The organism is Sphingomonas pituitosa NBRC 102491, from assembly GCF_001598435.1.
Lineage (GTDB): Bacteria > Pseudomonadota > Alphaproteobacteria > Sphingomonadales > Sphingomonadaceae > Sphingomonas > Sphingomonas pituitosa.
Map to the genome: position 1 here is coordinate 112,662 of NZ_BCYY01000002.1, position 55,442 is coordinate 168,103.

General features: G+C 67.7%; 53 protein-coding genes and 1 tRNA gene (2 of these 54 cut by a window edge). 26 read left to right on the top strand and 28 right to left on the bottom strand.

Annotated features, from left to right (window positions below):
* From ntrX to dusB, 5 genes are all read right to left on the bottom strand, one after another.
* A protein-coding gene (gene ntrX, locus SPI01S_RS03105) for a nitrogen assimilation response regulator NtrX (RefSeq protein ID WP_066717988.1) crosses the window boundary here: on the bottom strand, window positions 1-312 show its 5' end (the start). The gene continues 1,068 nt to the left of window position 1, outside the view; only the first 312 of its 1,380 coding nucleotides appear in the window; the start codon lies at window positions 310-312; the stop codon falls past the left edge of the window.
* Window positions 309-2,576 (bottom strand): sensor histidine kinase NtrY-like, encoded by a 2,268-nt coding sequence (locus SPI01S_RS03110; RefSeq protein WP_084253234.1) that lies wholly within the window; start codon window positions 2,574-2,576, stop codon window positions 309-311. Before SPI01S_RS03110 ends, ntrX begins: the two co-directional genes overlap by 4 nt.
* A 93-nt stretch (window positions 2,577-2,669) precedes the next feature.
* Window positions 2,670-4,109, bottom strand: coding sequence for a nitrogen regulation protein NR(I) (gene ntrC / locus SPI01S_RS03115; RefSeq protein ID WP_066717991.1), 1,440 nt, complete (start codon window positions 4,107-4,109; stop codon window positions 2,670-2,672).
* The gene (locus SPI01S_RS03120; RefSeq protein WP_066717994.1) at window positions 4,106-5,215 is read right to left on the bottom strand and encodes a two-component system sensor histidine kinase NtrB; all 1,110 of its coding nucleotides are present in this window, start codon (window positions 5,213-5,215) and stop codon (window positions 4,106-4,108) included. The genes ntrC and SPI01S_RS03120 overlap by 4 nt, the downstream gene beginning before the upstream one ends.
* Complete coding sequence (dusB, locus tag SPI01S_RS03125) at window positions 5,191-6,189, bottom strand: tRNA dihydrouridine synthase DusB (RefSeq protein ID WP_066718004.1); 999 nt, start codon at window positions 6,187-6,189, stop codon at window positions 5,191-5,193. The genes SPI01S_RS03120 and dusB overlap by 25 nt, the downstream gene beginning before the upstream one ends.
* A gap of 143 nt (window positions 6,190-6,332) precedes the next feature.
* On the opposite strand from dusB, the gene SPI01S_RS03130 reads away from it, so the two are divergent.
* Window positions 6,333-7,490, top strand: a complete 1,158-nt coding sequence (locus SPI01S_RS03130; protein WP_066718006.1) for a bifunctional 2-C-methyl-D-erythritol 4-phosphate cytidylyltransferase/2-C-methyl-D-erythritol 2,4-cyclodiphosphate synthase — start codon at window positions 6,333-6,335, stop codon at window positions 7,488-7,490.
* A gap of 39 nt (window positions 7,491-7,529) precedes the next feature.
* The gene (locus SPI01S_RS03135; RefSeq protein WP_066718009.1) at window positions 7,530-8,066 is read left to right on the top strand and encodes a CinA family protein; all 537 of its coding nucleotides are present in this window, start codon (window positions 7,530-7,532) and stop codon (window positions 8,064-8,066) included.
* On the opposite strand, the gene SPI01S_RS03140 is transcribed toward SPI01S_RS03135, so the two are convergent.
* On the bottom strand, window positions 7,991-8,488 hold the full coding sequence (locus tag SPI01S_RS03140) for a type II toxin-antitoxin system RatA family toxin (protein ID WP_066718012.1): 498 nt from the start codon (window positions 8,486-8,488) through the stop codon (window positions 7,991-7,993). The genes SPI01S_RS03135 and SPI01S_RS03140 overlap by 76 nt on opposite strands.
* On the bottom strand, window positions 8,488-9,420 hold the full coding sequence (lipA, locus tag SPI01S_RS03145; RefSeq protein ID WP_066718015.1) for a lipoyl synthase: 933 nt from the start codon (window positions 9,418-9,420) through the stop codon (window positions 8,488-8,490). Before lipA ends, SPI01S_RS03140 begins: the two co-directional genes overlap by 1 nt.
* A gap of 130 nt (window positions 9,421-9,550) precedes the next feature.
* On the opposite strand from lipA, the gene SPI01S_RS03150 reads away from it, so the two are divergent.
* The gene (locus SPI01S_RS03150) at window positions 9,551-10,180 is read left to right on the top strand and encodes a carbonic anhydrase (protein ID WP_066718018.1); all 630 of its coding nucleotides are present in this window, start codon (window positions 9,551-9,553) and stop codon (window positions 10,178-10,180) included.
* Between the two features lie 39 nt (window positions 10,181-10,219).
* On the opposite strand, the gene SPI01S_RS03155 is transcribed toward SPI01S_RS03150, so the two are convergent.
* From SPI01S_RS03155 to aspS, 3 genes are read right to left on the bottom strand one after another with little or no spacing between them, the layout of a single operon-like run.
* The gene (locus tag SPI01S_RS03155; protein ID WP_066718021.1) at window positions 10,220-10,996 is read right to left on the bottom strand and encodes a polyphosphate kinase 2 family protein; all 777 of its coding nucleotides are present in this window, start codon (window positions 10,994-10,996) and stop codon (window positions 10,220-10,222) included.
* Between the two features lie 8 nt (window positions 10,997-11,004).
* On the bottom strand, window positions 11,005-12,021 hold the full coding sequence (locus SPI01S_RS03160) for a 2-hydroxyacid dehydrogenase (RefSeq protein WP_066718024.1): 1,017 nt from the start codon (window positions 12,019-12,021) through the stop codon (window positions 11,005-11,007).
* Window positions 12,022-12,037: 16 nt separating this feature from the next.
* Complete coding sequence (gene aspS, locus SPI01S_RS03165; protein ID WP_066718027.1) at window positions 12,038-13,840, bottom strand: aspartate--tRNA ligase; 1,803 nt, start codon at window positions 13,838-13,840, stop codon at window positions 12,038-12,040.
* A gap of 147 nt (window positions 13,841-13,987) precedes the next feature.
* On the opposite strand from aspS, the gene rnd reads away from it, so the two are divergent.
* Window positions 13,988-15,163: a ribonuclease D gene (gene rnd, locus SPI01S_RS03170; protein WP_066718030.1), complete on the top strand. Its 1,176-nt coding sequence runs from the start codon at window positions 13,988-13,990 to the stop codon at window positions 15,161-15,163.
* The gene (locus tag SPI01S_RS03175; RefSeq protein WP_157084542.1) at window positions 15,163-15,450 is read left to right on the top strand and encodes an I78 family peptidase inhibitor; all 288 of its coding nucleotides are present in this window, start codon (window positions 15,163-15,165) and stop codon (window positions 15,448-15,450) included. Before rnd ends, SPI01S_RS03175 begins: the two co-directional genes overlap by 1 nt.
* A 19-nt stretch (window positions 15,451-15,469) precedes the next feature.
* Here SPI01S_RS03175 and SPI01S_RS03180 read toward each other — a convergent pair whose 3' ends face one another.
* Together SPI01S_RS03180 and SPI01S_RS03185 are read right to left on the bottom strand one after the other, a co-directional pair.
* Entirely contained in the window at window positions 15,470-16,702 is a 1,233-nt protein-coding gene (locus SPI01S_RS03180) for an SAM-dependent methyltransferase (protein WP_066718896.1), read from the bottom strand.
* 40 nt (window positions 16,703-16,742) lie between these two features.
* On the bottom strand, window positions 16,743-18,116 hold the full coding sequence (locus tag SPI01S_RS03185; protein WP_066718038.1) for a cryptochrome/photolyase family protein: 1,374 nt from the start codon (window positions 18,114-18,116) through the stop codon (window positions 16,743-16,745).
* A gap of 112 nt (window positions 18,117-18,228) precedes the next feature.
* Here SPI01S_RS03185 and SPI01S_RS03190 point away from each other — a divergent pair, with 112 nt between their 5' ends.
* Entirely contained in the window at window positions 18,229-19,113 is an 885-nt protein-coding gene (locus tag SPI01S_RS03190; protein ID WP_066718898.1) for a diacylglycerol/lipid kinase family protein, read from the top strand.
* Window positions 19,114-19,148: 35 nt separating this feature from the next.
* Here SPI01S_RS03190 and SPI01S_RS03195 read toward each other — a convergent pair whose 3' ends face one another.
* The 6 genes from SPI01S_RS03195 to dapA all read right to left on the bottom strand — a co-directional run bounded on the left by SPI01S_RS03195 (window position 19,149) and on the right by dapA (window position 26,727).
* The gene (locus SPI01S_RS03195; RefSeq protein ID WP_066718041.1) at window positions 19,149-21,833 is read right to left on the bottom strand and encodes a valine--tRNA ligase; all 2,685 of its coding nucleotides are present in this window, start codon (window positions 21,831-21,833) and stop codon (window positions 19,149-19,151) included.
* Window positions 21,834-21,889: 56 nt separating this feature from the next.
* Window positions 21,890-22,243, bottom strand: a complete 354-nt coding sequence (locus SPI01S_RS03200) for a response regulator (RefSeq protein ID WP_066718044.1) — start codon at window positions 22,241-22,243, stop codon at window positions 21,890-21,892.
* A gap of 40 nt (window positions 22,244-22,283) precedes the next feature.
* On the bottom strand, window positions 22,284-24,677 hold the full coding sequence (locus SPI01S_RS03205; RefSeq protein ID WP_066718046.1) for a hybrid sensor histidine kinase/response regulator: 2,394 nt from the start codon (window positions 24,675-24,677) through the stop codon (window positions 22,284-22,286).
* A 74-nt stretch (window positions 24,678-24,751) separates the two neighbouring features.
* Window positions 24,752-25,294 (bottom strand): DUF2062 domain-containing protein, encoded by a 543-nt coding sequence (locus tag SPI01S_RS03210; protein ID WP_066718048.1) that lies wholly within the window; start codon window positions 25,292-25,294, stop codon window positions 24,752-24,754.
* A 1-nt stretch (window position 25,295) separates the two neighbouring features.
* The gene (smpB, locus tag SPI01S_RS03215; protein ID WP_066718052.1) at window positions 25,296-25,778 is read right to left on the bottom strand and encodes an SsrA-binding protein SmpB; all 483 of its coding nucleotides are present in this window, start codon (window positions 25,776-25,778) and stop codon (window positions 25,296-25,298) included.
* Between the two features lie 67 nt (window positions 25,779-25,845).
* Window positions 25,846-26,727: a 4-hydroxy-tetrahydrodipicolinate synthase gene (dapA, locus tag SPI01S_RS03220; protein ID WP_066718055.1), complete on the bottom strand. Its 882-nt coding sequence runs from the start codon at window positions 26,725-26,727 to the stop codon at window positions 25,846-25,848.
* A gap of 71 nt (window positions 26,728-26,798) precedes the next feature.
* Between dapA and SPI01S_RS03225 the strand changes: the two genes are divergently transcribed.
* From SPI01S_RS03225 to SPI01S_RS03235, 3 genes are all read left to right on the top strand, one after another.
* Entirely contained in the window at window positions 26,799-28,790 is a 1,992-nt protein-coding gene (locus tag SPI01S_RS03225; RefSeq protein ID WP_066718900.1) for a lytic transglycosylase domain-containing protein, read from the top strand.
* 14 nt (window positions 28,791-28,804) lie between these two features.
* Window positions 28,805-29,284, top strand: coding sequence for a transcription elongation factor GreB (gene greB / locus SPI01S_RS03230; RefSeq protein ID WP_066718058.1), 480 nt, complete (start codon window positions 28,805-28,807; stop codon window positions 29,282-29,284).
* Window positions 29,285-29,399: 115 nt separating this feature from the next.
* The gene (locus tag SPI01S_RS03235; RefSeq protein WP_066718061.1) at window positions 29,400-29,678 is read left to right on the top strand and encodes an acylphosphatase; all 279 of its coding nucleotides are present in this window, start codon (window positions 29,400-29,402) and stop codon (window positions 29,676-29,678) included.
* A gap of 75 nt (window positions 29,679-29,753) precedes the next feature.
* On the opposite strand, the gene ettA is transcribed toward SPI01S_RS03235, so the two are convergent.
* Window positions 29,754-31,433 (bottom strand): energy-dependent translational throttle protein EttA, encoded by a 1,680-nt coding sequence (gene ettA, locus SPI01S_RS03240; protein WP_066718064.1) that lies wholly within the window; start codon window positions 31,431-31,433, stop codon window positions 29,754-29,756.
* Between the two features lie 338 nt (window positions 31,434-31,771).
* Here ettA and SPI01S_RS03245 point away from each other — a divergent pair, with 338 nt between their 5' ends.
* Window positions 31,772-33,151, top strand: coding sequence for a M28 family peptidase (locus SPI01S_RS03245; protein WP_066718067.1), 1,380 nt, complete (start codon window positions 31,772-31,774; stop codon window positions 33,149-33,151).
* Between the two features lie 149 nt (window positions 33,152-33,300).
* The gene (locus tag SPI01S_RS03250; protein WP_066718071.1) at window positions 33,301-33,525 is read left to right on the top strand and encodes a hypothetical protein; all 225 of its coding nucleotides are present in this window, start codon (window positions 33,301-33,303) and stop codon (window positions 33,523-33,525) included.
* Window positions 33,526-33,580: 55 nt separating this feature from the next.
* Here the strand turns inward: SPI01S_RS03250 and SPI01S_RS03255 are convergent, their stop codons facing one another.
* The gene (locus SPI01S_RS03255; protein ID WP_066718074.1) at window positions 33,581-34,168 is read right to left on the bottom strand and encodes a PAS domain-containing protein; all 588 of its coding nucleotides are present in this window, start codon (window positions 34,166-34,168) and stop codon (window positions 33,581-33,583) included.
* 145 nt (window positions 34,169-34,313) lie between these two features.
* On the opposite strand from SPI01S_RS03255, the gene folE reads away from it, so the two are divergent.
* Together folE and SPI01S_RS03265 are read left to right on the top strand one after the other, a co-directional pair.
* Window positions 34,314-34,928, top strand: coding sequence for a GTP cyclohydrolase I FolE (gene folE, locus SPI01S_RS03260; RefSeq protein WP_066718082.1), 615 nt, complete (start codon window positions 34,314-34,316; stop codon window positions 34,926-34,928).
* Between the two features lie 14 nt (window positions 34,929-34,942).
* Window positions 34,943-35,890 carry an NAD(P)/FAD-dependent oxidoreductase gene (locus tag SPI01S_RS03265; protein ID WP_066718084.1) on the top strand — a complete coding sequence of 316 codons (948 nt, stop codon included), beginning with the start codon at window positions 34,943-34,945 and terminating at the stop codon, window positions 35,888-35,890.
* On the opposite strand, the gene SPI01S_RS03270 is transcribed toward SPI01S_RS03265, so the two are convergent.
* Entirely contained in the window at window positions 35,891-36,337 is a 447-nt protein-coding gene (locus SPI01S_RS03270) for a DUF3429 domain-containing protein (RefSeq protein WP_066718087.1), read from the bottom strand.
* 89 nt (window positions 36,338-36,426) lie between these two features.
* Between SPI01S_RS03270 and SPI01S_RS03275 the strand changes: the two genes are divergently transcribed.
* From SPI01S_RS03275 to SPI01S_RS03285, 3 genes are read left to right on the top strand one after another with little or no spacing between them, the layout of a single operon-like run.
* Window positions 36,427-37,959 (top strand): cryptochrome/photolyase family protein, encoded by a 1,533-nt coding sequence (locus tag SPI01S_RS03275; protein WP_066718090.1) that lies wholly within the window; start codon window positions 36,427-36,429, stop codon window positions 37,957-37,959.
* Window positions 37,952-38,323 carry a thiol-disulfide oxidoreductase DCC family protein gene (locus SPI01S_RS03280; protein ID WP_066718093.1) on the top strand — a complete coding sequence of 124 codons (372 nt, stop codon included), beginning with the start codon at window positions 37,952-37,954 and terminating at the stop codon, window positions 38,321-38,323. Before SPI01S_RS03275 ends, SPI01S_RS03280 begins: the two co-directional genes overlap by 8 nt.
* Window positions 38,313-39,641 carry an ABC1 kinase family protein gene (locus SPI01S_RS03285; protein WP_066718096.1) on the top strand — a complete coding sequence of 443 codons (1,329 nt, stop codon included), beginning with the start codon at window positions 38,313-38,315 and terminating at the stop codon, window positions 39,639-39,641. The genes SPI01S_RS03280 and SPI01S_RS03285 overlap by 11 nt, the downstream gene beginning before the upstream one ends.
* Here the strand turns inward: SPI01S_RS03285 and SPI01S_RS03290 are convergent.
* Entirely contained in the window at window positions 39,635-40,351 is a 717-nt protein-coding gene (locus tag SPI01S_RS03290) for an SDR family NAD(P)-dependent oxidoreductase (RefSeq protein ID WP_066718098.1), read from the bottom strand. The genes SPI01S_RS03285 and SPI01S_RS03290 overlap by 7 nt on opposite strands.
* A 144-nt stretch (window positions 40,352-40,495) precedes the next feature.
* Here SPI01S_RS03290 and SPI01S_RS03295 point away from each other — a divergent pair, with 144 nt between their 5' ends.
* Genes SPI01S_RS03295 through SPI01S_RS03315 form a run of 5 tightly spaced genes read left to right on the top strand, consistent with a single transcriptional unit; the run spans window position 40,496 to window position 45,190 of the window.
* Window positions 40,496-41,383 carry a DUF481 domain-containing protein gene (locus SPI01S_RS03295; RefSeq protein WP_066718100.1) on the top strand — a complete coding sequence of 296 codons (888 nt, stop codon included), beginning with the start codon at window positions 40,496-40,498 and terminating at the stop codon, window positions 41,381-41,383.
* A gap of 54 nt (window positions 41,384-41,437) precedes the next feature.
* Window positions 41,438-42,646 (top strand): hydrolase, encoded by a 1,209-nt coding sequence (locus SPI01S_RS03300; RefSeq protein ID WP_066718102.1) that lies wholly within the window; start codon window positions 41,438-41,440, stop codon window positions 42,644-42,646.
* Between the two features lie 53 nt (window positions 42,647-42,699).
* Window positions 42,700-43,659: an arginine N-succinyltransferase gene (astA, locus tag SPI01S_RS03305; protein WP_066718903.1), complete on the top strand. Its 960-nt coding sequence runs from the start codon at window positions 42,700-42,702 to the stop codon at window positions 43,657-43,659.
* Window positions 43,659-44,918: an N-succinylarginine dihydrolase gene (locus SPI01S_RS03310; RefSeq protein ID WP_066718906.1), complete on the top strand. Its 1,260-nt coding sequence runs from the start codon at window positions 43,659-43,661 to the stop codon at window positions 44,916-44,918. Before astA ends, SPI01S_RS03310 begins: the two co-directional genes overlap by 1 nt.
* A 59-nt stretch (window positions 44,919-44,977) precedes the next feature.
* Window positions 44,978-45,190 carry a hypothetical protein gene (locus tag SPI01S_RS03315; protein ID WP_066718104.1) on the top strand — a complete coding sequence of 71 codons (213 nt, stop codon included), beginning with the start codon at window positions 44,978-44,980 and terminating at the stop codon, window positions 45,188-45,190.
* Window positions 45,191-45,235: 45 nt separating this feature from the next.
* On the opposite strand, the gene SPI01S_RS03320 is transcribed toward SPI01S_RS03315, so the two are convergent.
* Window positions 45,236-45,312, bottom strand: a tRNA-Arg gene (locus SPI01S_RS03320).
* An 83-nt stretch (window positions 45,313-45,395) separates the two neighbouring features.
* Between SPI01S_RS03320 and SPI01S_RS03325 the strand changes: the two genes are divergently transcribed.
* Entirely contained in the window at window positions 45,396-45,893 is a 498-nt protein-coding gene (locus SPI01S_RS03325) for a hypothetical protein (RefSeq protein ID WP_066718106.1), read from the top strand.
* Window positions 45,894-45,899: 6 nt separating this feature from the next.
* On the opposite strand, the gene SPI01S_RS03330 is transcribed toward SPI01S_RS03325, so the two are convergent.
* Both SPI01S_RS03330 and SPI01S_RS03335 read right to left on the bottom strand, forming a co-directional pair.
* The gene (locus SPI01S_RS03330; RefSeq protein ID WP_066718909.1) at window positions 45,900-46,424 is read right to left on the bottom strand and encodes a tetratricopeptide repeat protein; all 525 of its coding nucleotides are present in this window, start codon (window positions 46,422-46,424) and stop codon (window positions 45,900-45,902) included.
* 29 nt (window positions 46,425-46,453) lie between these two features.
* Complete coding sequence (locus tag SPI01S_RS03335; RefSeq protein WP_066718108.1) at window positions 46,454-47,641, bottom strand: RsmB/NOP family class I SAM-dependent RNA methyltransferase; 1,188 nt, start codon at window positions 47,639-47,641, stop codon at window positions 46,454-46,456.
* 169 nt (window positions 47,642-47,810) lie between these two features.
* On the opposite strand from SPI01S_RS03335, the gene SPI01S_RS03340 reads away from it, so the two are divergent.
* Window positions 47,811-49,559 carry a GGDEF domain-containing protein gene (locus SPI01S_RS03340; RefSeq protein WP_245653451.1) on the top strand — a complete coding sequence of 583 codons (1,749 nt, stop codon included), beginning with the start codon at window positions 47,811-47,813 and terminating at the stop codon, window positions 49,557-49,559.
* Here the strand turns inward: SPI01S_RS03340 and guaB are convergent.
* From guaB to SPI01S_RS03355, 3 genes are all read right to left on the bottom strand, one after another.
* On the bottom strand, window positions 49,544-51,001 hold the full coding sequence (guaB, locus tag SPI01S_RS03345; protein WP_066718112.1) for an IMP dehydrogenase: 1,458 nt from the start codon (window positions 50,999-51,001) through the stop codon (window positions 49,544-49,546). The two genes, SPI01S_RS03340 and guaB, sit on opposite strands and share 16 nt — an antisense overlap.
* A gap of 76 nt (window positions 51,002-51,077) precedes the next feature.
* Complete coding sequence (locus SPI01S_RS03350; RefSeq protein ID WP_066718114.1) at window positions 51,078-51,476, bottom strand: hypothetical protein; 399 nt, start codon at window positions 51,474-51,476, stop codon at window positions 51,078-51,080.
* Between the two features lie 50 nt (window positions 51,477-51,526).
* Window positions 51,527-52,342 (bottom strand): HpcH/HpaI aldolase/citrate lyase family protein, encoded by an 816-nt coding sequence (locus SPI01S_RS03355; RefSeq protein ID WP_157084543.1) that lies wholly within the window; start codon window positions 52,340-52,342, stop codon window positions 51,527-51,529.
* 57 nt (window positions 52,343-52,399) lie between these two features.
* On the opposite strand from SPI01S_RS03355, the gene SPI01S_RS03360 reads away from it, so the two are divergent.
* The 3 genes in view from SPI01S_RS03360 to SPI01S_RS03370 are tightly spaced (at most 20 nt apart) and all read left to right on the top strand, a layout consistent with a single transcriptional unit that may run on beyond the window.
* Window positions 52,400-53,374 (top strand): SPFH domain-containing protein, encoded by a 975-nt coding sequence (locus SPI01S_RS03360; RefSeq protein ID WP_066718916.1) that lies wholly within the window; start codon window positions 52,400-52,402, stop codon window positions 53,372-53,374.
* Between the two features lie 8 nt (window positions 53,375-53,382).
* Complete coding sequence (locus tag SPI01S_RS03365; protein WP_066718116.1) at window positions 53,383-53,841, top strand: NfeD family protein; 459 nt, start codon at window positions 53,383-53,385, stop codon at window positions 53,839-53,841.
* Window positions 53,842-53,861: 20 nt separating this feature from the next.
* Window positions 53,862-55,442, top strand: partial view of a DUF885 domain-containing protein gene (locus SPI01S_RS03370; protein ID WP_066718119.1) — the 5' portion only. 240 nt of this gene lie beyond the right edge of the window; only the first 1,581 of its 1,821 coding nucleotides appear in the window; the start codon lies at window positions 53,862-53,864; the stop codon falls past the right edge of the window.

Here is a 55,442-nt window from a genome sequence, read left to right on the forward strand (position 1 = left end):
CTCGATGAAGTCCGAGGCCCCGCGCCGGATTGCCGCCACCGCAGTATCGAGATTGCCGTGCCCCGAGATCACCAGCACCGGGATCGAGGGGTCGCGCCGCTTGATCTCGTCGAGCAGTTCCAGCCCGTCCAGCCGCGAGCCCTGCAGCCACACGTCGAGCAGCACCAGGCTGGGCCGGCGTTCGGCGATGGCCTCTAGCGCGGAGTCGCTGTCGGCGGCATTGCGGGTGGCGTAGCCCTCGTCCTCCAGCACGCCGGCTACCAGTTCGCGGATGTCGCGTTCGTCGTCGACGACGAGAATGTCCAGGCTCATGTTCTGCTTCCGGTTCGGGTGAGCATCGCCGGTCGCGCGTCCCTCGCGTCGTCCGGCATGTCGGTGAGCGCGACGCCGGCGAGCATCGCGGTGTCGAAGCACAGGGTCACGCACGTGCCGCCGCCCGGGCGATCGGCAAAGCTGATCGTGCCGCAATGCTCCTCGACGATCTTCTTCACGATCGCGAGGCCCAGGCCGGTGCCGCGGCTGCGCGTCGTCATATAGGGCTCGACGATCCGGTCGCGCTCGACCGGCAGGCCGACGCCATTGTCGGCCAGGGTCAGCACCAGCTTGTCGTCGGCCTCGGGCTGGATGGTGAGGTGCACCTCGCCCTGGGGCAGCGCCGCCCCCTGCCCGGCAGCCTCGTTGCGCGCCTCGATCGCTTCCACGGCGTTCTTCACGACGTTGGTCAGCGCCTGGCCGACCTGACGACGATCGCACACGAGCGACGGCGCGGGATCAGGGGCGTCGAGCGTGAACCGCAGCGCCGGGTGCGCCACTTCGTGCAGGAACATTGCCTGGCGCGCGATGTCGAGCAGCGACTCACGGCGGAACATCGGCTTCGGCATGCGCGCGAACGAGGAGAACTCGTCGACCATCCGCCGCAGATCGCCGACCTGACGCACGATCGTTTCGGTAAGCCGCGCGAAAACCCCGTCGCTCTGGTCGACCTGCTTGCCATAGCGGCGCTGAAGCCGCTCGGCGGCGAGCTGGATCGGGGTGAGCGGGTTCTTGATCTCATGTGCGATGCGGCGGGCGACATCCGCCCAGGCGGCGCGGCGCTGGTCGTTCAGCTGCTGGGTGATGTCGTCGAAGGTCAGCACCTGGCCGCCTTCGTCCGAAGTCACCTTCACCGCCAGCGTCCGGGCCTCGCTACCGCTGGCGACCTGTACGATACCCTCCCGGTCGCCGCTGGCGAGCATCGCGTCCAGCTCGGGAGCAAGCGCGCCGAGCGGCTGGCCGACGGCGTCCTCGGCCGTATGGCGCAGCAGCGCGTTGGCCGAGGCGTTGATCAGACGCACGCGGTGATCGCTGCCGATCGCGATCACCCCTGCGGAAACGCCGGACATCACCGCCTCGATCAGCGCGCGGCGGCTGTCGAGCTGGGCGTTGGCGGTGACGAGCGCGTTGGTCTGGTCCTGCAGCCGCTCGGTCATGCTGTTGAACGCGATGCCGAGCGTGGCGATCTCGTCGATCGTATCCGGCGTCGGCACCCGCGCGCTGAGGTCGCCGTCCGCCACCTGGCCGGCGGCCTGGACGAGTTGGTCGACCGGCCGTACCAGCCGGTCCGCCACCGCTAGCGCGATCCACGTCGCGATGCTGACGATCAACAGTGCGACGCCGAACAGCACAGCGTTGAACTGCAGCTGGAGCGATCGGGAGCGTGCGATCAGCGCCGCATATTCCTGCCCGATCCGATCCGACGCGAGGTTCTGGCGGTTGAGAAAATCGACATTGTTCGGCGTCGCCACATAGAGGAACAGGTTCGCCGACCGATCGACCGGCGTCACCACCCACACCATCTCGGAGTCATAGTTGATGTAGGTGTCCTCGTTGCGCAGGACGTTCAGCACCTTGCCCGACACACGCCGCGTGAAGGTAGGCGCGGACGGCGCCTCATAGGCATAAAGCGCGTCTACCCGCTTGCCGTCGACCACGCGGAACAAGACCGACTGGAAGAACTGACGGAAATAGGTCTGGCGCAGGAACCAGTCCTCGAACAGCGGCGAGCGTTCGGGCACCTTGGGCGCGGTTTCGAGCATGTCGCTCACCATCTGAAGCGCCTCGCGCCGCCAGCGCTGGATCACCAGCGCCTTGCCCTCGTTGGCGAGCGCCTGGGTGGAGTTGAGCGCGTTGCGCGTGCGCTCCGATCCCCAGAGCTGAACGCCCGACTGGAACATGATCGACGCCGCGATCACCGCCAGCACGATCGGCACGCTGGCCATCAGCGAGAACACCGCGACGAGGCGCACGTGCAGCCGTCCGCCGCCCGCCAGCGCCGAACGCGCCGTCCGCGTCAGCGCGATCCTGCGCCCGATCAGCACGATCAGCGCAACATAGGGCAGCAGATTGACGAGCAGCAGCGCCGCGGCGACGCCGGGGCTGAACAGCTGCTGGTGCGAGTGCTGCCGAACGAACCAGTAGGTTACGATGGGGGTTGCGATGGCCAGCGCCAGCACAAAGAATTCAATCAGCCGAAACGCCCTGCTGGGGCGCGACCAATCCTGCGGGCTATCGAGACTCGTTGGAGCTACGGCGACCATTGCCCCCTTGATACACAGGGATTGTGGCCAAAAGAACACATAATATTGCCGGATTGTCACTCCAATGCATCGATCCGGCGCATATCGGGTGTCTCAGCTGGCGTTTTCGTCTCCGCGTGCCGCTATTCCCAGCGTATCCAAGCGCTTGCGCAGCGTGTTGCGATTGATGCCCAGGGCGCGGGCCGCACGGAGCTGGTTCTGCTGGTGGCGTGCCAGCATCATCTCGATCAGCGGGCGCTCGACTTCGCCGATGATGCGATCGTAGAGCGTGCCGTCGTCCAGTGCACGCGGCTCCTCCAGCGCGATCCGCTCGAGGCGCGCCCGGATGGCCGCCTCGATCCCCGCATCGCCCGCCACGGGCGTGGTCCCGCCGCCTTCGCCCAGCGCACGGCGAAGGGCAGCGGCGTCGATCCACTCGTCGCGGGACAGCGCGGCGATACGGCGCATCAGGTTTTCGAGCTCGCGGACATTGCCGGGCCAGTCGAGCGTCTCGAGCAGCGCCACCGCATCCTTGTCGAGCTGCTTGCGCGGCAACCCGTCCTCGACGGCACGATCGAGGAAGTGGCGGGCGAGCAGCGGGATGTCCTGGCGGCGTTCACGCAGCGCCGGCAGACTGATCGGCACGACGTTCAGCCGGTAGAACAGGTCCTCGCGGAACTGGCCGGCCTGGACCAGCTGCGCCAGATCCTTGTTGGTCGCAGCCACGATGCGGACGTCCGCGCGGATCGTCCGGGCGCCGCCGACGGTGGTGAACTCGCCGGACTGGAGCACGCGCAGCAATCGCGTCTGGGCGTCCATCGGCATGTCGCCGATCTCGTCGAGGAACAGCGTGCCGCCGGCCGCCTGCTCGAACTTGCCGGCCACCCGCGCCTGCGCACCGGTAAAGGCGCCGCGTTCGTGGCCGAACAGTTCGGCCTCGATCAGCTCGCGCGGAATGGCGGCCATGTTGAGCGCGACGAACGGCGCGCGGCGACGCGGCCCGAGGTCGTGTATCGCCTTGGCGACCAGTTCCTTGCCGGTGCCCGATTCGCCGCTGATCAGCACGGTGAGATCGTTGGAGACGACGCGGGCAATTACCCGGTACACCTCCTGCATCGCCGGCGAGCGGCCGATCAGCGAAGGCCCGCCGCCCTGCTCGGCATCGGGCTGGTCCGCCGGGCGACGCCGGCCGCGCGCCATCGCGCTCTGCACGGCATGGGTCAGCGCATCGAGGTCGAACGGCTTGGGCAGATAGTCGAACGCGCCGACTTCGGTCGCGCGGACGGCGGTGGCGAGCGTGTTCTGCGCCGAGAAGACGATCACCGGCAGCGTCGGATGCTCGGCCATGAGGCCCGAGACGACGTCGAGCCCGTTCCCGTCGGGCAGCACCACGTCGGTGACCAGCACGTCGGGCAGGCCGGTGGTGAGCGCCCGCCGCAGCTCGGCGACGCTGGCGGCGGTGGCGACGCGGTGCCCCTCGCGCTTGAGCGCGGCGGCGACCACGGTGCGGATCGCGGCGTCGTCGTCGACGACCAGAACAGAGCCGGGCGTCATGCCACGGCTCGCGGCAGCAGGATGCGGAACACCGTTACCTCCGGTTCGCGTTCGCGGGCATATTGGACGATGCCGCCCATGTCCCGCACCAGTTTCTCGACGAGGGGGAGCCCCAGCCCCTTGCCCTCCGGCTTGCCCGAGACGAACGGCTCGAACAGATGCTCGGCGATGTCGGCCGGGGCGCCGGGCCCATTGTCCATTACGCAGATCTCGATCGGCAGCGGCCGGCGCGGCTGGCCGGGGCCGGCATTGACCGACATGCCGTGGCGGAACGCCGTCGACAGAATGATCCGCGGTTGCGCCAAGCCCTTCAGCGCCTCGGCCGCATTCTTGAGCAGGTTGATCAGCACCTGGACGAACGCGTCGCGATCGACCAGCACCGGCGGCAGCGACGGATCGAACCATTCCTCGATGACGATCCCGCGCGCGAACCCGGCCAGCGCGACGCGGCGGCCATGGTCGAGCAGCGGGTAGATGTTGGTCGGCACCAAGTCGAGCGGCCGGGTATCGGTGAAATCCTGCATCCGATCGATCAGGGCAGCGATGCGATCCACTTCCGTGGTGATCAGCCGGGTGAGTTCGCCGTTGCTCTCGGGATCGCCGCCGCTCTGGAGCAGCTGCGCCGCCCCCCGGATGCCGGAGAGCGGGTTCTTGATCTCGTGCCCCAGCATGGCCGCCGCGCCGATCGCCGCACGCGCACCGGCGGTTCGATCGAGCCCATGGCCCATCTTGCGTGCCTGGGGGGCGTGGTGGAGCGTCACGATCCGCCAGCCGGGATGATCGGGCACCTGGCTTTCCAGGAAGTCGACGCGCAGCCTTGTGCCGCGGACCGCCTCGATCTCGGCGTCGAACGCCGCGAAACCGCGCCCGTCGCGGCGGCCGGCATAATCCTCGGGCGGCAGCAGCACCGCGTCATAGGGCTGGCCGACCATGCTGGTCTCGCTATGGTTGAGCAGCACCTCGCACGCCGGGTTGGCATGGGCGATGCGCCCGTCCGGATCGAGCACGAGCACCGCCACCGGCAGCGCGCCGAACAGCTCGGCGAAACTGGGTCCTTCGGCGGTTTGCGGGCGGAACCGCTTCAGGCCGCCGCGCGGGAGAGCCACGGCTCGTAGAACTCCGCCAGCATGTCGAGCACCTTCACCGGATCGACGACCTGGTTCACCTTGTTCCGGAACTCGGCCGAGCCGTGCAGCCCCTTGGTGTACCAGCCGAGATGCTTGCGCATCATGTTGACGCCGACCTCGTTGCCGTAATGGGCGAGAGTTTCGACATAATGCTCGGTAAGCACGCGATATTGTTCTTCGATCGAGGGCTCGGGCTTGTCGCCCTTGCCGGTCAGCGCGTCCATCACCTGGCGGAGGATCCACGGCTTGCCATAGGCGCCGCGACCGATCATCACGCCGTCCGCGCCCGATTGCGCCAGCGCCTCGCGGGCGTCGGCCACCGAGCAGATGTCGCCGTTGACGATCACCGGGATCGACACCGCGTCCTTCACCCGCCGCACGAAGCTCCAGTCCGCGCTGCCGCGGTACATCTGGTTACGAGTGCGGCCATGGACCGTCACCAGCTTGGCGCCGAGATCCTGCGCGATGCGGGCAAGGTCGGGGGCGTTGAGGCTGTCATGGTCCCAGCCCATCCGCATCTTGACGGTAACCGGCGCGCGCACCGCATCGACGCAGGCGCGGATGATCGCGCCGGCATGGTCCAGGTCGCGCATCAGCGCCGAGCCGGCGTCGCCGTTGGTGACCTTGCGGACGGGGCAGCCCATGTTGATGTCGATGATCGCGGCACCGCGATCCTCGTTGAGCTTGGCCGCCTCGGCCATTTCGTGCGGCGTGCAGCCGACCAGCTGCATCGACACCGGCTCCTCGATCGGGTCCCAGGCCGCCTTCTGCACCGATTGCCGCGTCTCGCGGATCGCGGCGGCGCTGGCGATCATCTCGGTGACGTTGAGGCCCGAGCCGAAGCGCCGCACTGCCCGCCGGAACGGCAGGTCGGTCACGCCGGTCATCGGCGCAAGCAGCACCGGGGCTTCGACCCGCACGGGGCCGATCTGGATGGGGGCGAGTTCGCTCATCAATTCTGCCTGAAAATCAGGCACGCGATGTAGCGATGCGGGCACGGAAGGGCAAGGTCGCAGAAATCCGCGCCGCCGTGACATAGCGTTGCGCGCTCCGCGGGGCCCTACCGCCGGTCTGCAAACTTCGCTAGGCGGCAGCGATGACTGTCTTCAGGACCGCCGCCATCCTCGTCGCCGCCGGCAGCGGCACCCGCGCCGGGGGCAGCGTGCCCAAACAATATGCACTGCTGGGCGGCAAACCGCTGCTCGCCCATGCGCACCAGGCGCTCAGTAGCCATCCGAAGATCGATGCGGTGCTCACCGTGATCGGCAAAGGACAGGAGGCGCTGCTCGAAGCCGCCTTGGGCACCACGCCGTTCGTCACCGGCGGCGCCACGCGGCGCGAGTCGGTGCGGAGCGGGCTGGAGGCGCTGCTCGCCGGCAACTTCACGCACGTCCTGATCCACGACGCCGCCCGCCCTTTCCTGCCCGCTCGGGTGATCGATGACCTGCTGGCCAGCCTCGATGCATCGGGCGGGGCGATCCCCGCCCTCCCCGTCGCCGATACACTGGTGCGCGGCGAAGGTGCGCTGATCGGGGACACCGTCGCCCGCGACGCGCTGTACCGCGTCCAGACCCCCCAGGCCTTCGCCTTCGACGCCATTCTCGACGCGCATCGCCGCTGGCCCGCCGGGCAGGAGGCGACCGACGACGCCCAGATGCTGCGCGCGATAGGCCACCAGGTGGCGCTCGTCCCCGGAGACCCCATGCTCGAAAAGATCACCCACCCCGCCGATTTTGCCACTGCCGAAACGCGCCTTGCCGCCGCGATGCGCGTCCGCACCGCCACCGGCTATGACGTCCACCGCTTCGCCGAGGGCGAGGCATTGTGGCTCGGCGGCGTGCGCATTCCCCACAGCAAGGGCCTGTCCGGCCATAGCGACGCCGACGTGGCGCTCCACGCGATTACCGATGCGCTGCTCGGCACGATCGGCGCGGGCGATATCGGCATGCATTTCCCGCCGAGCGACCCGCAATGGCGCGGGGCGGCCTCGGCCCGCTTTCTCGAACATGCAGCCTCGCTGGTTGCGGCCGAGGGCGGCATCCTCGATTTCATCGACGTGACGCTGATCTGCGAGGCGCCCAAGATCGGCCCCCATCGCGAGGCGATCCGCGCCTCGATCGCGGCGATCCTGGGTCTCGATCCGGGACAGGTCAGCGTGAAGGCGACGACCACCGAACGCCTGGGATTCACCGGTCGCGGCGAGGGGATGGCGGCGCAGGCTGTGGCGACGGTACGCGTGCCTGCAAGGAACTGACTCGTACAACCGATCAACCGGTGGCAAGGGGGCGCCGCTATGGACACGATTCTTCCCACCGAACTCGTAGAAGCCGCGCGCAAGGTCATTGACGCAAACCGTCTTGCCGGTCGCCGCGTCGCCGTTGCCGAAAGCTGCACCGGCGGCCTCGTCTCCGCCGCGCTTACCGAGCTGCCGGGTTCGTCCGACGTCTTCGACGCCGGGTTCGTCACCTATTCCAACGACGCCAAGATGGACGTGCTGAAGGTGAGCCTCGACGTGCTCGAAACCTTCGGCGCGGTTTCGATCGCGGTCGCCTGGAGCATGGCGCAGGGCGTGCTGGAGCGCACCAAGGCTGATGTCGCGGTGGCGATCACCGGCATTGCCGGCCCGGGCGGCGCTACCGAGAACAAGCCGGTCGGCACCGTCGTCTTCGCCCAGGCGATTCGCGGCGCCGATCCCAAGCACGTCGTCGCCGACGCGCGCCATTTCGAGGACAATGGCCGCGGCGGCATCCGCCTTCAGGCGGCGTTGTGCGCGCTCGACTTGTTGATGCCGTCGCCGGCAGCGCCGGTCGAGGAACCCGAAGCCGCATAAAGCTTCGCCGCGCGCTCTTCGAATGCTCCGATCATCTTGCGGAGCGCGCGGTCGAATACCTGGCCGGCCAGCATCTCGAACACCCGGTTCTTGAACGCGAAGTCGACGCAGAAATCGACGTAACACCCGCCCTGCCCGTCCGGCCGGAACTTCCAGTCGTTCGACAGATGCTTGAGCGGCCCATCGACATATTCGACATGGACGGTATCCGGCCGCGCCTTGGTGACGCGCGAGGTGAACGTCTCGCGCAGCCCCTTGAAGCCGACGATCATGTCCGCGACCACCTGGGTGTCGCTCGACGAGCGCACGCGCATCGCGCTCACCCAGGGCAGGAACTCGGGGTAGCGGCCCACGTCCGCTACCAGATCGAACATCTGTTCCGGCGTATAGGGAAGGTGCCGGGTTTCGCTGTGCTTGGGCATCAGGCCTTGGCGCTCGCCTTCGCCAGCTTGGCCTCGCGGGCCGCGCGCATCTCGGCGAAATCCTCGCCGGCGTGATAGCTGGAACGCGTCAGCGGCGACGAGGCGACCTGGAGGAAGCCCTTGGCCCGCGCGATCGCGCCATATGCCTGGAACGCCTGCGGGGTCACGAACTCCTCCACCTTGGCGTGCTTCGGCGTCGGCTGGAGATACTGGCCCATCGTCAGGAAATCGATGTCGGCCGAGCGCATGTCGTCCATCACCTGGTGAACTTCCAGCCGCTGCTCGCCCAGCCCCAGCATGATGCCCGACTTGGTGAAGATCGACGGATCGAGCTTCTTGACCATCTCCAGCAGCCGCAGCGAGGCGTAATAGCGCGCGCCGGGGCGGATCATCGGATAGAGCCTGGGGACGGTTTCCAGATTGTGGTTGTACACGTCCGGCCGCGCCGCGACGATCGCCTCGACGGCGGCTTCGTGCTTGTTGCGGAAATCGGGCGTGAGGATTTCGATCGTGGTGGTGGGGCTCGCCTTGCGGATCGCCTCGATCACCTTGACGAACTGGTGGGAGCCGCCGTCCGGCAGATCGTCACGGTCCACGGAGGTGATGACGATGTGCTCCAGCCCCATCTGCACCGCCGCCTCGGCGACGTGCTGCGGCTCCAGCGGGTCGACCTTGCGGGGCATGCCGGTCTTGACGTTGCAGAAGCGGCAAGCGCGCGTGCAGACGTCGCCCAGGATCATCACGGTGGCGTGTTTCTTGGTCCAGCACTCGCCGATGTTCGGACAGGCGGCCTCTTCGCACACGGTGGTGAGGTTTTTCGAGCGCATCAGCGCACGGGTCTTGGCGAACCCTTCGGACGTGGGCGCCTTGACGCGGATCCAGTCGGGCTTGCGGAGGCGTTCGGGCCGGGCCAGCGGAGTCTGCTCGTTCATGGGGGGCAGATAGAGCGCCCGGACGCGTTTCGCCAGCCCCGGAAATTGCGCATCAAGGTGCAAGGAGCGTAAGCTGGCGCCGCGCGTTCGCGGCGTCGACAATCCCCACAAGGATGAGTAGGCGACGGACATGGCAGGATTTCAAGAACTGATCGGTGGCTACCACCGCTTCCGCACCGACGGCTGGAGCAGCCAGCGCGCGCGCTGGGCCGAGCTTTCCGAGGGCCAGAGCCCGAAGGTGATGGTGATCGCCTGCTCCGACAGCCGAGTCGACCCCGCGCAGATCTTCGATACCTCGCCGGGCGAGATCTTCGTCGTGCGCAACGTCGCCAACCTCGTGCCGCCGTACGAGACCGATGGCGGTCGCCACGGCGTCTCGGCCGCGCTGGAGTTCGCGGTGACGCAGCTCAAGGTGCAGGAGATCGTGGTGATGGGCCATGGCGCCTGTGGCGGCGCGCATGCGGCGCTCACCCAGCGCTTCGCCGATGCCGAACAGGGCGAAGGCGGCTTCATCGCCCACTGGGTCGACATGCTGGACGAGGCCCGGGACAAGATTCGGGCGGAATATGGCGACGGCCCCGAGGCCGTTCGCGCGATGGAGCAGGAAACGGTCCGCGTCTCGATCCGCAACCTGCGGACCTTCCCGTTCGTCGCCGAGCATGAGGCGTCGGGCGAGCTGACCATCCACGGCGCCTATTTCGCCATCGCCGACGGCGTGCTGCACGTGATGGGCGAAGACGAGACGTTCGCGGCGGCGTGACCTTATAAACTCCTCCCCGGCACGGGGAGGAGTTTAGGTTTAGAACTTCCCCAGCGCCTCGGTCGCGACCTTCACCACTGCCGGATCGAGCTCCGGCGGCACCATCGGCACATGCTTTTCCAGCTGCTCGGCGATCGCGGTCAACGCGGCAATTCGCGCGGCCTTCTTGTGGTTGCCGTCGATCACGGTCCAGCGCGCGTGCGGGGTGTCGGTTTCGTGGAACATCTCGTGCATCGCGTCGAGATAATCCGCCCGACGCGAACGGTTGCGGAAATCGTCCGTGCCGGTTTTCCAGCGCTTCCACGGATGGGTCAGTCGGTCACGCAGCCGCTTGTCCTGGGTCTTCTGCGTCACGTGGAGGAAGATCTTGACCAGCGTCGCGCCGTTCTCGACCTGCTGCGCCTCGAAATCGTTGATCTCGGCATAGCCGCGCCGCCACTCTGCCTCGCTGGCATAGCCCTCGACGCGCTCGACCAGCACCCGGCCGTACCAGGTCCGATCGAACACCCCGATCTGATGCTGTGCCGGCAGCCGCTGCCAGAAGCGCCAGAGGAAGTGGTGCGACAGCTCCTCCTCGGTCGGCGCGGCGATCGGCCAGACCTCGTAATAGCGGGGGTCCCATTCGGCGGTGAGGCGCTTGATGACCCCGCCCTTCCCCGCCGCGTCCCACCCTTCGAACGCCACGATCGCGCGGCGCTTGTGGATGATGTGCGCGGTCTGGATATGGCTCAGCCGCTTCTGCAGCCTGGCGAGTTCGGTCTCATAGTCGCCGTCGAGCGCTAGACCGTCTTCATAGTTCGAAAGGTCGATCGTCATAGGGCGGCTCAACGCGGTGGCGCGATCAAGGCTGCATCGACGCGGTTGGCGAGGGGCTTGCCTTCCGCAAAGTCGGCGATGCTGGACAGCGTCGTCTCGGCGATCGCCGACAGCGCTTCCTCGGTGAGGAACGCCTGGTGGCCGGTGACCAGCACGTTGGGAAAGGTGAGCAGCCGCTGGAACTGGTCGTCGCCGATGATCTCGTTCGAGAGATCCTCAAAGAACAGGTCCGCCTCCTGCTCGTACACGTCGAGCGCGACGGCGCGGATCTTGCGCGCCTTGAGCCCCTCGATCAGCGCGGCCGTATCGATCAGCGCGCCGCGGCTGGTGTTGACGATCACCAGCCCGTCGCGCGCCTCGGCGATCACCTGCGCGTTGATCAGCCGATGGGTGTCGGGGGTGAGCGGGCAATGCAGCGTGAGGATCTCGGCGGTGCGCAGCAGTTCCTCGCGCGGCACGTAGCGCACACCGATCGCCTCCAGTGCGGGATCGGCGTGGAGATCGCTCGCCAGCACGGTGCAGCCGAAGCCGGCGCACAGGGCCCGGGCGACCAGCGCGCCGATCTTGCCGGTGCCGATCACGCCGACGGTGCGGCCATGGAGGTTGCGGCCGATCAGCCCGTCGAGCGCGAAGTTGTTTTCGCGCACCCGTGCCCAGGCGCGCGGGATCTGGCGGTCCACCGCGAGCAGCAGCCCGATGGTGAACTCGGCAACCGCGTGCGGCGAATAGGCGGGCACGCGCACCACCGCGATGCCCAGCCGCTCGGCCGCGGCGAGATCGACATTGTTGAAGCCCGCACAGCGCAGCGCCACCAGCCGGACGCCCGCCCTGGCCAGCACGTCGAGCACCGCCGCATCGACGCCGTCGTTGACGAACACGCACACCGCCTGATGCCCGGCCGCCAGCGGGGCGGTCAGGACGTCGAGGCGGGGCTCGAGGAAGGTCAGGTCGTGGCCGAAGCGCGCATTGGCTTCGGCCAGGAAGCGGCGGTCATAGGCCTTGGTGTTGAACACCGCGACGCGCATGACCGCCGGCATCCGCTCAGCCGGCCTTGGGGCCGTCGACGCCCGGCGCCAGGCGGATGTGCAGTTCCTTGAGCTGCTTGTCGCTGACCGCCGAGGGCGCGTGCATCATCAGGTCCTCGGCCTTCTGCGTCATCGGGAAGGCGATCACCTCGCGGATGTTCGGCTCGTCGGCGAGCAGCATCACGATGCGGTCGACACCCGGGGCCGAGCCGCCATGCGGCGGCGCGCCGAACTTGAAGGCGTTGATCATGCCCGCGAAGTTCGTGTCGACATCGGCCTGCGTATAGCCGGCGATCTCGAACGCCTTGTACATGATCTCGGGCTTGTGGTTCCGGATCGCGCCCGAGGACAGCTCGATGCCGTTGCAGACGATGTCATACTGATAGGCGAGGATGTCGAGCGGATCCTTGGTCTCCAGCGCTTCCAGCTCACCCTGCGGCATCGAGAAGGGGTTGTGGCTGAAATCGACCTTCTTCGCGTCCTCGTCATATTCGAACATCGGGAAGTCGACGATCCAGCAGAACTCGAAGCGCTTCTTGTCGATCAACTCGAGCTGGTCGGCGGCGCGGGTGCGCGCGAGGCCAGCGAGCTTGGCCGCCTGCGCTTCCTTGCCGGCGGCGAAGAAGATGCCGTCGTTCGGGCCCAGGCCCATGGCTTCCGCCATCGCCTTCATGCCGTCCTGGCCATGGTTGTTGGCGATCGGACCGCCGAACACGCCGTCCTTCTGCGTCGCATAGCCGAGGCCGGGGAAGCCTTCCGACTGCGCCCAGCTGTTCATGTCGTCGAAGAACTTGCGGCTCTTCTCATGCGTGCCCGGTGCCGGGATCGCGCGGACGACGTCGCCGCCCTCGACGATCGAGGCGAATCGGCCGAAGCCCGAGCCCTTGAAGAAGTCCGACACGTCGGTGATCACCAGCGGGTTGCGCAGGTCCGGCTTGTCGTTGCCGTATTTCAGCATCGATTCGCGGTACGGGATGCGCTTGAACGGCAGCGCGCTGACGGTGCGGCCCATGCCCTCCCAGTCGGCGAATTCCTCGAATACGCCGTGCAGCACCGGCTCGATCGCGGCGAACACGTCGTCCTGCGTCACGAAGCTCATCTCGAAATCGAGCTGGTAGAATTCGCCGGGGCTGCGATCGGCGCGGGCATCCTCGTCGCGGAAGCAAGGCGCGATCTGGAAGTAACGGTCGAAGCCCGCGACCATCAGCAGCTGCTTGAACATCTGCGGCGCCTGCGGGAGCGCATAGAACTTGCCCGGGTGGACGCGGCTGGGGACGAGATAGTCGCGCGCGCCCTCGGGGCTCGACGCGGTGAGGATCGGCGTCTGGAACTCGGTGAAGCCCTGATCGATCATCCGGCGGCGGAGCGACGCGATCACGTTCGAGCGCAGCAGGATGTTCTTGTGGACCTTCTCGCGGCGGAGATCGAGATAGCGGTTCCGCAGGCGGATCTCTTCCGGATATTCCTGGTCGCCGAACACCGGCATCGGCAGGTCCGCGGCGGCGGACTGGACGGTCACTTCCGCCGCGCGGACCTCGATCTCGCCGGTCGGCAGGTTCGGGTTCACCACGCTGGCATCGCGGGCGACGACGGTGCCGGTGACCGTGATCACCGATTCGGAGCGCAGCGACTCGATCGCCTCGAAGGCCGGGCCGCTCGCGTCGGTGACGATCTGGGTGATCCCGTAATGATCGCGCAGGTCGACGAACACCAGGTCGCCATGGTCGCGCTTGCGGTGCACCCAGCCCGACAGGCGGACGGTTTGCCCCACGTCCGCAGAGCGGAGCTGGGCGCAGGTGTGGGTGCGATAGGCGTGCATGTGGCTGATCTTCTCACCTTGTCGTCATCCCCGCCAGGGCAGGCGGTGCCGGAACGGGCCGGCGCGACGATATTGAAACACTATGACCGCGCGCATTCCGGTCACACCCCACTTTTGTCAACCCGAAGACCGGTATATGGGCTTCGGATGCATATTCATGGTCTGATCGAAGACAGCGTCACCCTCGCCGATCTCTGCAAACGCCTCGCGCAGTCCGACTTCATCACGGTCGACACCGAGTTCATGCGCGAAAACAGCTACTGGCCCGAGCTTTGCCTCATCCAGGTGGCCAACGACAAGGAGGCCGCGGCGATCGATCCGATGGCCCCCGGGCTCGACATGGGCCCCCTGCTCGAGCTGATGACGAACAACGAGGACGTGCTGAAGGTCTTCCACGCCGGCGGCCAGGACATCGAAATCGTCTACAACCTCACCGGCAAGACGCCGCACCCTATGTTCGACACCCAGGTCGCCGCGATGGCACTCGGCCAGGGCGAGCAGATCGGCTATTCCAACCTCGTCGATACCTATCTCGGCATCGTCGTCGACAAGGGCGCCCGCTTCACCGACTGGGCGCGCCGCCCGCTCGACAAGCGCCAGATCGACTATGCCATCGCCGACGTCACCCACCTCTCCGCGATCTTCCCCAAGATGCTGGAAAAGCTGCGCAAGTCCGGCCGCGGCGTATGGCTCGACCAGGAGATGGAGCGGATCAGCGACCCCGAGAACTATCGCAACGATCCCGACCAGGTGTGGCAGCGCGTCCGCATCAACAGTCGCAAGCCCGAGGTGCTCGGCCGCCTCAAGGCGCTGGCCCGCTGGCGCGAGCTGGAGGCGCAGGGCAAGGATCTGCCGCGCGGCCGCATCGTCAAGGACGAGACGCTGGCCGACATCGCCGCCAACCCGCCGCGCAAGCAGGCCGATCTCGCCAAGGTGCGCGGTCTTTCCGCCGCCTGGGCGGGCAACGATATCGGCGGGCGGATGATGGCGGCCATAGCCGAGTCGAAGCCGATGCCGGCCGACGAGATGCCCGGCCGCGAGGAGCGCAAGCCGTCGCTCGGCAAGGACGGTGCGCTGGTCGCCGATCTGCTGAAGCTGCTGCTCAAGATCCGCGCCAAGGAAGTGAACGTCGCCCCGCGCCTGCTTGCCCGTTCGGAGGATCTGGAGGCGCTCGCCTCCGGGGTTCGCAAGGACCTGCCGATCCTGGAGGGCTGGCGCTATGAGCAGTTCGGCCGCGACGCGCTGGCGCTGGTCGAGGGCCAGCTCGGTTTTGCGGTGCGCAACGGCAAGCTCAAGATGAGCCGCACGGAAGACCCGGCGTGATGCGCGCTATCGTCTTCCTCGCGCTCGCCGGCGCCGCAGCCGGATGCGCGCAGCAGAGGAAGGCCGACCCGCTGCCCGCCATGGTGGAATGCGACGCCAACCGCGTGCTGGACCTCAAGGGCAAGCCGCGCTCGCCCGCCATCGAAGCCGACGCCCTCGCCCGCTCCGGCGCCAAGCGTATCCGCTGGATCGAGCCCGGCTCGGCGGTGACGATGGACTTCCGCGTCGACCGGCTGAACCTGCACGTCGACAAGGACGGCACGATCACCGACGCGCGCTGCGGCTGACACGCCGGTTGGAGCGGAGTCAGCCCCGCTTCACCAGCGTCACCTGGATCACGTCGATACCGCCCCCGCGAAACCCGCCTTCGCAGTACATCAGATAATAGCGCCAAAGCCGCACGAAGCGATCGTCGAACTGCGCTGGCAGCAGGCCTGCCGCCGCCGCGGCGTCAAAGCGCCGGCGCCAGCGCAGCAGCGTCTCGGCATAGTCCAGGCCGAAGGCGTGGCGGTCGCGCCATTCCAGGCCCTCCGCCTCGGCGAGCGCGCGAAACGCGTCTTCCTTCAGCAGCATGCCGCCGGGGAAGACATAGGTCTGGATGAAATCAACGTTGCGGGCATAGCCTTCGAACAGGGCTTCGTCGAAGGTGATGACCTGCAAGGCAGCGCGCCCGCCCGGCTTCAGCGCGCGCGCGATCGCGGCAACATAGACCGGCCAATATTCGCGCCCCACCGCCTCCGCCATCTCGATGCTGGCGACCGCGTCATATTCGCCGGTCACGTCGCGATAGTCGGTAAGGCTGAAGCGGGCACCTTCCATCCCCGCGGTGCGCACCTCGGCCCAGGCCTTCTGCTCGGCGGACAGCGTAATGCCGTGGATCTTGCGGCCTTGCCGCAGCGCGCGTTCGGCGAACGAGCCCCAGCCGCAGCCGATCTCCAGGATCACATCGCCGGGCTGCGTGGCCGTGCGGTCGAGGATCGCCTGCAGCTTGGTATTCTGTGCCGCCTCCAGCGCACCATCGCCATCGCGGAAGATTGCGCTTGAATAGCTCATGCCGGGATCGAGCCAGCGCATGTAGAAATCGTTGCCGAGATCATAGTGGAAGGCGATGTTCTTGCGCGCTCCACCGCGATGGTTGCGCCGCATCCAGTGCATCAACCGCCGCGGCAGCAGCGACAGCCCACGCGACCGCGCCTGCGCCGCCAGCCTGGCGCGGTTGCGGCTGAACAGTGCGAACAGCGGCACCGGATCGGGGCTCGACCATTCGCCCTTCTCCCACGCCTCGTACCAGCCCGCCGAACCGCCGGTCGCGAGCCGCACCAGCGCCCGCCAGCTATGTAGCGTCACCACCGCGGCCGGGCCGGGTGCGCTACCGCCGAGCAGCCGGGCCTGGCCGTCCGGCGTGAACACCTCCAGGCTCCCCTCGCCGATGCCGCGGTCCAGGCGGTCGAGCTGACGATGAAAGAAATAGCCGAAGAGAGCCAGCGGTCCGGAGCCGCGCGCTGCGACTCCGACGATATCCTGCTCCGGAGCGTTCATGCCCCGAATCATGCACGCCTGATCGCGTCGGGCAAGCCCCTCAGCGCACCGCCCGGCCTGCGGCGAGCGCGCGTTCGCGCGCATCGCGGTGGCTGATCCGCTTGCGCGGATACGCGCACGGACGGCACCCTGCCTCCTCCGGATCGTGGATCACGGCATCGGGAAGTTTGGCCAGCTCCGGCACCCATTGCCGGATATAGCCGGCGGCATCGAACTTCTCGGATTGGGACAGCGGCGCCATCACCCGGCTCCACTGGCTCGAGTCGACGCCGGAGCCCGACACCCATTGCCAGTTCACCGCGTTGCTGCCGTAATCCGCGTCGACCAGCGTGTCCCAGAACCAGCGCTCGCCCGCGCGCCAGTCGATCAGCAGATGCTTGATCAGGAAGCTGGCGGCGATCATCCGCACGCGGTTGTGCATCCAGCCCGTTGCCCAGAGCTGGCGCATGCCCGCATCGACGATCGGGTAGCCGGTCTGCCCGCGCTGCCAGGCCCGCAGATCGGCCTCGGCCTCCTCGCCGCTGCGCCAGGCCATGGCATCGAAGCCGGGGCGCCCGTTCTTGGCCGCATAGTCGGGATATTGGCAGATCAGGTTCTGGGCAAAGTCGCGCCAGCCCAGCTCGCGTAGATACTCCTCGACCTGGCCGCCCGCTCCCTCCAGCGCATGCCACACCTGAGCGGGCGAGACTTCGCCGAAGTGGAGGTGCGGGGAAAGGCGCGAGCTGCCTTCGATCGACGGCAGGTTCCGCGTGTCGTCGTAGCGCGCGGCATGATTCCTGAACCGCTGGAGCCGCTTGTGCGCGCCATCCTCGCCCGGCGTCCATTCCTCGCGAAAGCCGCCCGCCCAGTCCGGCGCGGTGGGCAGCAGCTTCCAGTCGTCCAGCGTGTCGCTCGATGGCCATTTCGCCGGCGCAGCGATGCCGTGCGGCGCCCGCAACGGGTCGGCCGGGGGCATGCGCTCGCGCAGCGTCCGCCAAAAGGGCGTGAAGATCTTGTACGGGGTGCCCGCGCCGCTCGTCACCGTACCCGGGGGCACCAGATAATTGCCGTCGTGGCAGCAGAGCGTCAGCCGCTTTGCCACCGCGCGCTCGGCATTGCGCCACCAGGGCTCGTAATGCCGAATGCAATGGGCCGTGTCCGCGCCGGTTTCTTCCGCCAGCCGGCCGAGCGCCTCCTCGCTCCGGCCCCGACGCAGGATCAGCCGCGAGCCCTTGTCGCGCAATGCGGCATCGAGCGCGGCCAGGCTGTGGTGCAGCCACCAGCGCGAGGCACCGCCCATCGCCCGGTGCTTCGCCGTCTCGTCATCCAGCACATAGACGGGGATGACCGCGCCCGCGCCCAGCGCCGCCGCCAGGGCAGGCTGATCGGCAAGGCGAAGGTCGCGACGGAACCAGAGGAGAACAGGCGCAGGCATAGGAGCACAAACGCGCAAGCGCCCCGCAAGGCGACCTGTCCCGAGGAACAGGGACTACGGACCCGACGGCAAGCCCGTGCGTTACGGATCCGTCATCAATCGAGGGGTGTTCATGCAGTTTCAATCGGCGGCGATGGTCGTCAACACCAAGTCCCGCCACGGCCAGGGCTGGTTCGACCGCGCCTGCGCGCGCTTCGACGGGCAGCCCATGGCCATCGACGCGCATGCCGTCGACGATCCGGACCAGCTCGAAGCCACGCTGGCGAAGGCGCTGGCGAAGAACCCCCAGCTGGTGATCCTGGGCGGCGGCGACGGCACGATCAGCGGGCTGGTCGACAAGCTGGTCGGCAAGGGCGTGACGCTGGGTGTGCTGCCCCTGGGCACCGCGAACAGCTTTGCCCGCTCGCTCGGCATCCCGCTCGACGTCGACGGTGCCGTCGATGCGATCCTGCAGGGTACGCCCAAGCGGATCGACCTGGGCATGATCAACGACGATTATTACGCCAGCACCGCCGCGATCGGCCTCTCGCCACAGATCGCCCAAACCGTGCCGCACAATGCCAAGCGCTGGTTCGGCCGGATGGGCTATCTCAGCTGGGCGGCGCTCCAGTTCCTGAAGTTCAAGCCCTTCACCGTGATCGTCGGCGAAGGCGCCGATGCCCAGCGCCTGCGCGCGGTGGAGGTCCGCATCTCCAACGGGCCGTTCCATGGCGGCACCGAACTGGTCGACGAGGCCGGAGTCGCCTCGGGCGAGATCGTCGTCCAGGTGGTGAAGGGCCATGTGAAGTCGCGACTGGTGCGCAACTGGGCCGCCTCGGTCCTGCGGCTCGAGGCGCGCAAGGAGGACACGGTCACCTTCCGCGGGCAATCGCTGCGGGTTGCGACCGAACCGCCGCTGCCGATCTCGATCGACGGCGAGGTGCTGGCCGAGACGCCGGTGACGGCGAAGGTGGCGGCGGCGGTGATCGACGTGATGGTGCCGCCCGCCGCCGCCTGACCGAGGCCGCCCCGGCTCCCGCCGGGGCGCTCGCTTCAGCCCAGCCGGGCCAGCGCCGCCGACAGCCGCTCGGCCTCGGCTGCCTTCTCGGCGTGATCCGCCCGCGCCTTTTCGACCGCCTCAGGCTTGGCACGTTCGACGAAGCTCGGGTTGCCGAGCCGGCCGGCCAGGCCGTCGCGCTCCTTTTCCGCCGCCGCGATCGCCTTGGTGAGGCGGGCGCGTTCGGCCTCGAGGTCGACGACGTCGCCAAGCGGCATCACGAAGGTCGCCTCGTCGACGACCAGCTGCAGCGCGCCGCCGGCCGGGGCATCGCCCTGGGCCTGATCGACACGGCCGAGCCGCGCCAGCGCCGCTTCCTGCCGGGAGAGACGGGCCACCGTCTCGGCCGACGCATCGCGGACGTGCAGCGCGAGGCGGGCGCCCGGCGGCACGTTGAGCTCGGTGCGTGCCGCGCGGATCTCGCTCACCAGCCGGATCAGCCAGTCGATCTCCTGCGCCGCCGACGGATCGAGCGCGCGGGCATCGGCCATCGGCCAGTGCGCGACGATCAGGTCATGGGTGCGCGGGCCCATCTTCGACCACAGCTCTTCGGTGATGAAGGGCATGAACGGGTGGAGCATGACGAGGATCTGGTCGAGCGCCCAGCCGGCGACGGCGCGCGTCTCGTCCGCCTCGGCGGCAGCGACGCCCTCGCCCTGCAGCACCGGCTTGATCAGCTCGAGATACCAGTCGCAGAAGCGGCTCCAGACGAACTGGTAGATGGTGTTCGCCGCCTCGTCGAAGCGCAGGTCGGCCAGCGCGAGGTCCAGCGCCTGCACCGTCGCGATGGTTTCGGCGATGATCCAGCGGTTTACCGCGAGCTCCGCAGTCGGCGCCTCAAGCTGCTTGCTCGCCGCGATGCCGTTGGACTGGCAGAAGCGCGCGGCGTTCCACAGCTTGGTCGCGAAGTTGCGATAGCCCTCGAGCCGCTTCTCATCCATCTTGATGTCGCGGCCCTGGCTTTCCATTGCCGCCATGAAGAAGCGTAGCGCATCGGCGCCGTACTTGTCGATCATGCCGAGCGGATCGACCGTGTTGCCCTTGGACTTGGACATCTTCTGGCCGTCCGCCGCGCGGACGAGACCGTGGAGATACAGGGTCTTGAACGGCACCTCTTTCATGAAGTGCAAACCCTGCATCATCATCCGCGCGTCCCAGAAGAACAGGATGTCGAAGCCGGAAATCAGCACGTCGTTCGAATAGCGCCCGCCCAGCGTGGGATCGGTGTTCTCGGGCCAGCCGAGCGTCGCGAACGGCCACAGTGCGGAGGAGAACCAGGTGTCGAGCACATCGGGATCGCGGGTGAGCGCAACGCCCTCGCCCGCCTGTGCCTGTGCCTCTTCCTCGCTCTCGGCGACATAGGGCTTGCCGTCGGCGTCGAACCACGCCGGAATGCGATGCCCCCACCAAAGCTGGCGGCTGACGCACCAGGGCTGGATGTTCTCCATCCAGTTAAAGTACGTCTTCTCCCAGCTCTTCGGCACGATCTTGGTCGCGCCCGAGCGGACCGCCTCGATCGCCGGCTTGGCGAGCGTGGCTGCGTCGACATACCATTGGTCGGTCAGCCACGGCTCGATCACCTGGCCCGAGCGGTCGCCATAGGGGGTCTGGATCGTGCGCGGTTCGGCGTCGTGCTCGGCGCCTTCCTTGTCGACGAAGGGCACGAGGAAGCCCTCGTCCTTCAGCCGCTGGACGATCGCCTTGCGCGCCTCGAAACGATCGAGCCCGATCAGTTCGGCGGGCACCAGCCCATCCTGCGTCTGGCAGATCGCGGCCTTGGCATCGAGCATGTTGAGCATCGCACCGGCTTTAATTCCGGCGCGAACACCCACCTCGAAATCGTTGAAATCATGTCCCGGCGTAATCTTGACCGCACCCGAACCCAGCGCCGGATCGGCATGCTCGTCACCGACGATCGGGATCAGGCGGCCGGTGATGGGCAGCTTGACCTGCTTGCCGATCAGCGCCTGGTAGCGTTCGTCCTCGGGATGCACGGCGACGGCCATGTCGGCCAGCATCGTCTCCGGACGCGTCGTCGCGACCTGGATGAAGCCCGAGCCGTCCGCCAGCGGATAGCGCAGGTGCCAGAAATTGCCGCGGACCTCCTTGGTCTCGACCTCGAGGTCCGAGATCGCGGTGCCGAGGCCCGGATCCCAGTTCACCAGCCGCTTGTCGCGATAGAGCAGCTTCTGGCGATAAAGTTCGACGAACACCTTGAGGACGGCCTTGGAGAAGCCCTCGTCCATCGTGAAGCGCTCGTTCGCCCAGTCCATCGAGCAGCCGAGCCGGCGCAGCTGGCGGGTGATCGCGCCGCCGCTCTCGGCCTTCCATTCCCATACCTTGTCGACGAAGGCCTCGCGGGTGAAGTCGGTGCGCTTCTGCCCCGCGGCGTTGAGCTGGCGCTCGACCACCATCTGCGTGGCGATGCCCGCGTGATCGGTGCCGACCACCCAGCGCGCATCCTTGCCCTTCAGCCGGGCGTGCCGGACGAGGATGTCCTGCAGCGTGTTGTCGAGCGCGTGGCCGATATGCAGGCTGCCCGTCACGTTGGGCGGCGGGTTGACGATCGTCCAGGGCTCGGCGCCATTGCGCTCGGGGCGGAACAGGCCTTCCTCTTCCCAATGGGCGTACCAGCGGGATTCGATTTCGGCGGGGTCGAAGGTCTTGGGGAGTTCGGTCATGATGACAGGGGCTTTAGCGTCGCCCCTGCCCTGCGCACAACCCTAAGCGACCGCACTCAGCTCAGGCTGCTGAGCACCTTGTCGACGCGGTCGAGCGTGAACGGCTTGGAGAGCACCGGCCGGTCGCGGTGCGATTGGGCGATGCTGTCGTCGGCGCCGCCGGTCGCGAGCACGAACGGGATGCCGAGTTCGGCCAGCTTGTCGGCCACCGGCCAGCTCTGCTCGCCGCCGCGCAGGTTCACATCGAGGATCGCTGCATCGATCCCGCCAGCCCCGATCCGATCGAGCGCCTCGGCGACATTGTCCGCGGTGCCCGCCGGCACCCGGTCCAGCGCGTCGAGGAAATCCTCGAGCATCATGGCGATCAACGGCTCGTCTTCGACGATGAGGATGTTACGCGGACCCTGCATATAGCCCCCTTTGCAGGAAAAATGGTTACGTGCCAAGCACTTATTTGGTCACCAATATCTCCTGAACAGCCTCCGCAAGTTGTTGCACGGAAAAGGGTTTAGGAAGAAAGGCGACATTGTCGAGATCGATCGAACGGCGCAATTGTTCCTCGGCATAGCCCGACATGAACAGGATCGGCAGGTCGGGCCAACGCTCGCGGACCTTGCGGGCCATGCTGGGGCCGTCCAGTACCGGCATCACCACGTCGGAAACGAGCAGGTCCGGCTTGTCCATTGTCTCGATCGTTTCAAGCGCGACTTCGCCGTTTTCTGCGGTCACCACCGAATAGCCCTGGCGGGTCAGCGCGCGCTCGGCGATCGCGCGGACCATGTCCTCGTCCTCGACGACAAGGATGGTGCCTGTACCCCACAGGTCGGCGGGCTTCTCCTTGGTGACGGGCAGCTTGGCGACGGCAGTCTCCGGCGCGGTATGGACCGGCAGATAGATGGTGAAGGCCGCACCGCCGCCCGGGTTGTTCTCGGCAAAGATATAGCCGCCGGACTGCTTGATGATGCCGTAGACGGTCGACAGGCCGAGCCCGGTCCCCTTGCCCACTTCCTTGGTGGTGAAGAACGGCTCCCAGATCTTCGGCAGGATCTCCGGCGGAATGCCGGTCCCGGTGTCGGAGATGCGCAGCGCGGTATAGTCGCCGACCGGCAGCACGTCGTCGTCCATCCGTCGCACGTCGGCGGAGGAGACCGCCAGCGTCTCGATCGTCAGCGAGCCGCCGCCGCTCGGGTTCTTGCTGAGCATCGAGTCGCGCGCGTTGACCGCAAGGTTGACCACCACCTGCTCGAGCTGGCCCGGATCGGCGCGCACCGGCCCCAGGTTGCGGCCGTGCTTCACGTCGAGCGACACCGTCTCGCCGAGCAGCCGCTTCAGCAGGTTCGAGACCTCGGAGATGATGTCCGGCAGCTGCAGCACCTGCGGCCGCAGCGTCTGCTGGCGCGAGAAGGCGAGCAACTGGCGGGTCAGGCTCGCGGCGCGATTGGAGTTGGCGCGGATCTGCTGGATGTCGTCATAGTCGCTGTCGCCGGGCGAATGGCGCATCAGCATCAGATCGCAATGGCCGATGATCGCGGTGAGGATGTTGTTGAAGTCGTGCGCGACGCCGCCGGCGAGCTGGCCCACCGCCTGCATCTTGGTCGCCTGGGCGATCTGGCGCTTGAGCTTGCCCTCCTCGCCCGAGTCCCGCAGGCTCAGCAGCACCGCGGCATCCCCGAGCCCCCGCGCGCCGGCAATGGTGATCGCCACCGGCTCCTCGGACGCATCCTTCAACCGGACGGTGATCTCCAGCGATTGCGGCGCCCCGCCGGCGAAGCGACGGACCGCATCGGCCAGCGTCGCCTTGTCCTCGCGGACTACCAGATCGCCCGGATAGAGCGGCGGCGCGGCCGGATGGACGCGCGCGGTACGGACGAACGCATCGTTCATCATCAGGAACCGCCCGTCGCGGTCGATCAGCGCTAGCCCGGTCGGCAGTAGCGAGATGAGCGAATGGACATGCGTCGAGGCGCTGCCCGCCAGCGCCGGGCTGGCGAGCACCGCCGGCTCCTCGTCGAGCAGGGCGACCAGCAGCGGCGCCTCATCGCCTTCGAGGAACGGGATCTGGAGCACGCGCAGCGGTGTGCCCTCGATCCCTTCGCGCTCGAAGCGGACCTGGCCTATCGAATCGGTGATCAGCATGCCGGCGAAGTCGCGACCGTCGACGACGGCGTCGGCACTTCCCAGCGCGCGGTGGCGAAAGACGCGGTTGGCCGAACGGATACGGCCATCGGGCGCAACCAGCACCACCATCACCCCCGCGCCGCCCAGACGATCCCCGGTCGGCCCGGCGAGCAGCCCCTGGACCTGCACGGCAAGGTCGAGCGCGTGGATGCCGATGAAGCGCCATACCAGCGATTCGTCGCCCACCCGGACGACCCGCACCGCCACCTGCGCGCCGAAAACCTGAACGTCGCTGCACCGGCTCTCGCCGTCCCGCCACGCCGCGCGCGCACAGGCGCCCAAGGCACGCTCCCCATCCTCGCCGATCGGCAGGTTCGGCGGCGTAGGCCAGCCTCCGAACAGTGCCTCGTAGCGCGGATTGGCGCAGACCAGCCGACCGCTGCGATCGGTTACCGCGAGCGCGTCATCACTGGCGGAGGCCAATGCATGGGCGATCGCCCAATCGGTATAGCGTTCAATGCTGGTACTGGGCGAACGAAACAGTCGCCCAAAGGCCAGCATTACCCCTGCCGCCAGCAACGCCGCGGCAAGAAACCCCGCAGCAATTGTGCGATCGTTCAGGCTGAACAGGATTGCGGCGGCAGCAGCGACACCGGTAACCACCACTGCCACGATCGGCAGCAGCAGCGAAGGCTTGGGCAGCTCGGCGTCGGGCAGACTTGCCATCGGTCACCGATGTTCCGTCGCCGCCGCAGCGTCAAGCACCGATCGCGTCGGATCGGACGCAGACCCGTTCTGGATCAATGCGCTGCGCGACGGAGGTGCAACCGGCGCTTGCGCTTGCGGACGATCCACCACCGCCACAGCAGCCCGCTGCCGAAATAGCCCAGGATGGCAAGCACCACCGCCAGGGTGACGAGCCCGGTCAGCAACGCGGGGCCACCCTGGTGCAGCAGCCAGTCGAGCCAGCCTGGTGCGCCGTCCTTGAGAACGTCTCCAGACAGGCCCGGCCCGAGCATCCAGCTGCCGAGCCAATAGGCGGCGACCCAGAGAGGCGGCGTGGTGAAGGGATTGGTCAGAAAGGTCGTCGCGGCTGCAGCCGGTATGTTTGCACGGAGCGGCAGCGCGAGGACGGCTGAAGCGGGGATCTGGCCCATCGGCACGAGAATGCCAGTGAGCATGCCCAGTGCCACGCCGCGCGGCACCGAGCGGCGTGTGAACCGCCACAGCGACGAATGCATCACCCGCCCGGCCACCGGCTTCAGCCAGCGATTGGTCTCGATGGACTCGCGGCTTGGTACCGCCTTGTCGGCCAGGCGGCGCAGGCGGCCCGCCGGCGGCATCTCAGCCGCGGTCGCGGAGGATTCGCGACTGCTCGCGCTTCCAGTCGCGTTCCTTGATCGTCTCGCGCTTGTCATGCGTCTTCTTGCCCTTCGCCAGCGCCAGCTCCACCTTCGCGCGTCCCTTGCTGTTGAAATAGACCGACAACGGGACCAGCGTCATGCCTTCGCGGGCGACGGCGCCGTGCAGTTTGTTAATCTGGCGCTCGTTGAGGAGCAGTTTACGCGGCCGCTTGGGCTCGTGGTTGAAGCGGTTGCCGTGGCTGAACTCGGGGATGTTGGCGTTGACCAGCCACACCGCCTCGTTCTTGATTTCGGCATAGGCCTCGGCGATCGAGCCTTCGCCGAACCGGAGCGACTTCACCTCGGTGCCGGTGAGGACGAGGCCGGCTTCATAGGTCTGCTCGATGAAATAATCGAAACGCGCGCGCCGGTTCTCGGCGACGGTCTTTACTTTATCGAATTCCAGGGGACGTGGACGGGCCATAAGACCGCGGGATGTAGGGATGGACCGGCCGGAGCGCCAGCCGTTTGTTGGCGCTCCGGCCCGTTCCTCAAAGAAGGCCGGCGAATTCGAGCGCGGCGTCCACCGCCTTGCGGCTCGCCTCGCCCGCTTCAGTCATCGGCAGGCGAATATCCTGCGGAAAGCCGGCGCGGACCCGGCCCATCGCGTACTTGACCGGCCCGGGCGAGGCATCGGTAAACATCGCGATGTGGAGCGGATAGAGCTTGTCGTGCAGCGCGAGCGCCCCGGCAGTGTCGCCCGCCGCCCAGGCGGCCTGGAAATCGGCGCAAAGCTTCGGCGCGATGTTCGCCGTCACCGAGACGCACCCCACGCCACCCATCGCATTGAAGGCCAGCGCGGTCTCGTCATTGCCCGAAAGCTGGACGAAGCCGGTGCTGCAACCCGCGCGCTGTTCGGACACGCGGCTGAGGTTGCCGGTTGCATCCTTCACGCCGATGAACGTCTCCGGAAACGCCTGCACGATCCGCGCCATGGTGGCGGGCTGGATGTCGGTGACGGTGCGGCCGGGCACGTTGTACAGCACGATCGGCAGGTCGGTCGCCTCGGCCACCGCGGCGAAGTGCCGGAAGATGCCTTCCTGGCTCGGCCGGTTGTAATAAGGCGGCACCATCAGCGCCGCGTCGGCGCCGGCCTGCTGGGCGGCATGGACGTTGTCGATCGCCACCTTGGTGTCGTTCGAGCCCGCGCCCGCGAGGATCTTCACACGGCCTTTGGCCTGATCGGCACAGACCCGCACGACGTGGAAATGCTCGTCCTTGGGCATGGTCGCGGCCTCGCCGGTGGTGCCGCAGGGCACCAGCGCGGCGGAACCTTCGGTGATCTGCCATTCGACGAGCGCGCGGAAATCCTCCTCCGCGAACGCGCCGTCACGGAACGGCGTTACGAGCGCAGGGATCGATCCTGAAAACATCGCGCGGAATCATCCTCTTTTTCGGTATAAACGGGGTGGCAGATACGGTGCGATCTCCTATCATGTCCAGCATGGTCGGTACGGTACTCAAAGGCGCGTTGGTGTTCGCCGGTGTTTCGGGACTGGCAGCCTCCTCGCAGGTGACGCCTGCGATGCTGGCGGCCCTGGCAGGCGGCTTCGTGCCGCAGGCGCAGGCGCAATATGATCCGGTGAGCACGGCGCTGGCCGAATGGAAGCGTCTGCAGCAGTCGGACAATTACGCCTTTTCCGATTATGCCAATTTCCTGCTCGCCCATCCCGGCTGGCCCGGCGAGAAGAGCAGGCGTGCCGCTGCCGAGACGATCCTCGACAGCGGCGGGTCGATGCCGGACCTCGCCGTCCGCTTCTTCACCCGTTTCCCGCCGATCACCCCCGCCGGCCGGCTGCGCTATGCCGAGGCACTCGCCGCCACCGGCCGCCGGGCCGAGGCGGAGGACCAGGCGCGGCGTGCGTGGCGCTCGGGAATCCTGCGCACGGTCGACGAAAGCAAATTGCTCGCGTCGTTCAGTACCGTACTGCGCCCCGCCGATCATGACGCGCGCGAAGACATGCTGCTCTGGCAGGGCGCGACCAGCATCGCGACGCGGCAGCTGGCCTATACCTCGCCTGCGTTGCGGCCGGTGTTCGACGCGCGGATCGCCTACCGCACCAATGCCGTCGACGCCGCGAGCAAGGCAGCCCTTGCCGATGCGCGCGGCCAGTTCGACCATGGCTATATCGCCGATCGCGCCCGTTGGCTGGGCCAGACCGGCCAGACCCAGCTGATGCGCTCGTACCTCGCCCAGCCGCGGCGGATGGCCGGTTTTCCCGGCGATCCCGAGAAATGGTACGAGGTGCTGCTCTCCGCCGCGCGCGGCGCGCTGGCGGACGGGCAGTACGATCTCGCCTATCGGATCGCCTCGCAGGTTGACGACGCCTTCCCGTCCGGCACCGACGTGAGCGACCTCTCGCTCGGCGTGCGCGACGACTATACCAGCATCACCTGGCTCGCGGGCACGGTGGCGCTCTACAATCTCGGCCGGCCGAATGACGCCGTCGGCATGTTCGCGCGCTACGGCCACGGATCGAAGACGCCGGGCACCCAATCCAAGGGCCTGTACTGGGCCGGTCGCGCCGCCGAAGCGGCCGGCAATGCATCCGGCGCGCGCGCCTATTATGCGAGCGCCAGCGGCTTCCCCGACCTGTTCTACGGCCAGCTCGCAGCCGAGCGGATGGGGCAGCCGCTGCAAGGGCCCCGCAACCTGGCCGGCAAGACCGCTGCGCCCGGCGCCCGCGATGCCTTCTACCGCCGCGAGCTCGTCCGCGCCGCGCAGCTGCTCGGCCAGATGGGCAATCGCAGCGACCAGAGCCTGTTCCTGCGCAAGATTGCCGAGGATGCGACGACCGAGGACGACCACCTCCTCGCCGCCGACCTCAGCCGCACGCTGGGCCGGCCGGACCTGGGCGTGATGGTGGGCCGCAGCGCGCTCCAGAACGGCCTGTCGGACTATAGCGCCGCCGGCTACCCTTCGGTGAAGGTGCCGGAGGGGCAGCGCGATTACTGGACCATCATCCACGCGATCGCCCGCCAGGAAAGCCAGTTCAACCGCGACGCGGTGAGCCGCGCCGGCGCGCGCGGGCTGATGCAGCTGATGCCGGGCACCGCGCGCGAGACCGCCGGCAAGCTCGGCATGGGCTACGATCCGGGCGCGCTCAACGCAGATACCGATTACAACATCCAGCTCGGCTCAAGCTATTTCCAGCGGATGCTGACCTATTATGGCGGCTGCTATCCGCTTGCCGTCGCCGCGTATAATGCCGGTCCGGGCAATGTGAACAAGTGGCTGCGCGCCTATGGCGATCCCCGGCTGCCCGGCGGCGACGTTGTCCGCTGGATCGAGCAGATCCCGATCTTCGAGACCAAGAACTATGTCCAGCGCGTACTGGAAAACGCCGTGGTCTACGATCTGATGAACCCCTCCTATGCCCGCAGCAAGGGCACGGCGAACCTCAGCTGGTATCTGGGCAAGAGCCGGCCGGGCTGATAGCGCTGGCGGCGATGAACGATCGCCCCAACTATATCACGCCTGCAGGCTATGCGACGCTCAAGGCCGAGTATGACCAGCTCTTCGGGCAGGAGCGCCCCAAGCTGGTCGACACCATCTCATGGGCGGCGGGCAATGGCGATCGCTCGGAGAATGGCGATTACATCTATGGCCGCAAGCGGCTGCGCGAGATCGACCGCCGGCTGGGTTTCCTCGCCCGGCGGATGAAGGCGGCCAAGGTCGTCGATCCCACCCGCCAGGAAGATCGCAGCGGCGTGTTCTTCGGCGCATGCGTGACGATCGCCGACGAGGACGACAACCAGCGCATCCTCACCCTGGTCGGCGACGACGAGGCCGATGCCGGCAAGGGGCTGGTGGGGTGGAACGCCCCGCTCGCCCGAGCGCTGCGCGGCGCGCGGGTGGGCGATCTGCGCCGCGTCACCCTGCCCGCCGGCGAGCGGGAATATGAAGTGATCGCAATTACGTATCCCTGACGCGCCGGGAACTGCACCGATTGCGGCGGACCGTGTTCGCTCTGTGCTTCCGATTTGTCCCAGACTGCTACAGATGGAGCGCGCCCGGATGGTCGGGCGAGTGTAAAGGGAGCGTATGGCGCAGCAGCGAATCCTGGTTTCGGGACGGGTACAGGGGGTCGGCTATCGCGACTGGGTGGTGCGGACCGCGCAGCGCGGCGGGCTGACGGGCTGGGTCCGCAATCTGCGCGACGGCAGGGTGGAGATTCTTGCGGCAGGCGAAGACACGGCGCTCGGCCTGTTCGTCGAGGCGTGCCGCGAAGGCCCGCCACTCGCCCGCGTGGCGCATGTCGAAAGCGAGGCAGTGCCCGAGGACAAGCCGCACAAGGGCTTCACCAAGCGCTTCACCGCCTGAACGAAGCGGCAGCCGGACACAGAAAAGGGGCCGCTTCGTATCCCGAAGCGGCCCCTTTCCTTTGCGGCTATCCGATCAGCGCGTCAGCTTCTTGTAGGCCAGCGCGGTCGGACGATCGGCGGCATCGCCCAGGCGACGGCGCTTGTCTTCCTCATAGGCTTCGAAGTTACCCTCGAACCATTCGACATGGCTGTTGCCTTCGAAGGCGAGGATGTGCGTGGCCAGACGATCGAGGAAGAAGCGATCGTGGCTGATGACCACGGCGCAGCCCGCGAAATTCTCGATGGCTTCTTCCAGCGCGCCCAGCGTTTCCACGTCGAGATCGTTGGTCGGCTCGTCGAGCAGCAGCACGTTGCCGCCGCGCTTCAGCATCTTGGCGATGTTGACGCGGTTGCGCTCACCGCCCGAAAGCTTGCCGACGATCTTCTGCTGGTCCGCGCCCTTGAAGTTGAACGCACCCACATAAGCGCGCGTCGACTGGTCGTGGCCGTTGATCTTCATGTAGTCGAGACCGTCGGAGATTTCCTGCCAGACGTTCTTGCTGTCATCCAGGTGGTCGCGGCTCTGGTCGACATAGCCGAGGCGCACGGTCGAGCCGATGTCGATCTCGCCGGTATCCGGGGTTTCCTGGCCGGTGATCAGCTTGAACAGCGTCGACTTGCCGGCGCCGTTCGGCCCGATCACGCCGACGATGCCGCCCGGCGGCAGCATGAACGAGAGGTTCTCGAACAGCAGCTTGTCGCCATAGGCCTTGGAGATGTTCCTGGCTTCGATCACCTTGCCGCCCAGGCGCTCGGGCACCTGGATGACGATCTGGGCCTTGCCCGGCGTGCGGTTTTCCTGGCTGGCGACCAGCTGCTCGAACTTGGCGATACGCGCCTTGGACTTGGTCTGGCGCGCCTTGGCACCCTGCCGGATCCAGGCGAGCTCGTCCTGGATCGCCTTCTGGCGGCCCGAGGCCTCGCGGTCCTCCTGCTCCAGGCGCTTGCCCTTCTTTTCCAGGTAGGTCGAGTAATTGCCCTCATACGGGAAATACTTGCCGCGATCGATTTCGAGGATCCACTCGACCACATTGTCCAGGAAGTAGCGGTCGTGGGTGATCATCAGCACCGCGCCGGCATACTCCTTGAGGTGGTTTTCCAGCCAGTTGACGCTCTCGGCGTCGAGATGGTTGGTCGGCTCGTCGAGCAGCAGGATCGACGGCTTCTGGATCAGCAGCCGGGTCAGCGCGATGCGGCGCTTCTCACCGCCCGACAGATTCTCGACCGGCCAGTCGGACGGCGGGCAGCGCAGCGCTTCCATCGCGATCTCGAGCTGGTTGTCGAGGCTCCAGCCGTCGACCGCGTCGATCTTCGCCTGGAGATCGCCCATCTCCTCCATCAGCGCGTCGAAATCGGTGTCGTCCTTGGGATCGCCCATCTCGGCCGAAATGGCGTTGAAGCGATCGACCATGTCCGCCACTTCGCGCGCGCCGTCCTTGACGTTCTCGAGCACGTTCTTGGTCGGATCGAGCTGCGGCTCCTGCGGCAGATAGCCGACGGTGATGTTCTCGCCGGGCCATGCCTCGCCGGAGAAATCCTTGTCGATGCCGGCCATGATCTTCATGAGCGTCGACTTACCCGCACCGTTCGGACCGACGATGCCGATCTTGGCGCCCTGGTAGAATTGCAGGTTGATGTTGTTCAGCACCGGCTTGGGGGCGCCGGGGAAGGACTTGGTCATGTCCTTCATGACAAAGGCGTATTGAGCGGCCACGGTGGCGGATCTCCGTTGCGAAAATTCTGAATGCTGGAAAGTCGTGCGGCATGTAGCGATGCGGGCGGAAGTTGGCAACGCAGGGGTTGAGCGGCGCCATCAAGCCTCTCCTCCTCGGAGGAGGCGTTGGGGGTGGAGGGATTGCAGAACGCCCGTCGGCTTCGGTGAGGCACGGCCTCAACCCAACCCAGTGTCAGGTCGGTCAAGCCCCCGGCCTGGCCTGAACCGCGTGGGCGCGTTTCACCTGACACTCCGGAAGGGGCGGAGCTTTCATAGTTCGCCGCCCAAACCATTCATCGCCCATTGCAATCGGTCTGGCGCTGGTTAGCATCCGCAGCATGACCAAGCGCCTCCTGCTCGCGGCCGCTGCCGCCTTCGCCCTGCCCGTTCCCGCTCTCGCCCAAACCGCCGCGCAGGTCGCGAGCGTACGTGATGCCGCGATGAAGGACGACGTCGCCTGGGACGTGGTGGAAGGCCTTACCACCGAGATCGGCCAGCGTCTCGCCGCGACCGAAGCCGAGGCACGCGCCCGGGCGTGGGGAGTGCAGAAGCTGACGGCGCTCGGCTTCAAGAACGTGCATGTCGAAACCTATCGCATGCCGGTGTGGGTCCGCGGCGTGGAGACCGCCGAAGTGCTCGGCGGCTCGGCGCAGAAGCTGACCGTGGCCGCGCTCGGCTATTCCGGCTCGACCGGCGCACAGCCGCTGGAGGCCGAGGTCGTCTATTTCGCCTCGCTCGCCGAGCTGCAGGCAGCGGCCGCCGGCAGCCTGAAGGGCAAGATCGCCTTTATCGACCATGCAATGGTGCCGACGCAGGACGGCTCGCAATATGGCTATTACGGCGCGGTCCGTCGGGCCGGCCCCAGCATCGCGGCGACCAAGGGCGCCGCCGCCGTGCTGATCCGCTCGATCGGCACCGACCATCACCGCAACCCGCACACCGGCGTCACCACCTGGGCCAAGGGCGTCTCGCCGATTGCCGCCGCCGCGCTCTCGGTGCCGGATGCCGAGCAGCTAGTGCGGCTGGTCAAGCGCGGGCCTGTCAAGCTGCGGCTGAGCATAACCCCGCAGTTCAAGGGCGAGGCCGAGTCCGGCAATGTGATCGCCGATATCCCCGGCAGCGATTCGACCGCCGGCATCATCGTCGTCGGCGGCCATCTCGACAGCTGGGACCTGGGCACCGGCGCGATCGACGACGCATCGGGCGTGGCGATCACGACCGCGGCCGCGCTCCAGGCGGCCAAGATCGGCCAGCCGCGCCGCACGATCCGGGTCGTGTGGTTCGGGGCCGAGGAGGTCGGCGGCTTCGGCGGCACCGCCTATGCCAAGGCGCATGGCAAGGAGCGTCACGTCCTTGCGATGGAATCGGATTTCGGTGCGGACCGCGTCTGGAAGTTCGAGACCAACCTGCCGGAGGGCGCCAAGGCGATCGGCGACCGGCTGGAAACCGCGCTCTATCCGCTCGGTATCGAGCGCGGGCGCGAAAAGGCGCATGGCGGCACGGACGTCGAGCCGATCCTGGCACTGGGTGTCGGCACCATCGGCCTGAACCAGGACGGGCTCCGCTATTTCGACCTGCACCACACGCCGGACGATACGCTCGACAAGATCGATCCCGCTCAGCTTCGCCAGAACGTCGCCGCCTGGGCCTCGATGCTGGCGATCGCGGCGAACGCGCCCGAGGACATCGGGCCGGTCGCGGCTGACAAGGGCGAGTAATCGCCCGTCCCGAATTCGGGCGAAAACATGGCCAAGTCACGGCGATGCGACATATTTGCGTTTGACGCATTGCTCGCCGTGGCCCATGCAGCGGGCTTGATGCGCAGCTCCTTTCGACTGCGCAACGGATTTGATGTGGGAGCACCCGGATGAGCAAGCTTCGCCTGATGGCCGCGGCAACCCTGCTGATGCCGCTGGCGGCATGCGGCGGCGGTGAAAGCAACGTGGCGGACGGTGCGAACGTCGCGCCCGAGGCCAATGCGATGATCTACCAGAACGATGCCGAGGATCGCGCCAATGCCGAAGCCGACGCGATGATCGGCAATGCCGCGCCGGACAATGGCGCCGAGATGCCGGCCGGCAACGCGCAGTAAGCGCTATCGCCGAACAGCCCAGGGGCGTCCCGTGCGGGCGCCCCTTTTTCGTGGGTCAATAGCCCGCTTCGATCGCCATCCGCACCGCGTCGGCCGCGGTTCGCACGCCCAGCGCCCGGAACATGGCGGCACGGTGCATCTTGATCGTCCGCTCGGTCAGGCCAAGGTCGTAGGCGATCTGCTTGTTGAGCTTGCCCGCCGCCATGGCGATCAACACCGCGCGCTGGCGCGGCGACAGCGCATCGATCTTCTCGCGCGCGATGGTGGCCCGGTGGGCGGTACCTTCCTTCGGGCCCTCCACCTCCATCTGTGAGCCGAGGAAATATTCGAGCTCTCCGTCCTCGCCGAAGATCGGCGCGACCAGCAGGGCATTGCGGAACGGCGTACCGTCCTTCTTGTAGTTGAGAATCTCGACCATCACCGGCCGTTTCTCGCGCACACCGGCGCTCAGCGCCTCGCTGAGCCAGGGTTCGGTCTTGTCGCCGGCGAGAAACCGGCAATTGCGACCGATGATCTCATCCCGACGATAGCCCGTCAGGGTGATGAACGCATCGTTGCAATCGACAATGGGGTTGTCGGGAAGTCGTGGGTTGCTCAGCACCGCGGCGACGGCGCTTCCGGCGATCATGTCGGCTAGTGGCATTGGTCGGCTTTCTGCATCCCGTTGGGGTCGCGTAACTGCATACCCTTTTGTCCATGTTCCCGGTTTCACCCGGGTTCCTCATGTGGAGGACACTCGATGCCGGCGTGCCACGCAAACGCTGCCGGTGAAACGAAAGGTAGGCCCGATGAACTTCTTCTGCAACGATATAGAACGGGCCGAAAACGAAACAGGCGGCGAGATGGTCCCCGACGAGGTGCAGGAAGCGGTCCGCACCTTGCTCCGTTGGGTCGGCGAAGATCCCGAGCGCGAGGGTCTGCGCGACACGCCGCTCCGGCACGCCAAGGCCTGGCGCGAATATTGCGCCGGCTATGACGAGGACCCCGGCATGCACCTGGCCCGCACTTTCGAGGAAGTGGCGGGCTATGACGAGATCGTGCTGCTGAAGGACATTCCCTTCCAGTCGCATTGCGAGCACCACCTTGCGCCGATCATCGGCAAGGCTTCGATCGCCTATCTGCCCAAGGACCGGGTGGTCGGCATCTCGAAACTGGCGCGCGTCCTCCACGGCTATGCCCGCCGCCTGCAGATCCAGGAGCGGCTGACCGCGGAGATCGCCCAGGCGATCTGGGAGCATCTGAAGCCCGCCGGCGTCGCGGTGGTGATCGAGGCGCAGCACGGCTGCATGACCGGCCGCGGCGTGAAGACGCACGGCGTCGGCATGGTGACCAGCCGCATGCTGGGCTGCTTCCTCGAGGATCGCAGCAGCCGTGCCGAGCTCATGTCGCTGATGGGCTATTGAGCGGGCACGCGCAGATGGACGTGGTGATCCTCGGTGCCGGCATCGCCGGCCTTGCCTGTGCCGACCAGTTGCGTGCCGCCGGGCACCGGGTGACCCTGTTCGACAAGGGGCGCGGCCCCGGCGGGCGCATGTCGACGCGCCGGGTCGAGATCGATGGACAGACGCTCCAGTTCGATCACGGTGCGCAGTATTTCACGGTCCGCGACGACCGGTTCCGCCGACAGGTACAGGACTGGCAGGCCCACGGCGTGGCAAGCCCGTGGCACGAAGCGGGCCCGGACGCCTGGGTAGGCACACCGGCGATGAATGCGCCGGTCCGCCACATGGCGTCGGCGCATCGCGTGCATTTCGGGCATCATGTCGTCGGCCTCACCCGCAATGCGCAGGGCTGGCATGTGCGCCTGCAGGAGCAGCAGCACGGCCCCTTCGACGCCGCCATCATCGCGCTGCCGGCCGAGCAGGCCGCCGCGATCCTGGGCACGCACGACCTGATGATGGCCGCCGATGCCATGGCGGCGCGTTCGCAGCCCTGCTGGACGGCGATGATGGCGTTCGAGGATCGCGTGCCGATCGCCGCCGACAGCATCCGTCACCAAGGGATCATCGGCTGGGCCGCGCGCGACGGTGCCAAACCCGGCCGCAACGATGGCGAGACCTGGGTGGTCCAGGCGCATGCTTCCTGGTCGGCCTCGCATCTCGAGAACAGCGCCGATGCGGTGGCGCAGGCGCTGCTCGACGCGCTGCTCGCGCATGCCGAGGATAAGGTGCCGGCCGTCCGCTACCTCGCCGCGCACCGCTGGCGCTTCGCGATGACGCCGGGCATCGACAAGGGCGCGCTGTGGAACGGGTCGCTCCGGCTGGGCGCGTGCGGCGACTGGCTGCAGGGGCCGCGCGTCGAGCTTGCCTGGCTGTCCGGCCATCGGCTGGGCACGATGATCGACGCCGCCGCGGCGGCCGCCTAGTTACAGCATCGCAAGCGAAAGGGTCAGCGCGCCGAGTCCGGTCGAGAGCTGGAGGCGGAGCGCGATCCAGCCGTGTACGAGCGACTGGTTACGCGCCAGCACGAGGTCCACGATCGGCGAAAGCAGGATCGCCGCGCCGAGCGCCAGCAGCGCGTCCCCGGTCGTCCAGCCGAGAAGGCGGAGCAGCATCAGCCCCCAGGCGATCAGCGACGGCAGTACGGCGACGCCGAACAGTCCGGGCGAGGCCCGCCCGCGCGCAACGCCCTGCCCCCACCACAGTCCGCCGAGGAAGCTGAAGATCAGCGCGGCATAGCCGAACCCGGCGTCGAGCAACGACGCACGGTGCATCGGCAGCAGCACCAGGCCGGCGGCGCAGCCGACCAGCGGCAGCAGCCCGGCATAGCCGAGAAGCCGCGCAGCAGGGGGGAGCGAAGCATGGGTTTCCATGCAATCGGGATCGCCCGCACACCGCCAGCGCTCAACCTGTCCGAAAAGACATCGCGCTCCACGGCGCCTCCGGCCCCACATGGCACCCCATGGCCCGGCTGATCCTCCTCCTCGGCGACCAGCTCAGCGCTGGCATCGCAGCGCTCGCCGAGGCAGACCCGGCCGACGACGTGGTACTGATGGCGGAGGTGGCCGAGGAGGCCGGCTATGTACCGCATCACAAGAAAAAGCTCGCTTTCGTCTTCGCCGCGATGCGTCATTTCGCCGAGGAACTTCGCGCGGCCGGCTGGCAGTTGCGCTACACGCGCCTCGACGATCCGGAGAACAGCGGCAGCCTGGTCGGCGAGATCGCCCGCGCCCGTGCCGCGCTCGACGTCGAGGAGATCCTCTGCACCGAACCCGGCGTGTGGCGCCTGCGCCAGGCGCTGGCGGCGGTACCCGGCCTCACGCTGCTCCCCGACAACCGCTTCCTGATCGACCCGGCGGGGTTTCGCGCCTGGGCGCAGGGCCGCCACCAGCTCCGGATGGAGTATTTCTACCGCGACATGCGCCGCCGTACGCGATTGCTGATGGACGGTGACCAGCCCGCCGGCGGGGAATGGAACTACGACCACGACAATCGCGGGACCCCACCGCACGGCACCACGCCGCCACCCCTGCCCGCCTTCGAGCCCGATGCGATCACCCACGAGGTGCTGCGTCTGGTAGAGCAGCGTTTTCCCGACAATTTCGGGGACCTGCAGCCGTTCACGCTGGCGGTCACCCGCGCTGACGCCGAGGCAGCACGCGATCACTTCCTCGCCCACGCCCTGCCCCGCTTCGGCGACTATCAGGACGCCATGCGCCGCGGCGAGCCCGTGCTGTTCCACGCCCATCTTGCGCTTTACATGAACATCGGCCTGCTCGACCCGCTCGACCTCTGCCGCCGCGCCGAGGCCGAATGGCGGGCGGGCCGGGTGCCGATCAATTCGGCCGAGGGGTTTATCCGCCAGATCCTCGGCTGGCGCGAATATGTCCGCGGCATCTACTGGCTCCACATGCCGCACTATGCCGACGCGAACGCGCTGGAGGCGCATCGGCCGCTCCCCGACTTCTACTGGACTGCCGAAACCGATATGGCCTGCATGCGCGACGCGGTCGAGCAGACCCGCGCGCATGCCTATGCCCACCATATCCAGCGGCTGATGGTCACCGGCAATTTCGCGCTGCTGGCGGGCATCGACCCCTATCTGGTCCATGTCTGGTACATGGCGGTCTATGCCGATGCCTATGAGTGGGTGGAAATGCCCAACACGATCGGCATGGCGCTGTTCGCCGATGGCGGGATCATGGGCTCCAAGCCCTATGCGGCGAGCGGCGCCTATATCGACCGCATGTCCGATTATTGCACCGACTGCCGCTACAGGGTGAAGCTGAAGGCCGGCCCCGACGCCTGCCCGTTCAACTATCTCTACTGGGATTTCATCGCCCGCCACCGCGATCGCTTCGCGCGCAACCAGCGGATGGGACCGATCGTGCGCAATCTCGACCGGATGAGCGACGACCGAAAGGCGGAGATTCGCGCGGACTCCGCTCGCTTCCTCGACGCGCTGGTGCCGGCGGGGAGCCGCTGGGGTGGCTGAGACGCTCACGGTCTGGTATGATGGCGGCTGCCCGCTCTGCACCCGCGAGATCGCGCTGATGCGGCGGCTGGACCGGCGCGGCCATCTTCGCTTCGTCGACGTCAGCGACGCCGCCAGCGCGTGCCCGCTGGACCGCGGAGACCTGCTTGCCCGCTTCCATGTGAGCGACGCACGCGGCCGCTTCTACAGCGGCGCCGCGGCCTTTGCGGCGATGTGGCGGGCGATCCCGCTGCTGCGGCCGCTGGGGCTGCTGGCATTGCTGCCGGGGATGACCTGGGTGCTCGAACGGCTCTATCGCGCGTTCCTGCGCGTTCGGCCCAAACTGCAGCGCTGGGTGCGCGAAAGGGATCGGCATGGCGGATGATCGTTACGAGGGCCGCGCACGGCCGGTTCCGAAAGGTCGCCTGTCGCGTTTCGGCGTGATGGGGCGGCTGGCCGGCGGCGTTGCGGGCAATGTTCTGGCAGAGGGCGCCAAGCGCCTTGTGGCTGGTGAGCGACCGCAGCTGCGCGACCTCGTCCTCACCCCCGGCAACGTCGCCCGCGCCACCGAGCAGCTGGCCCAGTTGCGGGGCGCAGCGATGAAGCTGGGGCAGATGCTCTCGCTGGATGCCGGCGATGTGCTGCCGGACGAGCTTACCCAGATCCTCGCCCGCCTGCGCGACCGCGCCCACCACATGCCGCCCGCCCAGCTCCAGCAGGTGCTGGCACGCGAATGGGGGGCGGACTGGCGGCGGCGCTTCGCGCTGTTCGAGGCGCATCCGATTGCGGCGGCGTCGATCGGCCAGGTCCACCGCGCGCGTCTGCCCGACGGGCGGCTACTGGCGATCAAGGTCCAGTATCCCGGCGTTCGCGAGAGCATCGATGCCGATGTCGACAATGTCGCGACGCTGCTCCGCCTCTCCGGGCTGCTGCCCAAGGGTCTCGATATCGCGCCGCTGCTCGGCGAGGCCAAGCGCCAGCTCCACGACGAGGCGGATTATGTCCGCGAGGCAGCGATGATGACGCGCTATGCCGATCACCTCGCCGGCGACGACCGCTATCTGGTGCCGCGACCGTTCGCGGAACTGTCGACCACCAACGTGCTCGCGATGGACTATATCGCGGCCAAGCCGATCGAGACGCTCGAAGCCGCCGATCAGGCGGAGCGGAACCGGGTTACCACCGCGCTGATCGACCTGGTGCTCCACGAGCTGTTCCGCTTCGCCTTCATCCAGACCGATCCCAATTTCGCCAATTATCGCTACCAGCCGGAGAGCGGACGCCTGGTGCTACTGGATTTCGGCGCAGCGATGCCAGTTTCCGATGCGATCGCAAAGGGATACCGCGACCTATTGGGCGCCGGCCTTAGCAGCGACCGCGACGCTGTACGCCGTGCCGCACTGGAACTGGGCTTCTTCAGCGCGGCAGCGCTCGAGCGGCACCCGGCGGTGATCGATCGCATGATCGCGCTGATCCTCGAACAGACCGATCGCGCCGACGAGTTTGACTTTGGCGACCGCAGCTTCCTGCAGGCGGTGCGCGGCGAGGGGATGCAGATGGTGGAGGATCGCGCCGTCTGGCACGTACCGCCTGCCGACACGCTGTTCGTCCAGCGCAAGATCAGCGGCATGGCCCTGCTCGCTGCGCGGCTGAAGGCCCGGGTCGCACTGCGCAGCCTGGTAGGCGCGCGGCTCGCTCAATAAGGGAGGCGGCTACCGTCCCAGGCGAACAGCCCACCGGAATCCGCCGGGGTCAGATGGTTCAGAACGTCCAGAAGGTAGCCTGCACTTTGCGCTGAACTGAAAAGCTTTTCTGGCGCCACCCCACGCTGGAACGGCGCGGAGAGGCCGGTATCCACGGTCCCCGGATGCAGCGCCGCCACGATCGCCTGGGGATGGGTGCGGCGCAGTTCGATCGCGAGGTTCACCAGCAGCATGTTGAGCGCAGCCTTCGACGCGCGATAGCTGTGCCACCCGCCCAGCCGGTTGTCGGCGATCGAGCCCACCTTGGCGGACAGCGCCGCGAAGACGCTCCGCCGGTCACGGGGCAGCAGCGGCGCGAAATGCTTTGCGATGAGCGCGGGGCCGATGGCATTGACGGCAAACAGCTCCGCCATCGCCGCAGGATCGATCGCCCGCAGCGCCTTTTCAGGTGCGGGGCCGCCGCTGCGATGCAGCATGCCGGTGGCCACGAACACCAGATCGACCTGGCCCTCGATACCCGCCGCCGCGCGTGCGATGCTCGCTTCGTCCTGAAGATCGAACGCGAAGGGCATGCGCTTTGCGTGCGTGGAGGCCGTCGGACGGCGGCTGCCGGCATGGATCCGCGCGATCGACGGATCAGCCGAAAGTTGCGCCACCAGCGCATTGCCGATGCCGCCCGATGTACCGAAGACGACGATCTGTTTGCCCATGCAGGAACCTCGCTTTGCCCTCGTTTCGATCCTGGCTGGCGCGGCTGCAACCTGTCCGCAGGGCCGCGACTGAGGCCGTGCGTTGTGCAGATGCGATAACCTGCCCTTTTTGCGCCCCGAAACTATGGCTAGGACGGAGCCGTCATGCGCGCCTTGCTCCTCGCCCTTCCGCTACTGCTTGCGAACACGGAGGATCCGCCGATCCCGCCGACGATCAAGGCGATGCTCGACGCGGCGATGAGTTCTGGCAACGAGGCCGACGTCGCCGTCATCGTCAAATATGCGAAGACTGCGGACCCGGCGAGCGCGCCGCTCGTCGCCAGGTTGGCGGGCGACTGGCGCTCTAAGCGTCGCGAAGTCGCCCAGCAGGCGCTGCGCGAGGCGCATTTCCTCCAGCTGGTGAAGGGCCATGTCGAGCTGGGCGGCTATGTGCAGACCGGCAATTCCGAGAATATCGGCGTCACCGCCGCCGCCGAAGTGAAGCGCGAAGGCATCGAGTGGCGCCACAAGGTGCGGGTGCAGGCCGATTATCAGGAGAGCCTGGGGTTCACCACGCGCGAGCGCTACCTCGCCGCCTATGAGCCGAACTGGAAGTTCGATGCCCGCGCCTACATGTACGGCGCGGCGCAATATGAAAGCGATCGCTTCTCGGGCTTCGGGGATCGTGTATCGCTCTCCGCCGGTGCCGGCTACAGCGCCATCAAGAGTTCGGCGATCAAGCTCGATCTCGAACTCGGCCCCGCCTATCGCTACACGCGCTTCATCGGCGCGCCGACCGAGAACAACATCGCCGCGCGCGGCTCGCTCGATTTCGCCTGGCGGCTATCGCGCGGCATGTCGCTCACCCAGACGGCGTCGGCCTATATCGAGAAGGACAACAGCACCGTCGCCACGAAGTCGGCGTTGCTGGCCAGGCTGATCGGGCCGCTCTCGGCGCAGTTCAGCTACACGGTCCAATATGAAAGCGCGCCGCCGCTCGGTCGCCTGACCACCGACACCACCAGCCGGGCGGCGCTCGTCGTCGATTTCTGATCGCGGCTCGGCCGGGGGTGTTCAACCGCCCCGGTTCCGGGCTACGACAGCCGCATGGGAATGCTATCCGCGATCGAACGGACGGCAATCGAGCGCGCACGAGCCGCGCCGATGCTGGAGAGGACAATTCAGTGGGCGGCCATCAACAGCGGCACCCGCAACCTGGCGGGGCTCGCGGCGATGGCGGCGACGCTGGCGGACGCCTTTTCGGTGCTGCCGGGAACGCTGGACCTGGTCGAACCCGATCCGGTGGAAACGGTGACGCCCGCAGGTACCGTCGAACCGCTGGCACATGGTCGCCACCTGCTGCTGACGACGCGGCCCGAGGCGCCGGTGCAATTGCTGTTCACCGGCCATATGGATACGGTGTTCGGCGCCGATCATCCGTTCCAGGCGATTAGCTGGCGGGAGGATGGCTGCCTGAACGCACCCGGCGCCGCCGACATGAAGGGCGGCCTCGCCCTGCTGCTGGCGGCGCTGGAAGCCGCCGAGGCGAGCCCGCTTGCGGCGCACTTTGGCTATACCGTGCTGATCAACTCGGACGAGGAAACGGGATCGCTTTCCTCGCAGGCCCTGATCGCCCGCGCGGCACGGGGCAAGGCGGCGGCGCTCACCTATGAGCCGGCGCTGCCGGACGGCACGCTCGCCGGGGCGCGCGGCGGCACCGGGAATTTCTCGCTGGTCGTGCATGGCCGCAGCGCCCATGCCGGCCGCAACCCCGAGGAGGGCCGCAACGCATTGGTCGCCACCGCCGCATTGGCGGTGATGCTGGCCGATGCGAAGGCGCCCGGATTGTCGGTCAACCCCGCGCGGATCGACGGCGGCGGTCCCAATAATGTCGTGCCGGACCTCGCCGTTCTGCGGGTAAACTTCCGCCCCGGCGACGCTGCCGCCACGGCGCTGGCGCAAGCCGCGCTCGACACTGCGATCGCGCGCGTTTCCGCCGAGCACGAGGTCGAGATCGCGCTCCACGGCAGCTTCAACCGGCCCCCGAAGCCGATCGATCCCGCCGCCGCGCGCCTGTTCGACCTCGTCCACGGCGCCGGCGCGGATCTCGACATCCCGATTGCCTGGAAAGCGACCGGTGGCGTTTGCGATGGCAACAATATCGCCGCCTGCGGCGTGCCGGTGGTCGACACCATGGGCGCCCGCGGCGGCGCCATTCATTCGACGGAGGAATTTCTGGTCCCGGACAGCCTGCCCGAGCGCGCCGCGCTCTCGGTTCTCACCATCCTTCGCCTGGCCGAGCGAGGCCGGCCTTGAACAGCTTCCGCATCCGCGCCGCGCGTGACGAGGATCTTCAGCATCTCTACGAGATGGCCAAGCTAACTGGCGGTGGATTCACGAATTTGCCGCCGGACAGGCCAGCCCTTCGCGCCAAGCTGGATCGCAGCCATGCCGCCTTCGCCCGCAGCGAGGAGGAAGACGCCTCGGACGACCTGTTCGTGCTCATCCTCGACAATGTCGAAACCGGCGAAGTCCGCGGCACCTGCCAGATCTTCACGCGCGTCGGCGAGAAATGGCCGTTCTACAGCTATCGTATCGGCACGGTGACCAAGCACAGCCAGGAACTGAAGCGAACTTTTCGCGCTGAAATCCTAAGCTTGGTAAATGATCTTGAGGGCTGCAGTGAAGTAGGAGGCCTGTTCCTCCACCCGGGCGAGCGCGCCGGCGGGCTCGGCCTGCTGCTCGCGCGCAGCCGCTACATGTTCATTGCCCAGCACCGCGCGCGCTTTGCCGACCGTATCCTTGCCGAGCTGCGCGGGGTGATCGACGAGGCCGGCGGCTCGCCCTTCTGGGACGGCGTGGCCGGACGCTTCTTCGGCATGAACTTCCAGCAGGCCGACGAATTCAACGCGACCCATGGCAACCAGTTCATCGCCGATCTGATGCCCAAGCATCCGGTCTACACCGCCATGCTGTCGGAGTCGGCGCGATCGGTGATCGGCCTGCCCCACCCCTCGGGTCGCGCAGCCATGCGAATGCTTGAAAATGAAGGATTTGCGTTCGAAAGCTACATCGACATCTTCGATGGTGGTCCGACCATGACGGCACGCACGGACCAGGTAAAGACAGTTCGCGAGGCGCAACGGGCGACGGTTGCGGCGATCGGCGGCGGCGGCGAACCGGCGCTGGTCGCGGCCGGGCAGCTTGCGGGATTCCAGTCCGCGCTTGCGCAAGTCGCCCAGGGTGACGAGGGTGTGGTGATCGATCCGATAGCGGCCGCCGCACTCGGCCTGGCGGTGGGCGACGAGATCCTGTGGGTGGCGCGCTGATGCTGGTCGAGATCAACTTCGACGGGATCGTCGGCCCCAGCCACAATTATGCCGGACTCAGCCCCGGCAATCTCGCGGCCACGCGCAATCGCGGCGCGCTCTCGCATCCGCGTGCGGCGGCGTTGCAGGGCATCGCCAAGATGCGCGCCAATCTGGCGCTGGGGCTATGCCAGGGCCTCTTCCTGCCGCACGCAAGGCCGGACCGGCGCTGGCTGGCGCAGCTGGGGCTCGACTATGCGCAGGCTCCGTCGCACACCCAGGCCCAGGCGCTGTCCGCCTCGCCGATGTGGGCAGCGAATGCCGCCACCGTCTCGCCGGCCCCGGATACCGCCGACGGCCGTTGCCATCTGAGCGTCGCCAATCTGGTGACGATGCCGCACCGCAGCCATGAGTGGCCGGAAACCCTGGCGCAACTCCGCCTCGCCTTCGCCGATCCCGTCTTCGCGGTGCACGGACCCGTGCCCGCGCCCTTCGGCGACGAAGGCGCGGCCAACCATATGCGGCTGGCCGGTGCGCCGGACACGCCGGGCATCGAGGTCTTCGTCTACGGCATTGCGGGCGGTCCCTATCCGGCGCGCCAGCATCCCGATGCCAGCGCTGCCATTGCCCGCCGCCACCTGCTCGATCCGACCCGGACCTTCTTCGTCCAGCAATCGGAGGAAGCGATCGCTGCCGGCGCCTTCCACAACGACGTCGTCGCGGTAGCGAACGGCCGGGTGCTGTTCGCGCACGAGCACGCCTTCGCCGACAAGGATCGCTTCTATGGCGAACTGCGCATGGCGATGCCGGAGGTGGAAATCGTCGAAGTGCCTGCCGACCAGGTGAGCCTGGCCGACGCGATCGCGTCCTACCTCTTCAATGCCCAGCTGGTCACCCTGCCCGGCGGCGAGACGGCGCTGATCGTCCCGGGCGAGGCGCGGGATACGCCGGCCGTATGGAACTGGCTGGAGGCGCACGTCGCGGGCAATGGCCCCATCCGGCGGGTGGAAGTGGTCGATGTGCGCGAGTCCATGGCGAATGGGGGCGGACCTGCCTGCCTGCGCCTGCGCGTGGTGGCAGATCCGGCCACGGTGGACCCGCGCTTCCTGGTCGACGATGCCAAGCTCGATCGGATTGCAAGCGTCGTGGAGGCACATTGGCCCGAGGCGATCGATCCCGACGCCATCGCCGATCCGGCCTTGATCGCGCGCGTCGAGACCGCGCGCACGGCCTTGCTGGAGGCGCTCGACCTTGTCGGGTTAATTGACAGTTTACCATGAGGGCGGTCTGAAAAGCGGGAGTTTTCTGCGGCTGGCACGCACCTTGCTGCGTGCCGCCCATGCTGTATCGCATCGGGCGCCTGTTCGTCATCAAGTCGAAGTTCGAAGCATTTCTGGTGATCTTCGGGCTCGCCAACGGCGCGGTCGAGCGCGGCTTCCATTACATGAGCCTGTATCCGGGGATCGGCGGCAAGCTGCTGTTCGCGGTGTGCCCGATCGCCGTGTTCATGGCAGGCGCGCGCATTCTCGACAGCCTGGAGGCGCGGGGCTGACCACAAACACAAACCCCCGCCGAGCTGGGCTCTGGCGGGGGGATATGGTGCGCCCGGAACGATTCGAACGTCCGACCCTCAGATTCGTAGTCTGATGCTCTATCCAGCTGAGCTACGGGCGCCTGGTGGAGGCGAGCGTTTATCGGCGGATTCGCAGGAGCGCAACCCCGTTGCGCCAAGTTTTCCACAGGCATATGGCAAACCCATGCGATCGCTTCCCCTTCTCGCCCTGGGCGCTGCGCTGCTCGCCGGCTGCGCCCAGACCAGCACGCGCTATCCTTCGCTGCTTCCACGCGCCAACGAAGGGCTGAACTTCACCGAACCGGAGCGTCCTGCGCCCCAGGCGACGCCGGATGCCGCGCTCGATGCCCGCATCGCGGCGCTCGCCGCGACGATCGATTCGACCGATCGCGATTTCAAGGCTGCGGCGAAGGAGGCAGAATCGAAGGTCACCCGTGCGCGCGGCATGGCGGCGGGCACCAGCCCCTGGCTCGATGCGCAGACTGCGCTGAGCGTGTTGGACGGGCTGCGGTCCCGCGCCGCGGTGACATTGGCGGACATGGACCAGCTGCGTATCGAGCGGGCCCAGACCGGCGCTCCCGATTATCCGGCACTCCAGGCGGCGATGGACCGCGCAGGCGCCATCGTTGCCGCGCAGGAAAGCCGTGCCCGGGCGCTGGAGGCGGCGATCGCCCCCAGCTGAGCGCCGTCAGGGCTTGGCCGCGTCCTTGGACGGGCTGCCGGTGGCGGCGACCGGGGTCGGCGTGGGCACCGGTGTCGGCGGCGGCCCCTTGGCGATGCTCGCTGCCAGCGTGGTCGCGTCGGCACAGGCGGCCTTGCAGATCGTCTTGATCTTGGCGAGGTTGTCCTTCGCCCGCGTCATTGCGCCCTTGGCGACCATCGCCTCGCCCTGGCCTCGCAGCGCCGTGACGTCGTTGGGATCGAGCTTCAGCGCCTCGCCATAGAAGCGGATCGCCTTGCCGGGGAGGGTCTGCGCACGCGCGATGTCGGCCAGCAGCACGAACGCCTCGCGATTGCGCGGATCGACCGTCAGCGCGCTTTCCAGCAGATCATTGGCACCGCCCAGATTGCCCGCAGCCTGCGCGCTGCGCGCCTGGCGCACCAGCTCGACCGAGCGCGGATCGAGCTGGCTGTCCGGCCGCTGCGCGTGGAGGCTGGTCGAGACCGTCAGCACCAGTAGCGCCGTCGCAACCGAGATCGTCGTGAACCGCATCAACATCTCCGAAACTCCATGGCCCTGCGCTAGCATTGCCGCACCAGCTTCGCGACAAAAAACCCGTCGGTGGTGTCGTGCAGGGGCGTCAGCCGCAGGCCGTCGCCACGCAGCCGCCCCGCCGGTGAAACGAGCGGCACCGCGGACCAGCCCGCCTGGGCGGCCAGAAAGCGCTCCACCTGCCCTGCCCCCTCCGCATCGAGCAGCGAGCATACGATATGCACCAGGGCACCGCCGGGCCGCACCAGCCGGGCGGCGACATCCAGCAGATGCGCCTGCGTGTCGACATAGCGGTCGAGCTGCGCGGGCGTGAGCCGCCACCGCGCTTCCGGATTGCGGCGCCACGTGCCCGTTCCCGAGCAGGGCGCGTCCACTACCACCAGGTCCGCCCGTTCGCGCCAATCGGCCAGCCGATCGTTCTCGCGGCCCGGATCGAGCAGAAGCGTCTCGGCGATGGTCACCCCTGCCCGTTCGGCGCGCGGCGTCAGCCGCGACAGGCGTGGCCGATCGACGTCGCAGGCGAGGATCGTGCCGCGATTCTCCATCGCCGCCGCCAGCGCCAGCGTCTTGCCGCCCCCCCCTGCGCACAGATCGATCACCGTCATCCCCGGTGCCGCGCCGGCAAGCGCGCTTACCAGCTGGCTGCCGGCGTCCTGTACCTCGAACTGACCGGCGACGAACGCATCGGTGCGGTCTACCGGCGTATCCTCGGGCAGACGGATGGCGTCGGGCGCGAAGTCGAGCCGTTCGGCGCCGTCGAAGGTCTCGGCGATTTCCGCCCGCGTCGCCTTCAGGCGATTGACCCGCAGGTCGAGTGGCGCACGGTCGAGCAACGCGGTCCGTTCGTCGCCGCCCAACCCAGAGGCCTCCAAGGCGGCTTCCAGCCAGGCCGGCGCGACGCCCTGCGCGGCGACCGCCTCCCCGTCGGTGATCGGCGCGGGACCGTAATGCGAGCCGTCGAACCATTCGGCCAATTCGGGCCGTGCCCGGGCGACGGCCAGCATCGCGGCGCGACCCGAAGCCGGAATCTCTCCGGAATGGCGGATCGCATCGTAGACGAGCGCGCGCACGGCGCGGCGATCCTTGGAACCGGCAAAGCGGCGCTCGGCAAACCAGCGCGCAAGGATCACGTCCGCTGCGGCGCCGCGGTCTCGCGCCGCCGTGATGATGAGGTCGAGAAGGTCGATGGCCATTTGAACGCGGGCGGCAGGTTTCATGGCGGGAGCGCTAAGCCCAATGCGGGACGAATGCAAAGCCGCGACGGCGAAGCCTTAGGTTTCAGGTGGATAGCGCCCGGGCGCAAACCTTTGTAAACGACGCTGCGCGCAGGATGGGAGCGTGCTGATTTTGGGGGTAGTAGTTTCGGTGCGGAAGCCGGCCGGTCTGGTGCTGTTTCGTTGCTTGCTGCTCGGCCTGCTCTGCCTGCTGGCGAGCCCCGCGCATGCCTCGGCGGTGCCTGCCGCCGGGCGCCTTGCCGTCTGCCATGCCGTCACCACGCTGGACGCGCCGGATGCGACCGGCCGGACTCTGCCGTTCGCCTGCGCGGGGAAACCGCAACGCTACCAGTCGGCGAGCCTGTGGCTGCGTATCGATCCACGCCCAACCGCGCATGGCGGCGGGACGACGGCGCTGCTCATCCACAACACCCGTTTCGACCGCATGCTGGTCATGTTCGACTATGCGGACGGCACAACCGAGACGCAGCGCGTCCGCAGCGGCGCCTTTGGCGACCATTGGAGGCCCGGTGCGCAGATCGCCTTCCGGCCCCAGGACGGCAAGGCGCGTCTCCTCCGCATCACGCTCCGCATCGATCGCCTGAACAGCTACCCCCTGCTGCGCATGCGCCTGCTGGATGCCGGCGAGGCGGACATCGAGACGACGATCCTCGCCGGACTGATCGGCGCGGCGCTCACGCTGCTGCTGACCGGCGCGCTCTACAACCTCACGCTGGCGACGGGGGTCCGCCGCCAATATCTCGCCTGGCAAGGTGCCTGGGCGGGCAGCGTGTTCCTGTGGGGCACGGTCTGGTCGCAATTCGGACTGCTCGTGGCGCCGGGGCTGGCGGGAACGGTCGCGGCCCAGCTTTCCACGGCGATTTCCGTCCTCTCGATCCCGTTCGCGGCGCTCAGCATCACCACCGCGCTCGCCCCCGGCATGGCGCCCCGCCTTCTCAAGCGGGCAGCCCTGGCGCTGGGAGCCGCGGTCCTGCTGATCGGCATTCCGGCAGCACTCGTGCGAGGCCCAGTGCTGGAGAGCCTCGCCCCCCTGCTCTCCATCACCGTGCTGGGTACGTTGCTATGCGCGATGTTGTGCCTCGCCTTCGGGCTGCGGCGGGGTAGCCCGGAAGCGCGCGACCTGCTCGGTGCCTGGTCGATCCCGTCGGCGGCGCTGGCGCTGACCCAGATCGTCGACATCGGCAGCAGCCTTTGGGGCGGCGGGCCGCAGATCCTCGTGCTGTTCGCATCGGCCTGGCAGACGATCTGGCTCTCGATCGCCGCCAGCCGCCGCCTCGCCCGGCTGCGCACCGAGCGGGACGTGGCCCGCGCGGCGGAAGCGCGCGCGAGCGAGCTCGCCGGGCGGGACCCTCTCACCGGAATCCGCAACCGCCGCGGCTTCGTCGATGCCTTGGAAGCCCTGATGTTAGCGACCGACGCGGAAGGGGCGCCGCTTGCGCTGCTGCTGATCGACATCGATCGCTTCAAACGGATCAACGACGAGCACGGCCATGAAGCAGGCGACGTGGTGCTGTGCGCCATCGCCAGCCGGCTGGCGCGATGGGAAGGCCCGATGTGCACGGTCGCCCGGCTGGGCGGCGAGGAGTTTGCGATGATGGTCGCGCATCTCTCCGGTCAGGCGCTGATCGGCTTCGCCGATCATGTCCGGCAGGAAATCGCCGCCTGCGACCACCGCGCCGTCATCGGTGCGCAGCAGGTGACGATCAGCATCGGCGTGGCGGAGGCGGGCAAGCGCGACGACTTCACCGGGCTGTATCGGGACGCCGATCGCGCCCTTTATGCGGCCAAGCGCGGCGGCCGCAACCGCGTCAGCCACGCCGCCGCCGGCGACGCGCAGGTGCCGGCCGCCGGCGGGCAAGCCCCCGCGGCGACCGGCCTGGGCAATCAGCGCGTCGGGTAGTTCGGCGCTTCGCGGGTGATCGTCACGTCGTGGACGTGGCTTTCCTTGAGGCCCGCATTGGTGATGCGCACGAAACGCGCCTTCTTCTGGAATTCGGGCAGCGTCGCCGCGCCGACATAGCCCATCGACGCCTTCACGCCGCCGACCAGCTGGTGGATCACGTCGCGCGCCGGGCCCTTGTACGGCACCTGGCCCTCGATGCCTTCCGGCACCAGCTTGAGCTGATCCTTGATGTCCTGCTGGAAATAGCGATCGGCCGAGCCCTTGGCCATCGCGCCCACCGATCCCATGCCGCGATACGACTTGTAGGCGCGGCCCTGGTACAGGAAGGTTTCGCCCGGCGCTTCCTCGGTGCCCGCGAGCAGCGAGCCGATCATCGCCGCGCTGGCACCGGCGGCCAGTGCCTTGGCGATGTCGCCCGAGGTGCGGATGCCGCCGTCGGCGATCACCGGAATGCCCGACTTGGCGGCTTCCTCGGCCGCATCCATCACCGCGGTGAGCTGCGGCACGCCGACGCCGGCGACGACGCGGGTGGTGCAGATCGAGCCCGGCCCGATGCCGACCTTCAGGCCGTCCGCGCCCGCGCCGATGAGTGCGCGCGCGGCTTCGGCGGTCGCGATGTTGCCCGCGATCACCTGGACGCGGTTCGAAAGCTTCTTCACCCGCTCGACCGCTCGGCTGACGTCCTTGTTGTGGCCGTGCGCGGTGTCGATCACGATCAGGTCGACTTCAGCATCGACCAGCGCCTCGGTGCGCGCGAAGCCCTTGTCGCCGACGGTCGTCGCCGCGGCGACGCAGAGGCGGCCGGTGCCGTCCTTGGTGGCGTGGGGATAGGTGACGGCCTTCTCGATGTCCTTCACCGTGATCAGGCCGACGCAGCGATAGGCCTCGTCGACGACCAGCAGCTTCTCGATCCGGCGCTGGTGGAGCAGCCGGCGCGCTTCTTCCTGCGCGACGCCGAGCTGTACCGTGGCGAGGTTCTGGTGCGTCATCAGCTCGGAAACGAGCTGGTTCGGGTTCTCGGCGAAGCGGACATCGCGGTTGGTCAGGATGCCGACCAGCTTGCCATCGGCTTCCACGATCGGGATGCCGCTGATCCGGTGCCGCGCCATCAGCGCCTGCGCATCGGCCAGCGTGCCGGTCGGCGCCATGGTGATCGGGTTGACGACCATGCCGCTCTCGAAGCGCTTGACCAGGCGTACCGCCTCGACCTGCTCTTCCACTTCCATGTTGCGGTGGAGCACGCCGATGCCGCCAAGCTGCGCCATCACGATCGCCATGTCGGCCTCGGTGACGGTGTCCATCGCGGAGGAGAGGATCGGGATATTGAGCGCCAGGCTCTTGGTCACGAAGGTGCGCGTATCCGCCATGCTCGGCACGATTTCGGATTCGCCCGGATAGAGGAGGACGTCGTCGAACGTTAGGCCGAGGGGGATTTCCATGGGGGTGCGCCAAATCCTTGAGTCGAATGTTGGCGGCCCATGTAACCGCAAGGGTGCGGATGCGCTAGGGGTAGTGTCAGGCCCCGACCGGGGGAAATTCTGGATAGAGCGCGGCACGCTCCACCGCCACCTGCTGCCGGATCACCGACGCGAGCTTGCGCGAGGCGACGACATAGGCAGGCCATTCGGCGACTGCGCGCGCCGTCGGCCAGGTGATGGTATGGTCCGTGTAGAACATCCGCATCCCGAAATTGCCGGCCCGCACCGCCTTTACCGCCGCCGCGCGGGCGCCGCCCTCTGTTGCGGCGGCGTTGAACAATTCGTCCATCGCACGCCGCCGCGCCGCCACGGCCCGGGCGGTCTGGTACCGGATCCGGGACAGGTCGGCCACGTCGCAGCAGGGCAAGACAAGCAGCGCTTCGATCGCCCCGATCGCCTGGAGCAGCGTTTCGTCGAGTGCGTGCAGATTCCCCATATACTAGACATAGAAGAATCGCGGCCGCGTCGGTCGGCCGAGGACAAGAATTAATCGGGTTCGCCGGCGCGTCGCAGGACAAGCCGCGCCTGCGCGACGTGCATCGCCTCGATCATGCGATCGCGGAAACGCTCGGCCCCGCCCCGCGCGGCCGCGAGCAGCGCGCGGGCATCGGCGATCTCGTCGCCGGTCGGCGCGAAGGCGAGCGCAGCCGTCGCGATCTGCCCGGGATGGATAAGGGTCTTGCCATCGAAGCCGAGCGCACGGCCCTCGCGGCATTCGGCCTCCAGTCCTTCGGGATCCGCAAGCGCGTTGAAGACGCCGTCGAGCGCCCAGCCGCCCCCGGCCCGCGCCGCCAACACCACGGTCTGCAACGCGAGCGAGAGCCCGCCCCGGCCTGCCGCCGACGGAATGCCGAGGCTGGCCTTGAGGTCATTGGTCCCGGCGATCAGGCCTGCGACGCCCGGCAGCGCAGCGATGGCGGCAGCGGCGAGCACGCCGGCGGGCGTTTCGATCATCGCGAGGATCGGCTTGCCGGCGGCAGCAATCCGCGCGGCAGTCGCGGGGTCCTCGACCTTCGGCACGACGAGGACGGCCGCCGCGGAGGCCACCGCCGCGGCCAGGTCCGCCGCATGCTCCGCCGCGTCCGCACCGTTGATGCGGATGGCCGCGATCCGATCGCCGAACCCTTCGGCCATCGCCGCCACCGCCGCTTCGCGCGCCGTGTCCTTGTCCTCGGGCTTCACCGCATCCTCGAGGTCGAGGATCACCATGTCGCAGTCGAGCGTGCGCGCCTTGGCGATCGCGCGCGGGTTCGACGCGGGGAGGAACAGGGCGGTGCGGGGGGCGAGAGCCATGCTGGTCATGCGCGTTCTCTATGCTAGCACTAGGTGCGATTGCGAGGGGAGTCGGGGCGTATGGACATGCTTTTCGTGTTTCTGGCCGGTCTGGTGGTGCTGGTGCTGTTCTACCTGCTGGCCAGCGTGAAGATCGTGACCCAGGGCTACCAGTACACGATCGAGCATTTCGGCCGCTTCACCACCGTGGCCGCGCCGGGCTTCAACTTCTACCCCGCCTTTTTCTACCGTGTCGGCCGCAAGGTGAACATGATGGAGCAGGTGATCGACATTCCGGGCCAGGAGATCATCACCAAGGACAATGCGATGATCTCCACCGACGGGGTGGTATTCTTCCAGGTGCTCGACGCCGCCAAGGCCGCCTATGAGGTGTCGGACCTGTACGTCGCGCTGCTCCAGCTGACGACAACCAATTTGCGCACGGTGATGGGCTCGATGGATCTCGACGAGACTTTGTCCAAGCGCGACGAGATCAACGCGCGGCTGCTCTCGGTGGTTGACCATGCGACGACGCCCTGGGGGGTGAAGATTACCCGCGTCGAGATCAAGGACATCCGCCCGCCGGCGGACATCGTCAACGCGATGGGCCGGCAGATGAAGGCCGAGCGCGAGAAGCGTGCCAACATCCTCGAGGCGGAAGGCACCCGTCAGTCGGAGATCCTGCGCGCCGAAGGGCAGAAGCAGGCCCGGATCCTCGAGGCCGAGGGCCGCCGCGAATCCGCCTTCCGCGACGCCGAGGCACGCGAACGTGCGGCGCAGGCCGAGGCCGAGGCAACCCGGCTGGTCTCCGACGCGATCGAGGCGGGCAGCAGCCAGTCGCTCAACTATTTCATCGCGCAGAAATATGTGGAGGCAGTCGGCAAGTTCGCGACCTCGCCCAACGCCAAGACGATCCTGTTCCCGGTCGAGGCGACGCAGCTGATCGGCACGCTGGGCGGCATTGGCGAACTCGCCAAGGATGCGCTGTCCGGCGGTGCGACCAAGCCCCCTGCCCCGTCCGTCCCCGTCCGTCGCCCGGGCCCGTTCGACCAGCAGGATTGATCGCCTAGGTGGACTGGCTTCAACACCCTCCCCTGCTCTGGCTGATCGCCGCAGTAGCGCTGGGCATCGCCGAGCTGGTGGTGCCGGGCGTGTTTCTCGTGTTTCTCGCCGTGGCGGCGGCGATCACCGGTGCGCTGGCGCTGCTGTTCCCGGACCTGCCGCTTGCGGGCCAACTGCTGGGCTTCGCCGGCTGGTCGGCGGTGGCAGTGCTGATCGGCAGGCGCTGGTATCGGGAGTTTCCCGTGCCCAGCGCCGATCCGCTGCTCAACGATCGCGTCGCGCGGCTCGTCGGCGAGGTCGTCACCGTCGTCGAGCCGGTCAGCGACCATGGCGGCCGGGTCCGCGTCGGTGACGGCGAATGGCCGGCGCGCGGGCCCGATACGCCGGCCGGCGCCCGCGTGCGGATCACCGGCGCCACGGGCGCGACGCTCCGCGTCGAGCCGCTTCCCTTCCTTCCCCAAGACTGAAAACAATCGAGGTCGAATTGATGCGTACCACCCGTCGCGACGTGCTGCTCGGATCGAGCGCCCTTCTCGCCACCAGCGTCGGCACCCGCCCCGCGCTTGCGGCCGCCGGGCCTGCCGAAGCCCAGGCGCAGGCGCTGATCGATCGCACCGCCGAGGCGCTGCTGGTGCTGAACCCGGAGGGCGCCACCGGCCTGGGCATCGACAAGGGCGCGCGGGCGGCGCTCAAGCACAAGCTCGGCGACCGCACCCCGGCTGGGATCGCCAGGATGGCGGCGCATCTGAAGGCCACGCTCGCCGAGATCGAGCGGATCGACGTGAACGCCGTCAGCCCCGAGATGCGCGTCCATCTCGACGTGATCCAGACCGCCTATGAGAGCGGCCTGAAGGGCATGGCTTTCCCCTATGGCGACGTGGCGGTGGGGAGCTGGCGCAACACGCCGTACGTCGTGATCCAGAATGTCGGCGCCTATATCGACGTGCCGAAGATGCTGGACAGCGATCACCAGATCGCGACGCGCGACGATGCCGATGCCTATTGCGAGCGGCTCCTGGCCTATGCCGGCGCACTCGACGGCGAGACCGAGCGGCTGCAGCAGGCAGCCAGTGTGGGGGTGATCGCGCCCGACTTCCTGCTCGACAAGTGCCTCAAGCAGATCCGTCTCGCCCGCAGCGGCGATCCGGCAAAGTGGGACGTGGTGACGTCGCTCGCCAAGCGCACTACCGCCATCCCCGGCGGCTATGAAGCGCGCGCCACGAAGATCGCCGCCGAGCGGATCGCCCCTGCGCTCGACCGCCAGATCGCCGAACTGGCCCACCAGCGCACCCGCGCCACCTCGGATGCCGGCGTGTGGAAGTTCAAGGACGGCGACGCCTATTATGCCTGGGCGCTGAGCGCAGGCACGACCACCACCATGTCGCCCGACGAAGTCCATGCGATGGGCAAGGCCCAGCTCGCCGAGCTTCAGGCGGAGATGGACACGATCCTGAAGACGCTCGGCTACAGCCAGGGCAGCGTCGGCGCCCGGATGCGCGGGCTCGCCACCGACAAGCGCTTCGCCTTCCCGGAAAACGACGCGGGCCGCGCCGAGATCATCCAGATCCTCCAGAAAAGCATCGACGACATGCGCGGCCGCATGCCCCAGGCCTTCCACACGCTGGTGCCCGGCAATGTCGAGGTGAAGCGCATTCCCATCGTCGAGGAGGAAGGTGCGGCCGGCGCCTATGGCGGCCCCGGCACGATCGACGGCAAGGTCCCCGGCCGGCTTTGGGTCAATCTGCGCTCGACCGGCATCTGGACGCGGTTCAGCCTGCCAGACCTCGCCTATCACGAGGCGATCCCCGGCCATGCCTGGCAGGGCGAATATACCTTCAAGATGCCGCTGGTCCGCTCGCTCCTGCAGTTCAACGCCTATTCGGAAGGCTGGGCGCTCTATGCGGAGCAGTTGGGCGACGAACTGGGCGTCTATGCCGAGAACCCGGCGGCGAAGCTCGGCTATCTACAGTCGCTGGGCTTCCGTGCCTGCCGCCTGGTGGTCGACAGCGGCCTCCACGCCAAGCGCTGGACGCGCGAGCAGGCGATCCGCTGGTTCGTCGAGGCGAAC

Coding starts and splice junctions, on each gene's coding strand:
- greB (WP_066718058.1), top strand. CDS start 28,805: ATGAACGATCGCCCCAACTATATCACGCCTGCAGGCTATGCGACGCTC.
- SPI01S_RS03285 (WP_066718096.1), top strand. CDS start 38,313: ATGGCGGATGATCGTTACGAGGGCCGCGCACGGCCGGTTCCGAAAGGT.
- SPI01S_RS03150 (WP_066718018.1), top strand. CDS start 9,551: ATGGCAGGATTTCAAGAACTGATCGGTGGCTACCACCGCTTCCGCACC.
- SPI01S_RS03185 (WP_066718038.1), bottom strand. CDS start 18,116: ATGCCTGCGCCTGTTCTCCTCTGGTTCCGTCGCGACCTTCGCCTTGCC.
- SPI01S_RS03355 (WP_157084543.1), bottom strand. CDS start 52,342: ATGACCAGCATGGCTCTCGCCCCCCGCACCGCCCTGTTCCTCCCCGCG.
- SPI01S_RS03300 (WP_066718102.1), top strand. CDS start 41,438: ATGGGAATGCTATCCGCGATCGAACGGACGGCAATCGAGCGCGCACGA.
- aspS (WP_066718027.1), bottom strand. CDS start 13,840: ATGCACGCCTATCGCACCCACACCTGCGCCCAGCTCCGCTCTGCGGAC.
- SPI01S_RS03295 (WP_066718100.1), top strand. CDS start 40,496: ATGCGCGCCTTGCTCCTCGCCCTTCCGCTACTGCTTGCGAACACGGAG.
- rnd (WP_066718030.1), top strand. CDS start 13,988: ATGCATATTCATGGTCTGATCGAAGACAGCGTCACCCTCGCCGATCTC.
- SPI01S_RS03135 (WP_066718009.1), top strand. CDS start 7,530: ATGGACACGATTCTTCCCACCGAACTCGTAGAAGCCGCGCGCAAGGTC.
- SPI01S_RS03255 (WP_066718074.1), bottom strand. CDS start 34,168: ATGCCACTAGCCGACATGATCGCCGGAAGCGCCGTCGCCGCGGTGCTG.
- astA (WP_066718903.1), top strand. CDS start 42,700: ATGGCCAAGCTAACTGGCGGTGGATTCACGAATTTGCCGCCGGACAGG.
- ntrC (WP_066717991.1), bottom strand. CDS start 4,109: ATGACGCCCGGCTCTGTTCTGGTCGTCGACGACGACGCCGCGATCCGC.
- smpB (WP_066718052.1), bottom strand. CDS start 25,778: ATGGCCCGTCCACGTCCCCTGGAATTCGATAAAGTAAAGACCGTCGCC.
- SPI01S_RS03180 (WP_066718896.1), bottom strand. CDS start 16,702: ATGAACGCTCCGGAGCAGGATATCGTCGGAGTCGCAGCGCGCGGCTCC.
- folE (WP_066718082.1), top strand. CDS start 34,314: ATGAACTTCTTCTGCAACGATATAGAACGGGCCGAAAACGAAACAGGC.
- SPI01S_RS03175 (WP_157084542.1), top strand. CDS start 15,163: ATGCGCGCTATCGTCTTCCTCGCGCTCGCCGGCGCCGCAGCCGGATGC.
- SPI01S_RS03335 (WP_066718108.1), bottom strand. CDS start 47,641: ATGAAACCTGCCGCCCGCGTTCAAATGGCCATCGACCTTCTCGACCTC.
- SPI01S_RS03290 (WP_066718098.1), bottom strand. CDS start 40,351: ATGGGCAAACAGATCGTCGTCTTCGGTACATCGGGCGGCATCGGCAAT.
- SPI01S_RS03245 (WP_066718067.1), top strand. CDS start 31,772: ATGACCAAGCGCCTCCTGCTCGCGGCCGCTGCCGCCTTCGCCCTGCCC.
- SPI01S_RS03330 (WP_066718909.1), bottom strand. CDS start 46,424: ATGCGGTTCACGACGATCTCGGTTGCGACGGCGCTACTGGTGCTGACG.
- SPI01S_RS03250 (WP_066718071.1), top strand. CDS start 33,301: ATGAGCAAGCTTCGCCTGATGGCCGCGGCAACCCTGCTGATGCCGCTG.
- dapA (WP_066718055.1), bottom strand. CDS start 26,727: ATGTTTTCAGGATCGATCCCTGCGCTCGTAACGCCGTTCCGTGACGGC.
- SPI01S_RS03140 (WP_066718012.1), bottom strand. CDS start 8,488: ATGCCCAAGCACAGCGAAACCCGGCACCTTCCCTATACGCCGGAACAG.
- SPI01S_RS03110 (WP_084253234.1), bottom strand. CDS start 2,576: ATGGTCGCCGTAGCTCCAACGAGTCTCGATAGCCCGCAGGATTGGTCG.
- SPI01S_RS03205 (WP_066718046.1), bottom strand. CDS start 24,677: ATGGCAAGTCTGCCCGACGCCGAGCTGCCCAAGCCTTCGCTGCTGCTG.
- SPI01S_RS03210 (WP_066718048.1), bottom strand. CDS start 25,294: ATGCCGCCGGCGGGCCGCCTGCGCCGCCTGGCCGACAAGGCGGTACCA.
- SPI01S_RS03265 (WP_066718084.1), top strand. CDS start 34,943: ATGGACGTGGTGATCCTCGGTGCCGGCATCGCCGGCCTTGCCTGTGCC.
- lipA (WP_066718015.1), bottom strand. CDS start 9,420: ATGAACGAGCAGACTCCGCTGGCCCGGCCCGAACGCCTCCGCAAGCCC.
- guaB (WP_066718112.1), bottom strand. CDS start 51,001: ATGGAAATCCCCCTCGGCCTAACGTTCGACGACGTCCTCCTCTATCCG.
- SPI01S_RS03235 (WP_066718061.1), top strand. CDS start 29,400: ATGGCGCAGCAGCGAATCCTGGTTTCGGGACGGGTACAGGGGGTCGGC.
- SPI01S_RS03160 (WP_066718024.1), bottom strand. CDS start 12,021: ATGCGCGTCGCGGTGTTCAACACCAAGGCCTATGACCGCCGCTTCCTG.
- SPI01S_RS03155 (WP_066718021.1), bottom strand. CDS start 10,996: ATGACGATCGACCTTTCGAACTATGAAGACGGTCTAGCGCTCGACGGC.
- SPI01S_RS03270 (WP_066718087.1), bottom strand. CDS start 36,337: ATGGAAACCCATGCTTCGCTCCCCCCTGCTGCGCGGCTTCTCGGCTAT.
- SPI01S_RS03315 (WP_066718104.1), top strand. CDS start 44,978: ATGCTGTATCGCATCGGGCGCCTGTTCGTCATCAAGTCGAAGTTCGAA.
- SPI01S_RS03190 (WP_066718898.1), top strand. CDS start 18,229: ATGCAGTTTCAATCGGCGGCGATGGTCGTCAACACCAAGTCCCGCCAC.
- dusB (WP_066718004.1), bottom strand. CDS start 6,189: ATGAGCGAACTCGCCCCCATCCAGATCGGCCCCGTGCGGGTCGAAGCC.
- SPI01S_RS03130 (WP_066718006.1), top strand. CDS start 6,333: ATGACTGTCTTCAGGACCGCCGCCATCCTCGTCGCCGCCGGCAGCGGC.
- SPI01S_RS03275 (WP_066718090.1), top strand. CDS start 36,427: ATGGCCCGGCTGATCCTCCTCCTCGGCGACCAGCTCAGCGCTGGCATC.
- SPI01S_RS03200 (WP_066718044.1), bottom strand. CDS start 22,243: ATGCAGGGTCCGCGTAACATCCTCATCGTCGAAGACGAGCCGTTGATC.
- SPI01S_RS03225 (WP_066718900.1), top strand. CDS start 26,799: ATGGTCGGTACGGTACTCAAAGGCGCGTTGGTGTTCGCCGGTGTTTCG.
- SPI01S_RS03310 (WP_066718906.1), top strand. CDS start 43,659: ATGCTGGTCGAGATCAACTTCGACGGGATCGTCGGCCCCAGCCACAAT.
- SPI01S_RS03195 (WP_066718041.1), bottom strand. CDS start 21,833: ATGACCGAACTCCCCAAGACCTTCGACCCCGCCGAAATCGAATCCCGC.
- SPI01S_RS03325 (WP_066718106.1), top strand. CDS start 45,396: ATGCGATCGCTTCCCCTTCTCGCCCTGGGCGCTGCGCTGCTCGCCGGC.
- SPI01S_RS03360 (WP_066718916.1), top strand. CDS start 52,400: ATGCTTTTCGTGTTTCTGGCCGGTCTGGTGGTGCTGGTGCTGTTCTAC.
- SPI01S_RS03350 (WP_066718114.1), bottom strand. CDS start 51,476: ATGGGGAATCTGCACGCACTCGACGAAACGCTGCTCCAGGCGATCGGG.